The sequence below is a fragment of the Streptomyces sp. BV286 genome (assembly GCF_019090165.1).
GTDB lineage: Bacteria > Actinomycetota > Actinomycetes > Streptomycetales > Streptomycetaceae > Streptomyces.
On sequence record NZ_JAHRIB010000143.1, the window covers coordinates 56,995 to 114,665 of the forward strand.

The following is a 57,671-nucleotide window of genomic DNA, read 5'->3' on the forward strand; positions in this document are numbered from 1 at the left end:
CCGAGCAGTGCCGGCAGCAGACCGGCCAGCCCGTCGGTGCCGAGCCGGGTGGAGACGTAGGCGGCCGAGCCCTGTCCCACCGCGCGCCGGGTGACGGCGGGCCGGCCCGCGTACGTGCCGCTGCGGTAGTGGGCCAGCACGTCCACCGAGGGATCGGTGACGGTGATGCGGTCGGTCCACAGGGTGCCCGTACCGGCGCCGTCCAGTTCGACGGTGTCACCGTCGAGCAGCGGGCCGAACTCCTCGATACGGATACCGAGCAGCTCGCGCAGGGCGCCGGGGTGGCCGCCGAGCCAGATGTGGTCGTTCTCGTCGACGACTCCGGAGAAGTACGTGGTGACGAGGTGCCCGCCGGTCTCGACGTACCGCGTGAGCTCCTTGGCCAGCGGTGCGGGGATCACGTGCAGCACGGGTGTGATCAGGACGTCGTACCGGTCGAGGTCCGTCGTGGTGGTCACGACGTCGGCCCGGACACCCAGTGCGAGGAGCGCCGAATACCAGTCCAGGGCTTCCTGGCGGTAGTCGAGGAGGGCGGTGGGGTGCGAGTCCTGCTCGCTCGCCCACCACGACTCCCAGTCGTAGACGATGCCCACCCGCGCCGGTTCGCGCTCGGAGCCCGCGAGCGGTGCCAGTGTCTTGAGGGTCTGCCCCAGGGCGGCGACCGCGCGGAAGACCTCGCTGTCGGCGCCGGCGTGCGGCACCATCGCCGAGTGGTACTTCTCGGCGCCGGCGGCCGACTGACGCCACTGGAAGAAGCACACGGCGTCGGCGCCGTGCGCGACGTGCAGCAGCGAGTCGCGGGCCAGGTCGCCGGGCCGCTTGGCCACGTTGACGGGCTGCCAGTTGACCGCGCTGGTGGAGTGCTCCATCAGGAACCACGGGCGGCCGCCCGCGATACCGCTGGTGAGGTTCGCGGAGAACGACAGCTCGTCCCGGTCCTGCGGTCCGGGGTGGACGTAGTGGTCGTTGGAGACGAAGTCGATCTCGCCCGCCCAGTCGGGGTAGTTCATGCCCTTGGTGCCGCCCATCACCATGAAGTTGGTGGTGACCGGCACGCCCGGCGTGATCTCCCGCAGCACGTCCCGCTCCGCGCGCAGGTACTCCTTCAGCGCGTCGGAGGAGAAGCGCTTGAAGTCCAGCTGCTGCGTGGGGTTGGGGTGCGAACCGGTCAGTCGGGGCGGCAGGATCTGCTCCCAGGCGCTGTAGCGCTGCGACCAGAAGGCCGTGCCCCAGGCGTGGTTGAGGGCGTCGAGTGTGGTGTAGCGGGCGCGCAGCCAGTCGCGGAACGCAATGGCCGCGTCGTCCGAGAAGTCGTAGATGTTGTGGCAGCCCAGCTCGTTCGACACGTGCCAGGCCACCAGCGCGGGGTGGTCCGCGTACCGCTCGGCCATCTTCCGTACCAGGCGCAGCGCGTGGTCGCGGAAGACGGGCGAGGTGGGCCGCCAGTGCTGCCGCGCCCCCGGCCACACCGTCTCACCGGAGGCGGTCACCGGAAGGATCTCCGGGTGCGCCGTGGTGAGCCAGGGCGGCGGGGACGCGGTGGCGGTGGCCAGGTCGACCCCGATGCCGCCCGCGTGCAGCAGGTCCATGACCTCGTCGAGCCATCCGAAGTCCCACTCGTCCTGGGCCGGCTGGATGCGGGCCCAGGAGAAGATCCCCACGGACACCAGGTTGACGCCGGCCTCACGCATCAGCCGTACGTCCTCCTCCCACACCTCGCGAGGCCACTGCTCGGGGTTGTAGTCGGCGCCGTACGCGAGGCGAGGGGTGGAGTCACCGTCCGGCCCGTTCAGCTGGGACAGGAGGGTGGAGATCATCGTGGTCCTTCCGGAGTGGTGCGCGGGGGCGGCGGGGTAGGGCGTCGACTACTCGACGGTGAAGCCCTGCTCCTTGCCGTACTTGATGGACGCGTCCTGCCAGGACTTCAGGCCGGCCGAGAGCTTGGTGTTCGAGACGTAGGCCTTGCCGACGGTGTCGTTGAAGATCGAGTTGGCGTACTGCTGGAAGGGCAGGTACGACCAGTCGGAGGCGACGTTGGCCGCGGAGTCGGCGAAGATCTTGTTGGCCTGCTGCCCGCCGAAGTACTCGAACTTGGTGTTCTGGAACTCGGTGGACTCGAGCTCCGCCGTGGTCGCCGGGAAGGCGCCCTGCTTGACGCGGGTCTGCACGCCCTCACCGGAGTTCGCGTACTCGACGAAGGCGTAGGCGAGTTCCTTGTTCTTGCCGAGCGCGGGCAGGGTCAGCGAGCTGCCGCCGTTCTCCGCGGTCGCCTTGTCGCCCTTGGTCCAGGCGGGCATGGGCGCTGCGCGCCAGTCACCGGCGGCGTTCGGCACGCCGGTCACGAAGTTGGCAGGCATCCAGGCGCCGGTGGTCAGGGTGGCGATGGTGCCGTCGCCCAGGCCCTTGTACCAGTCGTCGGTCCAGCCGTTGATGGGCGAGACGAGCTTGTCGTCGATGAGCTTCTGCCAGGTGTCGGTGTACTTCTTGGCGCCCGCGTCATCGAAGTTGATCTTCACGTCGGTGCCGTCGACCTTGTAGGGGCGCGAACCGGCCTGCCACAGCATGCTGGTGGTGAAGCCCGCGTCGCCGGCGTCGTTGGCGATGTAGACCTTGGGGTCGGCCTTGTGCAGCTTGGCAGCGGCCTCGACGTACTCGTCCCAGGTGGTGGGGACGGCGACCTTGTGCTTGTCGAAGACCTTCTTGTTGTAGAACATCGCCATCGGGCCGGAGTCCATCGGCAGGCCGTAGACCGCCTTGCCCTCGCTCACCGCGTTCCACGGGCCGGGGGTGTACTTGGACTTGAGCTTGTCCGCGCCGAAGGGAGCCAGGTCGCTGAGGCCCTTGGTGAGGGCGTACTGGCTCAGCGCGAAGTACTCGACCTGCGCGACGTCCGGGACGCCCTTCTCGGCCGAGATGGCGTTCGACAGGGCGGTGTAGTGCTTGTCGCCCGACCGCTCGCCGACCAGGTTGATCTTGACCTTGGGGTACTTCTTCTGGAAGTCGGCGGCGACCGACTTCAGCGTGGGCTCCCAGGCCCAGACCGTGACCGAGCCGCCCTTCTTGAGGGCCGCCTGGATGCTGTCGGCGGAGACCGGCTTCTGGCCGGAGCTGTCGTCGTCGGAGCCGCCGCAGGCGGTGGCGCCGAGGGCGAGGACGGAGAGGACGGCGAGGCCGCGCATCAGGCGGTGTGACGTTCTGCGCATGGAGGTGCTTCCACTTCTGCGTGGGTGGGACCGGGTGAGGGTGGAGGAGATGGGCCGAAGAGGGGTGAGGGCCTGGGGGCGGGTCATTCCTTGACGCTTCCGGCCGCGAGTCCGGACTGCCAGAACCTCTGGAGGAGCAGGAACGCGGCGATGAGCGGCACGATGGTGAGCAGCGACCCGGTGATCACCAGGTTGAAGATCACGTCGCCGCCGATCGTCTGTGCCTGGTTGTTCCAGGCGTCCAGACCCAGGGTCAGGGGATACCAGTCCGGGTCCTTGAGCATGATCAGCGGCAGGAAGTAGTTGTTCCAGGTGGCGACCGTGGTGAACAGCAGCACGGTCACCGTGCCCGGGGCGAGGAGCGGCAGGGCCACCTGGAAGAAGGTGCGCACCTCGCCGGCCCCGTCGATGCGGGCGGCTTCCATCAGTTCGGTGGGGATCGCCTCGGTGGCGAAGACCCACATCAGGTACAGGCCGAAGGGCGAGACCAGCGAGGGGATGATCACCGCCCACGGAGTGTCGGTGAGTCCCATCTTGCTGAACATCAGGAAGGTGGGCACGGCCAGGGCGGTGCCCGGGACGGCGACGGCCCCGATGACCACGGCGAAGACGGCGCGCTTCCCGGGGAAGGTGAACTTCGCCAGCGCGTAGCCGCCGAGGATCGCCAGGAGGGTGGCGCCGCCGGCGCCGAGCACGACGTACAGCAGGGTGTTCAGCAGCCAGCGGACGAAGATCCCGTCGTTGTACGAGAACGTCTCGCTGATGTTGTCCCAGAGGGCGAAGTCGTTGCTGAACCACAGGCCCGACGAGTCGGCGAGCCCTTCCTGGGTCTTGGTGGCGCTGATGACCAGCCACAGCAGGGGCACCACGGTGTAGAGCAGGATCAGGCCGGTGAGCACGGTCAGCAGGACGCTGCGCTTGGGACGGCCGGGAGTGTGCTTGCGGCGGGTGCGCAGTCGAGGCGCGCTCTTGTTCACGTCGGCGGCCGGGGCGGATGCGCTCTGGGAGGGGGTGGTGATGGAACTGCTCATGAGGTCACGCTCCCTTGCGCATGCCGCGGAGCTGCACGACATAGGCGATGACCATGGTGATCAGCCCCATGATGATGGCGACCGCCGCGGAGTAGTTGTGCTGCTGGCCGTTGAAGGACAGCGAGTACGTGTAGAAGTTCGGGGTGAAGTCGGTCGTGATGGCGTTGCGCGCCAGGGGCCGCAGGATGGCCGGCTCGTTGAAGAGCTGGAAGCTGCCGATGATCGAGAAGATCGTCGCGATGACCAGGGCGCCACGGATCGCGGGGAGCTTGATGGAGGAGATGACGCGGAACTGCCCGGCGCCGTCGATCTCCGCGGCCTCGTAGAGGGAGAGCGGGATGACCCGTAGCGCGGAGTAGAAGATCAGCATGTTGTAGCCGATGAACTCCCAGGTGACGATGTTGCCGATCGACGCCAGGACCAGGTCGCTGGAGAGCGGGTCGGGCAGGGTGACGCCGAACGCGTCGTTGATGTCACCCACCAGCCCGTACTTGGTGCCGTACATGAAGCCCCACATCAGGGTGGCGACCACGGCGGGCACGGCGTAGGGCAGGAAGATCGCGATGCGGAAGAAGTCCTTGCCGAAGAGGCGTCCGCTGTCCAGCGCGAGGGCGATCAGCAGGGCGATGCCGAGCATGATCGGCACCTGGATCGCCAGGAAGAGCGAGACCCGTGCGAGCGAGTCCCAGAACCGTTCGTCCTTGAGTGCCTGGGTGTAGTTGTCCAGGCCGACGAAGGTGGTGCCGCCGATCAGCTGGTCCCGGAACAGGCTGAGGTAGATCGAATACACGATCGGTGCCAGGAAGACAAGGGCGAACACGGCCACGAAGGGACCGATGAACCCCCACCCCGTCCAGGAGCGGCGGTTCCCCTGCGCGGGAGGCCGGGCCGGGCGCCGCTTCGCGGCCGCCGGCGGTTGTAGCGTCGTCATGTCGTTCCTCGCTCGTCCCTCTCGCGAACCCGGCGTCGCACGCCGCTGATGTTTGCGTAAACATCCAGGTCCGGAAGACCCCGTGGCCTGTTATGTTTACGTAAACATCTGATGGCGGCATGTCTACACTGCCCCGTTGACGGTGGTCAAGGGTCATTTGAGGAAACTGTGGTTCGTTCAGCGAGGGAGACGGGTGGACACGACGGACAGCGCCTCGGCGAGCAGACCGCAGGCCGCGGCGCGTAACAGGAAGCGGGCCTCCCGCCGGACGCAGAGCGCGTCCATGGCGGACGTCGCCCGTCTGGCCGGCGTCTCCTCGCAGACCGTCTCGCGTGTCTCCAACGGTTACGCGGGTGTGAACGAGGAGACCCGGCAGCAGGTGCTGGAGGCCATGCGCGAGCTGGGCTACCGGCCCAACAGCGCCGCCCGGGCGCTCAAGCGCGGTGAGTTCCGCACCATAGGCGTCATCACCTTCGGGCTGTCGACCACCGGTAACGTCCGCACGCTGGAGGCGATCGCGACCTCCGCGGCGCACGAGGGCTATGCCGTGACCCTTCTGCCGGTCGCCGTCCCGACCCAGGACGAGGTGCGTGGGGCGTTCTCCCGGCTGGGGGAGCTGGCCGTCGACGCCGTCATCGTCATCCTGGAGGTCCACCTGCTCGACGCGGTGACCCTCTCGCTGCCGCCGCACATAAAGGTGGTCGTGGCCGACTCCGACGCGGGTGACCGCTACACGGTGGTCGACACCGACCAGGCGGGCGGCAGCCGCGACGCCGTGCGGTACCTGCTCGGCCTCGGCCACGACACGGTCTGGCACCTGGCGGGCCCCGAGGAGTCCTTCGCGGCGCAGCGCCGGGCCGATGCCTGGCGCGCCGAGCTCACCGAGGCGGGCCGCGCCACGCCCCCGGTGGTGCGCGGCGACTGGTCGGCCGAGTCCGGCTACCGGGCCGGCCTCGAACTGGCCGAACAGCGGGACTGCACGGCGGTGTTCGCGGCCAACGACCAGATGGCGCTCGGCCTGCTGCGTGCTCTGCACGAGCGGGGCCGGTACGTGCCCGACGACGTCAGTGTCATCGGCTTCGACGACATTCCCGAGGCCGGCTCGTTCCTGCCGCCCCTGACCACCGTCCACCAGGACTTCGCCGAGGTGGGCCGCCGTTGCGTCGAGGGTGTGCTGCGGCAGATGCACCAGGACGTGCCGGAGCACGGGACCACGCTCGTGCCCACGCGGTTGGTGGTGCGCGACAGTACGGCGGGCCCGCGAGAGCGGTAGGGCCGCCGCCCCATCGGTCCGCGGGTGTCCGGGCCTACCTCGTCGGCCCGGCCCCCCTTTCGCAGCGCACCCGGCTTTCCGGTGTGCCTGCCCGCGACGGGCCGGGGTTCCGTCGCGGGCCCGGTCTCCGGCCTGCGTCCGGTCTCCGGCGAGCCTGCCTTCCGGCAGTACGGAGTCCGTCGCTCATTCCATCGCCCGCCCGGCCTCGTCACGCATCGGGTCTTCGGGTGCCCGTTGCGCCGAGCCGGGATCGGCTTCCGGGGCAACCGCCGTCGGCCCCACCGGACGCCGCACACGCCCCCGTAGGGCCCGTCTGGAGGCCGGTCTCGTCTCCGCCTCAGCCGCCGGAGTGCTCCATGGCTTCCACGATTGCGTCCCAGAACCGGGACCTGGCCTCCAGGGCGAGGGCCGCGGTCTCCGCGGCCTCCTGCCAGCGGGTGTCGTCGTCGCCGCACAGGTCGGCCACCATGGCCATGGCCATGGGTGTGTGCTCCTCGCCGTCGACCTCGATGTGACGGGCCAGGTAGTCGCAGAAGACCGGGAACCGGTCGGCGCCCTCCTTCCTGATCACCTGGTCGAACATGTCCGGGATGAGGTCCTCCCGGGAGAAGGCGAAGGCCGCCGCCCGGGCGTGGAGCGGGCGGTCGTGGATGATCCCGAACGTCGTACGGACGAACTCGGCGGCGGGGCCGGGGACCTGGGCGACCCGCAGCGCGGCGGGCACGTCGTGCCCCTCCGCGAGCAGTGCGAGGAACGTGTCCAGGCGTGAGGTGTCCGCGCCCGCCTCGGTCATTCCGGCCCGGTACAGCTCGAAGTGGCTGGTGAAGCCGCCCTCGAGCTCGTCGCTCTCCTCCACCAGCACGATGTCGTTGATCAGCCGCCGGCTCACCTGTGAGCCGCGGGGCACCCAGGGGACGTCCACACACGTCAACTCCCGCTGGAGGGACTTCAGCAGGGACATGAAGTCCCACACCGCGTAGACGTGGTGCTGCATGAAGGTCGCCATCTGTTCCCGCGTGTTTATCCGCTGGTAGATCGGATGGGCGGTCACCTCTTTACGGGCCGGTTCGATCCCCGCGCGCACCCTGTCGATCCCTGCGTGGGTCATGCTCCAGTCATACCTGGACATGGATCTCCTCATTGCTCTTTACAGGTCCGGCTGATTCGGCTCTTCGCGTCGCCGGTGAACGGTGCCCCCGAGAGTGATGGTGCCGCTCTTTTCGAGAGTCCGGCAAGCGATTCCGGGAATCCCGAAGAGCAGCTCGGGAGAGTGTCCGGCAAAACATACCCAATCGGACACAAAGGTGACGAACGCGCGTGAGCCGGGCAGCGGCAAAAACTCCGTTGAGAGTTGAACAGCAAGCCTTCTCTTTCCGTATTCCAGGGCGTGACCAGGAATCCCGTGACCGTCACCGTCGCGTATCGAGTGGTGCCGGGCCGCGAGGCCGAGTTCCACTCCTGGGGGTGGGGTGTACTACGTGCCGGCGCGCAGCAACCGGGCTTTCTCGGTGGTGGCGTACTCGTCGACGGAGAGGCTGAGTGGCATGTTGTCTACCGCTTCACCAGCGAGGATTCCGTCCTGGCGTGGGACTCTTCGCCCGAGCGGGCGCAGTGGCAGGCGCGCGGCGAGACGCTTGGCCGGGAGACCGGGCGGCGGACCGTGCAAGGTTCCAGGGTCTGGTTCGATTCGCAGAACGAAACCGCTTCCGCGGCTGCGGCGGCCCCACGCCCGCCACCGAAGTGGAAGTTATGGTTCGTGAATATGAGCGCGGTCTTCCCTCCCGTTCTCCTGTTCAATTTGGCAATACTTCCTTATCTCGGCAGCCTCAACCCTCTCATCCGCACCTTGCTGCTGTGCCTGGCCGTCACGGCCATGGTCACGTGGATCCTCATGCCGCGACTCCAGCGTTTCTTCAAGAAATGGCTGTACCCGCCCCTGCAGGCGATCCGTGGACGGCACAAACGCCGCACCGCGCAAGGCTGAGAAAGACAAATAAAGGGGGGTGGGCAGGTTGAAGACCTTGCTCATCGACAATTACGACTCGTACACGTACAACTTGTTCCAGCTGATGGCCGAGGTCAACGGCGAAGAGCCGACGGTGGTCCTCAACGACGCCCCGGCCGACGCTCGCCCGGACCTCCGGGAGTTCGACAACGTGGTGGTGTCCCCGGGGCCCGGGCACCCCGGCCGGCCCCGTGACTTCGGGATCAGCGCCACCGTGCTCGCGGAGTCCACCATCCCCGTCCTGGGCGTCTGTCTGGGGCACCAGGGCATCGCGGCGGCCGAGAACGGCCGGGTGGCGGCCGCACCGCAACCACGGCACGGGCATCTCTCACGCATCCGGCACGACGGCGAGGACCTGTTCCGCGGACTGCCGCAGGACTTCACCGCGGTCCGCTACCACTCGCTGTCCGTGCGCGAACCACTGCCGGCGAGCCTCAAGGGCACCGCCTGGGCCGAGGACGGCGTACTCATGGGACTGCGGCACCGCAGCCGGCCGCTGTGGGGCGTGCAGTTCCACCCGGAGTCCGTCCTCACCGAGTTCGGCCACCGGCTGTTCCTGAACTTCCGGGGTCTCACGGCGGCCCGGCCCCGCCCGGTCCGGCCGGCGAAGTCCCGGGTGCCGAGGCCGCGTCCCGAGAACACCGAGGACACCGCGGGCACGGTCTTCGTGCCCCGGCCCCGGCGGCCCGCACCGGCCGGCTACCGGCTGCACACCCGCCGGATCGCGGCCGCCGTGGACGCCGAGACGGCCTTCACCCGGATGTGCGCGGACGCACCGAGAGCGTTCTGGCTGGACAGCGCACGGGTCGAGGAGGGGCAGTCGCGCTTCTCGTTCTTCGGCGACGGCACCGGCCCGCTGGCCGAGTTCGTGCGCTACGACGTCGACAGCGGCGTCTGCGAGATCGAGCGGGCGGGCCGGCCCGTACGGAAGGTCCGGGCCAGCGTCTTCGACTACCTGAAACGGCAGTTGGCGACCCGCCGGGTGGACGCCGGAGAGCTGCCCTTCGACTTCACCGGCGGCTATGTCGGCTACTTCGGCTACGAGTTGAAGGCCGACTGCGGTGCGTCGAACCGCCACCGGGCCGACACCCCGGACGCCTGCTGGCTCTTCGCCGACCGGCTCGTCGCCGTCGACCACCGGGACGGATTCACCTACGCCGTCTGCCTGGCCGAGAACACCCCGCAGGGCACGCGCGAGGCCACCGACTGGCTCGACGGCGCCGTGGCGCAGCTGAGCTTCGTGTCGTCGCCGGAACCCGCCCCGGCGCCGCCGTCCGCCGCCGAGCCCGACCTCCGTGCCGCCGAACCGTGGCTGGTCCGCGACCGGGCGACCTACCTCGCCGACATCGAGGCCTGCCGTCGTGAACTCGAAGCCGGCACCAGCTACGAGATCTGCCTGACCAACGCCGCCGAGTTACCCGCCCCGCCCGACCCGCTGGCCTACTACCGGGTGCTCCGGCGCATCAACCCCGCCCCGTACGCCGCGTATCTGAGGTTCGGGGACCTGGCCGTGGCGGGCGCGTCCCCCGAGCGGTTCCTGCGGATCACCCGGGACGGTGTCGCCGAGGCCAAGCCCATCAAGGGCACCGCCCCCCGCGACAGCCGCCCGGAGGAGGACGCCCGGCTCAGGGACTCGCTCGCCGCCGACCCCAAGACCCGCGCCGAGAACCTGATGATCGTCGACCTGCTCCGCAACGACCTCGGCCGCGTCTGCGAGACCGCGACGGTCAGCGTCCCCCGCCTGATGGCCACCGAGACGTACGCGACCGTGCACCAGCTCGTCTCCACCGTCGAGGGCCGGCTCCGGGAGGGCGTCGACGCGGTGGACTGCGTCCGCGCCTGCTTCCCCGGCGGCTCGATGACCGGAGCACCGAAACTGCGGACGATGGAGATCATCGACACGCTGGAGACCGAGCCCCGCGGCGTCTACTCCGGCGCCGTCGGCTACCTCGGCTGCAGCGGCGGAGCCGACCTCAACATCGTCATCCGCACCGCCGTCCTCACCGACGGCCGGATGCGTCTGGGCGCGGGCGGCGCCATCGTCCTCGGCTCGGACTCCGAGGCGGAGTACGACGAGATGCTGCTCAAGACCGCCGCTCAGCTACGGGCCCACCGCGAGGCCACCGCCACCGCGCCCCGCTCCCTGCCGGAGCAGGTCCGATGACGCCCCCCGCCTCCGCCCCGAGCCCCACCGACACGGCCCGCCCCGCAACCGCGGACACCGCCGAGGACACCGAGGGCGGCAACCTGGCCGTCGCGCTCGCCGCGCTGGCCGAGCGGAACGGCTGGACGGACCGGCCCGCCTTCCACCAGGGGCACCGGGCCTGGACCCACGGTGAGGTGCACGACCTCGCGTCCCGGGCCGCCGGGGTGCTGGCCGACCACGGAGTCCGCCCCGGCGACCGGGTGCTGCTCGCGCTGCCCGACTCCCTCGCCTGGGTGACGGCCTTCCTCGCCACCGCCCGGCTCGGCGCGGTCGCGGTCCTCGTCAACCCCGAACTGACCCCGGCCAACCACGAGTTCATGGCCGCCGACGCCGAAGCCGAGCTGTGCGTGACCGGACCGGGCCTGGAGGAGCGGTTCGCCGGACGGACGCGACTGGGCGCCGACCAGCTCGTCGCGCTCACCCGCGGTGCCCCGCCGACCACCGGGGCCCATCCGGCCGGCCCGCGCACCCCGCTCTACATCCAGTACACCTCCGGCACGACCGGCACCCCCAAAGGCGTCGTGCACTGCCACGGCGACCCCGGCAAGTACCACGACCTCATCGGCGACCGCCTCCTGCGGATCACCCCGGACGACGTGACCCTGTCGGTGTCCAAACTGTTCTTCGCCTACGGCTTCGGCAACGCCTTCGTCTTTCCGCTCTTCTCGGGGTCCTCGGCCGTACTGGTCGACCGGCGCCCCTCACCCGCGGCGGTGGACGAACTCGTCGCCCGGCACCGGGTGACCCTGCTCTACTCCGTCCCCTCGGCGTACGCGGCGCTGGTCGCCGACCGCGCCGACGACCACGCAGCCTGCTTCGCCTCCGTACGCGCCGCGGTGTCGGCCGGCGAAGGCATGCCCGCCGGACTCGGCGAACGCGTCACCGAACTGCTCGGCGCGCCCGTACTGGAACAGATCGGCTCCACCGAGGCCGGACACGCCTTCTGCGCCAACAGCCTCGACGCGAACACCCCGGGCACCGTCGGCCGGCCCGTGCCGGGCTTCGACCTGGAGCTCCGCGACCGTACGGGACACCCGGTGCCGGACGGCACGGAGGGCGAACTCTGGGTACGGGGGCCGACGTTGACCCCCGGATACCTGAACCTGCCCGAGGAGACTGAGCGCGCCCTGGCCGACGGATGGCTGGCCACCCGGGACCGCGCGCGGTGCGAGGCGGACGGCACGTACCGCATCCTCGGCAGGGCCGACGACATGGAGCTGGTCGGCGGGATCACCGTCTCCCTGCTGGAGGTGGAGGCCGTCCTGCGCAGGCACCCCGCGGTACGGGAGGTCGCCGTCGCGTCCGTCGCCGACGAACGCGGTGCGACCGCCCTGCGGGCCTACGTCGTCATCGGCGTGGCGGCCACGGCCGCCCCGACCTTCGCGGCCACCAAGTCCGACCTGCAGGCCGCCCTCCTCGCCCTTGCCCGCGAACACCTGGCCGCCTTCAAGGTGCCCAGGACCATCCACGTCGTGCCGTCACTGCCCCGCACCCCGACCGGCAAGCTCCGCCGTCACCTCGTACGCCGAGGGGCGTGGTGACCATGGCCGTGAACGCTCACACCGCAGAAAGGAAAGGGCCCATGCCACCCAAGCAACCCCTGCTGTCCGATCGTGGCTTCTACCTCGGCCCGCTGTTCCGGCAGGCCGCCGTCCGGCACGGAGCCGTCCCGGTCACCCTGGACCGGCCGCTGGACGTCCACCCGGGCCTCGGGCTCGACCTCACCTACCCGCTCCTGGCGTCTCTGGTCGACGACCTGGCGGGCCGGTTGTGGGAGGCCGGGGTCCGGCCCTCCGAGCACGTCGTCGTCCACAAGTCGGACAACCTCGACATCGTCCTGCTGGCCTGTGCCGTCTCCCACATCGGCGCCGTGCCCGTCCTGCTCTCGCCGGGTCTTCAGGGCCCCGTCGTCGGGCGGCTGCTGCAGCGGCTGAACGAGCCGTGGCTCATCACCGACCGGGCGAAGCTCACCGGCCCGCTCAAGGACATCGACGTCGCCGGGCTCGTCAGGCGGACGCTCAGCGTGGACGACGCGCCCGCAGCCGTTCCGCTGGACAAGTACGCGGGCGCCCCGCTCCACGCCCCCGTCCGGCTGCACCCCCGCGAACCCGCGCTCATCACCCACAGCTCGGGCACGACGGGCGACCCCAAGCTCGCCGTGCACTGCGCGAACACCATGTGGAACCGGCTCGTCCCGCAGAAGGCCATGGGCTGGCCCACCCGGGGCGAGACCGCGGCCCTGCACCTGTCGTTCGTGCACTCACGCTTCTACCATCTGCTCGGTGTGCTGCTGCACTTCGGCAGCCCGCTGCTGTTCATCACCGACCCTGAGCCCGCCGCCGCGGGCCCGCTGCTGGCCCGGCACCGTCCCGGCATCGTCGAGACCCACCCCAACACCTTCGTGCTGTGGGAGGAACTGGCCGACGCACCCGGCGCTCCGCTGGCCCGCGTGCGCTCGTACAGCAGCACCTTCGACGCCATCCACCCGCGCACCGTGCAGCGGCTGCTCGGTGCGTCGAACCGGCGCTCGCCGTGGCTGATGCAGCTGTACGGGCAGAGCGAGACGGGTCCGGTCGCGTTCCAGTGGTACACGCGGCGCAGTGCGGCCCGCGCCGACGGCCGCCGGGTCGGTATCGGCATTCCCGGCTTCACCGGCGTCCGGATCGCCGACAACGGGGGACGACGGGCCAGGCCCGGCACCGCCGGCCGCATCGAGGCGCGGACCAGGGGCCGGATCCTCACCTATCTCGGCGCCCAGAAGCAGTACGACCGTCAACTGGACGGCGACTGGTGGCAGATGGGTGACATGGGCTACCGGAACCGGTGGGGCGCGCTGTACCTGATCGACCGTGAGATCGACCAGATCGACGCCGTGCACAGCAACCTGGAGATCGAGGACATGCTGATGTCCCGCCTCGGCGAACTGCGCGAGGTCGTCATCGTGCCCGGCGCCGACCGTGAGCCCGTGCCGGTGGTGTGCCTGCGGCGCGAGGAGCCGCTCGACCTGCGGCGCTGGCGGGAGGCCACCGCGGACCTGCCCGCGATGGCCGACCCAAGGCAGTGGCGCTTCGAGGACCTGCCGATGACCTCCACCTGGAAGGTCAAGCGGGTGGAGATCACCCGCATGCTCACCGGGAGCGCCACGGTGACCGCCGACTCCGCCGGCGGCGCCTGACATGGCTCCTGTCATCGTGGTGGGTGCAGGCCCCGTGGGCATGTCGGCGGCCCTCGGCCTGCGCGCCCGTGGACTGCCGGTCACCGTCCTCGAAGCCGATCCGCAGGGGCGCCAACGGCCCGGCAGCCGCGCCCTGTTCGTGCACAAGGAGACACTGCGGCTGCTCGAGGAGATGCGCCCGGGGCTGGCCGCCCGCATCGCGGAGTTCGGCAGGACCTGGCACACGCGGCGCACCCTGTACCGGGGCCGTGAGGTGTACGCCCGCACGTTTCCACCTCCCTCGTTCCCGCCGCCCTTCACCAGCCTGCGCCAGGTGGACACCGAGCGGCTGCTGCTCGACGCCTGTGAGAGCGCGGGGGTGGAGTTCGTCTGGGACGCGCGGGTGGCGGCCGTCAAGGTCATGGACGACGAGGTCATGGTGAGCGCGGACGACGGGCGCGGCTGGACGGGCAGCCACGTCGTCGCCGCGGACGGAGCACGCTCGGCCGTCCGACGGGAGCTGGACATCCCCATGGAGGGCACCAGCTCGGCGGGCTTCCACGTCGTCGTGGACGTGGCCGACATCCCCGGGGCCGAACTCCCGCTGGAGCGGGTCTTCCACTACGAACACCCCGGAGCCGGCGGCCGGAGCGTCATGCGGGTGCCGTTCACCGGGGGATTCCAGGTCGACCTGCAGTGCCGGGACGACGACCCGCTGGAGTCCTACGGGACCGAGAACGCGGTACGGGAGTGGCTGCCCCGGGTCGTGGGAGAGGGGTACGGCGAGCGCATCCTGTGGGTGTCGACGTACCGGTTCCTGCGCAAGGTGGCGGCGGACTTCACCGACCCCGGGCGGCGGGTGCTGCTCGTCGGCGAGGCCGCCCATCTGTTCCCTCCGTTCGGCGCCCGCGGGATGAACAGCGGTATCGCGGACGCGGCGGCGGCAGCCGAAGCCGTGGCCGCCGGCACACCGGAGGCGGTCGCACGGTTCGCGACGGACCGGCGCACGGCGGCCCTGTTCAACAGCGAGGCGGCCGGCGCGGCCCTGGACCATCTGCGGCCGCGGCGGATCGTACGAGCCAAACAGCGGGCGGCCGCGGCCCTCGCGCCCGTACTGCCGTGGTGCGGGGCCTGGCTGGAGCACGCTCCCTACGGCCCCAGACACGGCTCACCGGCGAGTGCCGGCCGGAAGTACTGACCGCGGCACGCCACCAGAGGGTCCGGTGGATGAATCCGGACGCCCGGGTGGACGTACTGAGGGATGTACTGAGAGGAGAGAGATTTCTTTGATGACACAACCGGCAACCGCAGAGGGCCTGTTGGCGTGGATACCCGGCCGCGGACTGATCGCGGGCCTGGCGGCCGACACACAGCTGCTGGCCGCGGACTCCTGGCTGCTCCGGGACGGGCGGGTGCGCGGCCTGGGCCGGCACCGGGAGCGGTTCCTGCGGGCCTGTGGCGACTGCGGAGGGCCCTCCCTCGACCAACTCAACGAGTTCTGGCGGGACATGACGGCCGCGCTGCCCCGTACGGGGACCTGGTTCCCGCGCGTCGAGCTGGTGGCCGGCTCCCTCCAGCTGCGGCTGCTTCTGCGGTACGCCCCGCCGCTCGCCCCGGAGGTACGGGTGTGGGCCGCGGGCCAGCTCGATCCACGCACCGTGCCGCGCCGCAAGGGGCCGGACCTGGACGTCCTGGCCCGGGTCCGTCAGCGGGCGGCCGGTCAGGGCGCGGAGGAGGCGGTGCTGATCGCCCCGTCCGGCTTCGTACTGGAGGCGGCGACCTCCAGCGTGCTCTGGTGGGAGGACGACACCCTGTGCCTGCCTCCGCAGCAGCTGCCCATCCTCTCCGGCGTCACCTCGGGCCTCGTCCAGGAGCATGCTCTGCGCAGTGGGATCCGTCTGGCCCACCGTGAACGGACCCTGGCCCAGCTGGCCGGCCGGGAGGTGTGGCTGGTGAACGCTTTGCACGGGATCCGCCCGGTGGCGAGCTGGGAGGGGAGGCCGATGGACGTGGGTGCGGCCCCGCGCGCCAAGGAATGGCGGGAATGGCTGGACGGCCTCATGGAGCCCCTGCCAGCCGACTGAACCGAGAGCGCACAAAATGGCACGCGCCGGACCGAATACAATTCGGCCCGGCGCGTAAAGCCATATCCGGATCAGTAATTCCCCGAGGGTGCTCAGGCCTTTTTCGGGGCGGCCTGATAACCGCCCGGGACCATACGGGTGGCTATCGCGATGCGGTTGTACGCGTTGATGACCGTGGCCGCCCAGATCAGTGCCGCGATCTGCGCTTCGTCGAAGACCTCCGCGGCCTGCGCGTAGACCGCGTCCGAGACGTGCCCGTCGTGCACCAGCGTCACCGCCTCGGTCAACGCCAGTGCGGCACGCTCACGTTGGTTGAAGAACGGCATCTCCCGCCAGGCGTTCAGCGCGTACACGCGCTGCTCGCTCTCGCCCTGCGCGCGGGCGTCCTTCGTGTGCATGTCGATGCAGAACGCGCAGCCGTTGATCTGCGAGGCGCGAATCCGCACCAGTTCCAGCAGTTCCGGTTCGAGCTTGGCGTCCTGCGCCGCGGAAACGGCTGCGCCGTGCAGCGCGCCCATTGCTCCGGAGACGTCGGGGGTTATTTTCTTGAGGGCCACGCGAGGTGTGGATTCATTGTGGGGCATGGGAGTGACTCTATCTTCGCGATGAGCGCGGTGAAAAGGAAACAGTACGAATAGCGGTATTGATTCGCCAGGGGGGAGCGGCCGAAGGGGCGCAGGGCGGGGGCCGCCGGTGAAGGGCTCCGGGTGGCGCGGTGGGCGTGCCTTCCGCAGGACGACGTGATCAGGGCGTCGTTTAATGAACAAGTCCGGGCAAACACCCCCACAGGAGTGCCTATGTCGCCGACAGGGTCCAGTCCAGCAGGCGGACCGGGCGCAGCCGGGAAACTGCGCAGGCTGGGGGAGTGGTGTGCCCGGCACTTCGTGATCGTCATCGTGGGCTGGCTCGTCGTCCTCGCGGCTCTGCAGGTCCTGAACCGCTCGTTCGGCGGGGAGTACTCGGACGACTTCTCGCTCTCCGGCGTCCAGTCGCAGCAGGGGCAGGAGGTCCTGAAGCAGCACGACCCGACAGCGGGCGGCTACAGCAGCCAGATCGTGCTGCGCGACGACAAGCAGTCGCTGAGCTCCGTGAGTTCGCAGATGAGTCAGACGGTCACCGACCTGCAGAAGCTGCCCCACGTGCTCGCGGTGCAGAACCCGCTGACGGCACAGAGCTCGCAGCAGTCCTCGGGCCAGTCCCAGCAGCAGAACGTGGGCCCTCTCTCCGGTGACGGGAAGACCGGCTACATCACCGTGCGCTTCGACGTGCAGCCGTCCACGCTGGGCGACTCGTACCTCGACGGGGTGGACGACTCCGTCAAGCCCCTGAGAGGGGCGGGCGTCGAGGTCGAGTACGGCGGACCGCTCGGCGAACTCGCGAGGCCCGCCCCCGACGACCGCGTCAGCGAGCTGATCGGGTTCGGCGTGGCGATCGTCGTCCTCCTCGTCGGCTTCGGCAGTGTCCTCGCGGCGGGCCTCCCCCTGCTGACCGCCCTGATCAGCGCGGTGGGAGGGCTCGCCTGTCTGGGGCTGCTCGCCGCGGCCTTCACCTTCGCCACCGTGTCGCCGACGCTGGCCACCATGATCGGGCTCGGCGTGGGCATCGACTACGCGCTCTTCCTTGTCACCCGCCACCGGCAGAACCTCATGGACGGCGCCGATCCGGTCACGGCGGCGGGGCGGGCCACCGCCACCAGCGGCCGGGCCGTACTCGTCTCCGGCTGCACGGTCATCATCGCCCTGGCCGGACTGTCGGTCTCCGGGGTGGGCTTCATCGCGAAACTCGGTGTCGCGGCGGCCGTCACGGTCGTCTCCGCCGTCATCGGCGCACTGACACTGGTCCCGGCCCTCCTGGGGCTCATCGGTCATCGCATCGACCGCTACCGGGTGCGCCGCCCCGTCGCGGAGACGGACGCGGCTCCGGGCGCCCCCGCCCACGGCACCTGGCACCGCTACGCGCAGCGGGTGCAGCGGCGGCCCTGGTGGTTCCTGGCCGGTGGCACCGTCACCGTCCTCGTCCTGGCGATTCCGCTGCTCTCGATCCAGCTGGGCCACATCGGCGACGGCGCGGACCCGAAGTCGTTCACGGACCGGCGGGCCTACGACATCATGGCGGACGCCTTCGGCCCCGGCTCCAACGGCCCGTTGACCGTCGTCGTCGACCAGACGAACGTGCCGTCCGACCAGCGTTCGTCGCTCCAGTCACAGGTGCAGAAGTCCCTCACCGACGTGCCGGGCGCCGCCACGACCACACCGCTGTCGACCACCCAGGACGGAGACGTGCTGGTCGCCACGGTCTACTCCAAGCAGGCCCCGCAGAGCGCGGACACCACCGACCTCACGAACCGCCTCGTCGACCAGACCCTGCCCCAGGCCGTCTCCGGCACCGACGCCAAGGGGTACGTCACGGGGACCACGGCCGCCCAGGTCGACTTCCGTGACATCGTCGCGGAACGCCTCCCCCTGATCATCGCGGTGGTCGTCGCCCTGGCCTTCCTCATCATCCTGATGGTCTTCCGCGGGCTGCTGGTCGCACTCAAGGCGGCGGTCCTCAACGTCCTGTCGATCGCCGCCTCGTACGGCGTGGTCGTCGCCGTCTTCCAGTGGGGCTGGGGCGGCCCCGCGCTGGGCGTGGAGGGGAAGGTGCCCATCGAGAGCTACGTGCCGATGATGATGTTCGCCATCATCTTCGGCCTCAGCATGGACTACGAGATCTTCCTGCTGTCGAGGGTGCACGAGGCCTGGCTGCACACCGGCGACGCCAAGGCGAGCGTCGCCCACGCCCTGGAGATCACCGCCCGTGTCATCACCTGCGCCGCCCTGATCATGGTGAGTGTCTTCGCCGCGTTCATCGTCAGCGACAACATCGTCGTCAAGATGCTCGGCCTCGGGCTGGCGGTCAGTGTGCTGATCGACGCGACGGTGGTACGCCTGCTGCTCGTTCCCGCGGTCATGACACTGCTCGGCCGACACGCCTGGTGGACCCCGCGCAGACTCGACCGGATCATGCCGCACCTGGATCCGGAAGGGGACCGCGGCTGAACCGCCGCGGCAGAGCGTTGTCGTCGCCGGCGCGGACCAGTTCGCCGTGTTTTTCGGCCGAATGGTGTGGAACCCCACGACTTCACTCAACTCGCCACGTGGGGAACTCGTGAAGGATTGACGGGAGTTGTGAAAGGCGACAAGAATGCGGATCACTTCGCTCCGCTGCGTCTGAAGCGAACGAAGTGACGCGAGTGACCCGGTCGCGCACGCCTTCGTTGCGTCCGCCCGCGTCGGTCACCCGCGCTCAGCCACCTCCCACACCTTTCGATCCCGCAGAGGCTCACTTTGTCGCGTTCGCAACACTCCAGAACTCCGGCTGCCCTCGCCGCCACCGCATTCCTCGCCGTCGCCGCCGCACCCGTGTGGGGAGCCGGTGTCGCGAGCGCCACGCCCGGCGGGGCGTGCCAGTCCGCCACGGTCCAGTACCGCATCGTCGGCGCCGACGGAGGTGTCGTGGGCGCGGACTGGACCTCGCAGGGCGGATTCCGTGCCTGGGACACCGTCCCCGGCACCGTCCAGGTCCGGCTGGCTCCCGGCCAGAAGGTCGGGGACGGCTGCAAGTACCCCGTCTCCCTTGCCGAGTACACCACCGAGGGTCCGAACTGGGCCACGTCCGGTCGTCAGGTCATGGTGGACAAGGCCACCGTCTACCTCACCGCCGCGGACGTGGCCGGCGACGACGCGAAGCAGACCTGGCAGAAGCTGACCGTGAAGTCCCCCGACTGCTACGGCCAGATCGACCTGTACGGCGACGACATCGCCTACGACGGCAAGACGGGTGAGGGTCACGGACCCGCTCCCTACCAGCCGGGCGGCGTCGTCACGCCCTACCACCTCATAGCCGCGTGGAACGGAGGCGAGAAGCCGTGCGCCCCCGGCCCGTCGGAGCCGTCCACCCCGACGCCCACCCCGTCGGAGCCGACGCCGACCGGCCCCGCGGGCAGCACGCCGCCCGCCGAGGAGTCGACTCCACCCGCCACACCCACCACGCCCAAGCCGTCCACGACGCCTCCCACGACACCGGACGTGCCGCCGCTGTCGTCGAAGCCGCCCACCACGCCCGAGCCGTCGCCCAGTGACAGCACGCCGCCGCTGGCGGAGACGGGTTCCAGCGCGCCGGTCGGCCTGATCGCCGGCGGGGCAGCCCTGGTGGTCGCCCTCGGTGCCGGGGCCGTGTACGCGGCGAACCGCTCGCGTCGCACGTGACACCTGTGACGGACCTGCGGGGCGGCACCTCCGTGCTGTAGGCCCGCACCCGCGACTCCGCCTCCCGGTGGCACGATCCACGCCACCGGGAGGCGGAGCCGTCACCGGAGAACGGCGGCACTCAGGGAGCGATGCCCACACCGTCGATGCGGCTCCAGGACCGCTCCTGGGACGCGGTCATGGCCGGCCAACGCAGCCCACCGGGGCGGGCGTTGACCCGGGACGCGTACGAACCGGGACGGAACTCCGGGGCGTAGAAACAGCCCGTGCCGTACTCGGAGTCGAAGGCGGCGCAGGAGGCCGCGGTCGACGCCGGAGTCGGCTTCCTGCCGGTGCGCACCCAAGTGGCCAGCGTGGCGATCGAGTTGGCGTACTCGGCGGTGCTCAGCCCGCTGTGTTCGCGCTCCCGGGTGAAGGTCTGCACGAGGTTCCTCTCCCGGTGCGCGCCCCGGAGACTGTCCCGATAGGCCGCCTCGTGCTCGACGAACGCCGTGGGGTCGTCGACGGCGTGGAGCGTGAGCACGGGAATCGCGACCCGGCCCGTGATGTCACTGTCGTAGGAGAGGTCGCGTACGGCCGTGGCGTCGGCGGCGAACCGCTCCACGCCCGCGTTGAGCGCCTTGTCGTCGTGGGATCCGGAGTACCGCACACCCTCGTTGCTGAACGGATTGCGCCCGCCGAGCCGGTTGTGCACGATGTCGCGGAAGGTGAACGTCGCGAACCGCAGGTGCGACTCCAGGGTGCGCTCGGGCAGGTTCGTGACGGCCAGGATGTCGTCCAGATTCCGCTGCTGCACGGCTGTCCGCTCCAGCGCCGGGGACTCGAAGCCCGTGCACTCCTGCAGACGGGCGCGCAGCCCGGCGGACGTCATGGTCGACCCCGCCCGCAGTCCCTCCCACAGCGGGTATTGGGGCTCGGTGGGGCGCGGGTGGTTCCCGCAGTAGTACTGGTAGACCACGCGCAGGTCCACGCGGTAGTCGTATCCGCGCGAACCACCTCCGAGGACACCGTTGGTGAGCAGGGCTCCGTCGTACGGACCGTGCCGGCGGGCGCCGTACGTCTCCACGACCTTCGCCGCGACGTTGCCGCCCCAGGACTGGCCGTGCACGTACGTGCGCTTCGGCGTTCCGAACTCCTCGACGAACAGACGGCGCAGGTTCTCCGTGTCGGCCGCGGCCATCCGCGTCCCGTAACCGCCGCGACGGTACGACGAGCCGGCCCAGGCGTAGCCCTCGTCCACCATCACCGCCCAGCGCTCCAGGTCACCGGTACTGCGGTCCGGGTCGGACTCCGCGCCGAGGTCGGGGCCTCCGTGCGCGTGCACCACGAGTGATCTGTTCCAGTCCTTCGGTACGGCGATCGCGTAGTGGGCGCCGTTGGAGTCCTGTCCGGTGTAGCAAGTGGCCTTGCCCGTCAGGTTCGTCGGGCACTCGGCGGGTGTCGGATCTCCTGTGGCCGGGGAGGCGGACACAGGTCCGGCGAGCGTGCCGGCCAGGACTGCCGCGATGCTCGCGGCCACTGCCGCGCGGCGGCGCCCGAGTGACCGGAGGGCACGGGTTCCTTCGCGGATGCCCCTGGTGCTCGGCCTCGTCCAGTCCATGGGTGTCTCCCTGTCCTCGTCGGCGCACCGTTGCGCGGCGGGCCGATGTTAAGGACGCCCGGGACGAATTCCCACGGCTTGATCATTTGCGTTCATTGTGTTCGCGCGGGCGAAGGCGGGCCGGGAGATCTCAGTGGGGGCATCGGCCGGGCCGTCGTGGATCGGTGCGGGGCTCAGCGCAGATGCTTCTCGAAGAAGGCCGTCGTCCTGTCCATCGAGGCCGGCCACCGCGGGCCGAACGTGTGCCCCTCGCCGCTCCACTTCACCAGCTCGACGTCCTTGCCGGCCGCCTCGAACGCGGCCGCGGTCCGCTCCGACCAGGCCAGGGGGCAGGTCTCGTCGGCGGTGCCGTGGTGGATCAGCAGCGGCTCGCTCGCGCGGTCCACGTAGGTGACGGCGGCGGCTTCCCGCCAGAACTTCGGGTTCTCTTCGGGGGAGCCGTGCGTGGCGTCGATCCTCGAGGCGATCGGGTCGCCCTCACCGCGCTGGAAGTGGTCGATGTTCTCGTCCGGCCGTGAGCTCACCGGAGCGAAGACCACCGCGGCGTCGACCAGGCCGGGTGCCACGACCAGGGTGTTGTACACGACGCTGCCGCCCATCGACCGACCCAGCAGGCCGATCCGGTCACCGTCGATCTCAGGGCGCCCCGACCCGCGCAGTGCGAGGACGGCGCCGATGGTGTCCTCGGTGTAGCCGAGGCGAAGGTTCACGTCGTTGTCGGGATCCTTGTCGGAGCCCGCGTGGTTGCGGTAGTCGGTGTGCAGGACCACATAACCGTCGCGGGCCAGCAGATCCTGTTCGCGTGCCAGCCCACGGCCCGTGGTGTAGACGGCCGGATCGATGTAGCCGTGCGCCAGCACCAGGGCGGGGAAAGGGCCCTTGCCCTCGGGAACGTTCATGATCCCCGAGATGGTGAGCCCGTTGGCCTCGTACGTCACGGCGTACCGGGTGTACGCGTTCGTTCGGGCGAGCACGTCACCGAGCTTGAGGTCCGAGCCGCGATGGTCGCGCTCGATGAGGCCCGGGATCGACACCGGGTTCGCCGGCGCCGGCGCGGAGGTGGAAGGCGGAGGGGTGCTGGGCGTACCGCTCGCGCTGCGGGACGGGGCGGTCGGATCCGCGCGCTCGGCGTCACCGCCCCCGGTGCAGCCGATCGCGGCCACCAGCACCAGTCCGGCGGCGGCACAGGCCGTGCTCCGCAACCGCATGGGTCCAGTATCCCCCGGTTCGGCGGCCCTGGCGGGAGTCCGGAACGAACGGAATGGGCCGGACCCGAAGCGGACAGGCGGTGGCCGTCGCGCTTTCCTTACCTGTCGGGCATTTCGCTCAGGTGAGGCGTTTACCGAATGTGGCAGGCATTTCTCTGCTTTCGCTCCGGTATGTGGATTCCGGTGTGCCGCAGGAACCATGTCTGTTCCCGCACCGTCTTTCGGCCTGAACCGAAACGCCGAGGTGCGAGGGCGGCGGTGCCGTCGGGGTCTCCGGTTCACGGCGCGATCGTGCGATCCTGTGCGAAGGGCCATATGACTCGGGGGGCTTGTCTGTGCTCTACATTCATTTCTCTGCGGCGGATCTGAGCCGTGTTCGCATTGCCACGGAGCCGGATCCGGCGTGGGAAATCCTTTTGAGCCTGCACGCACTCGGGGGCTCGGCGGATCACGTGGTCTTCGGCCCGTGGAGGTCCGAGGCACTGACCGGCCTTGATGCCTCGACGCGCATGCTGCTCGAACTGGCGCCACCGCGGGGGTATTCGCCCGACTTCCTCACTCCGGCCGGTGTCACCGGCGTGGACTCCATCGTCGACGCCGTGCTGAGCACGGGCCGTGGGCGACTGCGCGCCGACCTCGCGCAGCTCGCCGCCCGGCACCGGACGCCTTCCTGGACGCGCCTGATGGCGGAGGGTGACCTGGAGACGATGCGGCGGCTCGGCGTCGCGCTGAACCGCTACCACGCGCGCGTGCTCGCCCGCCGGTGGGACCGCATCCGCGCGATCACCGAGGCCGAACGCACCCTGCGGGTCCGCGACTTCCTGCACGGCGGCGTCGAGCGGTTGCTCGGCAGCGTCCACCCGCTGGTCCGCTGGGAGCCTCCGGTGCTGGAGGTGGACTATCCGATTCACCAGGAGCTCCATCTCAGGGGCAGGGGGCTGCTGTTGATCCCCTCGTACTTCTGTTGGCGTCGGCCGATCACGTTGCTCGACGACGAGTTGACGCCGGTCCTGGTGTATCCGGCCAATCGCGGCCTGCACCTGCTCACCCGGCCCGCACGGCCGGGGCGGTCGGCGATGGCCCGGCTGCTGGGGCGCACGCGTGCCGCCGTCCTGGAGGAGATCGCCCTGACCGGGGGCACGACAGGGGGAGGCATCGCGCGAAGACTCGGCATGTCGGCGGCTTCGGCGAGCGAGCACGCGACCGTTCTGCGGACCACCGGCCTGATAGACACGCACCGCGTCGCCAACACCGTGCGGCACACCCTGACCCCCCTCGGCCGGGCGCTGCTGGAGGGACACCAGACGACCGAAGATCTGCCCTCCCCGGTGGAGCCGCACTACCCGGCCGCGTCGGGCGAGGGGGGCGGCCCCGGCAGCCTGAGCACGGAGGACGGAAGCGTCATGGAACCGGTGCACTGAGCGCCGGGAACCGCCCGCGCCGTGCCTGGATCTCGCCGTTGTCCCGACGGGTGTTGCCTGTCGCGGCACTAGGTTGTGTGCCACGGCCAACGACGGTTCCCCTCAAGGAGGTTGCCGGTGACGCAGGACTCGTCCGCCCCCAGCAAGGCGGCGTTCGCGAAGATCGACTCGACGGTGCCGCATTCGGCCCGGATCTGGAACTACTGGCTCGGCGGCAAGGACAACTACCCCGTCGACCACGAGGCGGGCGACGCGTTCCGCGAGGTCTTCTCAGGCATCACCGATCTCGCCCGTGACTCGCGGGCCTTCCTCGGGCGCGCCGTACGCCACCTGGCCGGCGAGGCCGGGATCCGGCAGTTCCTCGACATCGGCACCGGCCTGCCGACGGTCGACAACACGCATGAGATCGCCCAGGGGGTGGCACCCGAGGCGCGCATCGTCTACGTGGACAACGACCCCCTGGTGCTGGCCCATGCCCGGGTGCTGCTGACCAGCACCCCCGAGGGGGCGACGGCCTACGTCGACGCGGATCTGCACGATCCCGGCACCGTGCTGCGCGAGGCGTCGCGGACGCTGGACCTCACGCGGCCGGTCGCACTCACCCTGATGCAGGTCAGCGGACACATAGCCGACTACGACGAAGCGCGACGCATCGTGGACGCGCTGATGGCGGCATTCCCTTCCGGCAGCTACCTGGCGTTCAACGACAGCGTGGACACCAACAAGGCCAACGTCGAGGCGACCCGTCTCTACAACGAGAGCGGCGCGGCGCCGTACCACCTGCGGAGCCCGCAGCAACTGGCCGGGTTCTTCGACGGTCTGGAGCTGCTGGATCCGGGTGTCGTCCCCCTCACCGACTGGCGGCCCGACCCCGCCACCGCCGGTGCCGTCGGCGAAGTGATCGCCCTCGGCGGTGTCGCGCGCAAACCGTGAACGGGCGGCGACCGTGACCTGGTGAACCAGTGCAGGGCCGCACGGCGCTCAGCTGCCACGCACCGGGTGGGACACCGGGCAGGGCGGGGTCGCGGACGACGGACGCGCGCCCCGGCTCCGTCGATTTCGCACTCACGCCCGCGTATCGACAGGATGGGGTCATGACCGACATCCGTACCCCCCGCCTGCTGCTGCGTCGCTGGCACGACGACGACCTCCTTCCCCTCTCCGAGATCCAGTCCGATCCGGTGGTGATGCAGTGGATCGGTGACGGCCGCCCGCGTTCCCTGGACGAGACCGCGCAGGACATCGAGGAGTGGGAGGAGGAGTGGGACGAGGAGGGTTTCGGGCTCTTCGCCGTCGAGCTCCTGGGTTCCGGAGAGCTGGCCGGAGCGGTCGGTCTGTACGTCGCGGACTCTCCCGCCGAGATCGTGGACCGGATCGCGATCAGCTGGCGGCTCGCTCGGGTCCTGTGGGGGCAGGGGTACGCGTCGGAGGCCGCTCACGCCGCGCTCGAATTCGCTCTCCAGGACCGGGGTATCGACCGGGTCGTCGCCGCGTCCAGGCCGGGTGACAGCGCCTCCGCCAACGTGCTGGACAAGCTCGGCATGCAGGCGGAGGGCACGGTGCAGGACCCGGTGCACGGGCACGACCTGAGGCTGTACGCCATCGACCTGACGGAGTTCCAGGGCTGACGCCCGCACCGGCGGCCGCGTGGAGACGGGCGAGTGGAACCCCTGCCGGGGGAGCGCCCGGGACGCCGGGCCCAGGTCGACACGCGCGTTGAGCTGGGCCGACAGGCCGGGGTGCGGGTGGCGCGGCGAAGGGTGCCGGGGCGTGGGCCGGAAGTGGCCGACGGAATGGCTGGAGTTCGACCTGGCCGGTCCCGTTCAGGCTACGTACGATGCGATCGCTCCCGGCCTTCACAGCTCCTTCACAGGGCCGGGTCGTCGTGCGCAAATAGTTGACATGTGCATGACTTTCGTTCGCTGTCTGATCCAACGCACCTGGTCCGCGACGGCCCTTCGTGTACGCGAAGAGCCGCACCCCCCTCTCCACGGCGGGTCACGTCCCCGCCCGGAACACCGACGCAACGGATTGGAACACCCATGGCTGGTGGGCTGCTTCTGAGTGGCGCGATCGCCGCTCTGTTCGCCACGGCACTCCCCGCGCACGACCCGTCGACCGGGATCGTCGACCCGCCCCCGGACAAGATCGTCATCAAGGTCGCCACGGTGAACGGCTCCGGCTGCCCCCAGGGCACCGCCGCCGTCGCCGTGTCCCCGGACAACACGGCCTTCACGGTGACCTACAGCGACTACCTCGCCCAGGTCGGAGGCAACTCGGATCCCACCGCGTTCCGCAAGAACTGCCAGCTCAACCTGATCGTCGCCGTGCCGGGGGGCTTCACGTACGCCATCGCCCGCGCGGACTACCGGGGCTTCGCCTCGCTCCAGCGGGGTGCGACCGCCACGGAGAAGGCCTCGTACTACTTCCAGGGATCGTCGAACACGGCCTCCATCACGCACCCCTTCAGGGGCCCCTACGACGACAACTGGCAGGCCACGGACACGACGGAGTGGGCCCAACTGGTCTGGGCACCCTGTGGTGTCCAGCGGAACTTCAACATCAACACCGAACTGCGCGTCAACGCGGGCACGTCGACTCCCGGCAGCACCAGCTTCATGACCATGGACTCGACCGACGGTGACATCAGCACGATCTACCATCTGGCCTGGAAGGAGTGCCCCGCTTCCTGACCCGTGTCCGGTCCGTCCCCCTGGCCGGCTCCTCCGCACCGGGAGCCGGCCAGGGGAGGCGCCCGCGACGGCGGTCCCGCCGTGTTCCGGCGGCGGGACACATCGTTTCGTCCGATGAGCACACGGCCCCGAACGAGGGGCGTGTGCTCGCTCGTTCCGGTGCCCTGTCGGACGAGGGCGTACCACCGGCGCACGAGCCCCGTTGCACGGACATGGACAGCACATTCGCCACAACGGGACCCTTCCTGGGTCGCGCGGGCCGCTCTCAGCCGTCCGTGGAACTCGCAGGCACCTCATGGACGGATCCACCGATCTATGCCGCGCTGGTCGCCGACTGGCGCGCGCGTGGACGCGTGGTGCCCGGGCGGCCGGAGGTGCAGTGGCCGGCGCGCTCCGCCCTGCGCCCGGCGCAGCAGGGAAGGCGACGAAGGAGCGGGCCGGTGCCGGGTGGATCCCAGGGATCGTGACCGGTCGGTGACGGGATGTCAGCCGGGGTGTCCGGGGCGCGAGCCGGAGCGCGTCGCACGGCCGCCGGAACGCGCGGGCTCGCCGTTCACCAGGTCGGCGAGCATTCCGACGGCCTGGTGGAGCGCCACTTCGAGGGCCGTCGGCAGATGCAGGGTGCCGTGGCCGTCCGGCGGGATCAGCCAGCGCAGGGTTCCACTCGTCCGGCGGGGCGAGGGCGCGGCGATCCAGGCCCCCTTCCCCGAGTAGTGGATGTCCTGCCCCACCCAGTAGCTCTCCGGGTCCGGGGGAAGGAAGAAACCCACGCGGTGGGCGCCGAAGTCGGCGAGCGTGGGACCGGGCATCGGCAGCGGGAGGCGCAGAAGGGCGTCGAGGGCGAGAAGGCCGATCTCCTCCGGCACGCTCAGGACGTCCCAGAACCGCCCGGCCGGCAGCAGGACGGCGCCGCTCGGCCCGTGCTCCCACTCGCGCTTGCAGGCCCGGGGGTCCACCGCGGCGGCTGCGAGCCACTCCACGGCCTGGTGCTGGGAAGCGCTTCTCATGTCACTCCTCTTCGACCGGTGTCCGGTGCGAGCGGACAGTGCTTCCCCCCTGTGCGGGCGCGGCCCGGGCCTGAGCGAAGTTCCCGAGGCGATGCCCAGAGTCATATTCGTAGATATATCTATCCCATGGAAGGGGTGGCGCGCCGTGGCGTTTGTCCGTAGAACACCCGGACTTGGGACGGCTGTGCGATCCGTGCGCGGGGGAGGAGACATCGCCGCGAGCGCCGCGGTCGCGGCACGGGCCCTGCTCGTCCGTGTCTGCCGCCGCGCGACGCGTCGGCGCCCGCGACTCCTGTGCCGGGACCCGCTGGCGCCCCTGGTGAAGACCGCACGGAGCCTCAACTACGGCGGCGGCGAGTTCCCCGGCCCGGACGACCGCGACAGGTGAGGGGCCGTCATACGCGCACACCCGCACACCGTTGTGCACTCGCCCCGGAGCGGGCGCTCACCCCGAGGTGTCCACCGGGAGGCCGTGAGCGGACGCATGCCCGGTGCCCGAGAAGATCACCCCGGGATCGGAGGGGGCCTGGTTGAGGACCCACAGCCCGATCAGCGTGGCGAGGGTGAAGACGACCGCGACCAGGATCGCGAGGACGAGCCGTCGGCGGCGCTCTCGGCGCACCCAGTCGCCACGGGCGGTGCGGTAGGCGTCGGGGGCGGCACGCACCCCGCCGGCCAGCAGCTCCAGGGCCGCGCGCAACTCCTGTTCCGTCCGGTCCCGGTCCGCGCGCGGCTGTTGCCCGGCCTCGGTCTCCGCGGGCGTCCGGTCCGTCGCGTGCAGGCGCGACGGCTCCTCCTCCGTGGGCTGGTTCCCGGTCCGGTCCGGGGAGGTGTCGTTCATCGCCGGGCCTCCATCGCCTGGGTCAGGGCGGCGATGCCGCGCGCGGTGTGGGTCTTGACCGATCCGCCGGAGATTCCCATCGCGGCGGCTATCTCGCTCTCCTTCAGACCGAGCCAGTGGCGCAGGACGAGTGCTTCGCGCTGCCGTGCGGGCAGTTGCTGCAGCGCGTCGATCAGCACCCGCTGGTCGTCATGGAGCAGAGCGGTGCTCTCGGCGGAGGCCACGACGTCGGTCGGCGGCTTCTCGACATGCTTGCGGGCCACCTGGAGGTGACGTATCCGCATCCGGGTCAGATTGCACACCGTGGAGCGCAGGTACGCCTCCGCGGCCCCGGCGTCCCGCAGCCGGCGCCACTTCCGGTAGATCTGGTAGTACGCCTCCGCGACCACGTTCTCCGGGTCGTCCGCGCCGAGCAGCACGGCCAGCCGCAGCATCGAGGAGTAGTGCACCTCGAAGAGCTGCGCCAGGGCGGCCTCCCGTTCGGCGTCGACCGGATCACCGGCCGCAGGGGAGAGCGCCGCCCCCTCCGGCGCCCCGGTCCCGGTCTGTCCTTCGAGGGTGACGGGGTCCGCCACCGCCGGCCGGACCGTCCCCGGCCGCGGAACGCGCGCCTCGGGGACGGCGGGCGAGGCGGCCTGCGTCATCGTCGCGCGGCTGTGCTGTCTGCGTCTCACGGCTGGGTAGCTCCCGTCTCGGGCCGGCGTCTGACGGTCAGGCGTGGCGGCAGTCCGGTGGCGTCGGCCCCGCGCGGCACGCGGAGCCGCTCCAGGACCGGGGTGGCGACCAGCGCCACGGCGAGATTGAGCACCAGGGCGACGATGCCGGCGTAGATCTCCAGAGGCCGGCCGCCCGAACCCAGGTTCACGATGGACGAGAAGCCTCCGCGCACCACCAGGAACGTGCCGGCCGCCATCCCCACGGCCCAGCCGGCCAGCAGCGCCCGCGGATGCAGCCGGCTCGTGAACAGCCCCACGGCGACGGCGGGAAAGATCTGCAGGATCCACACCCCGCCGAGCAGCTGGAGGTTGATCGCGTCCTGGTCACGCAGCCCGAACACGAACGCGACGGCCCCCACCTTCGCGGTCAGCGACACCGCCTTGGCGATGCGCACCTGCCGCTTGGGCGTGGCGGTCGGCTGCACGTACTCCACGTACACGTTGCGTACGAAGCAGGTGGCGGCCGCGATCGACATGACGGCGGCCGGGACCAGCGCTCCGACCGTGATGGCCCCGAACACCAGCCCGGCCAGCGGTCCCGGCATCAACCGGTCCACCAGCATCGGTACGGCCGCCTCGGCGCCCCCGGCCGGGGCCCGCACCCCCGCGGCGAGGGCCGCGACACCGAGGAACCCGAACAGGGCGAGCAGGCCCGTCCAGGCGGGCAGCGCCACGGAGACCTTCCGCAGGGTGCGCGGGCCGTCGGCGGCGAACCCGGCCGTGAGCACGTGCGGGTACATGAGCAGGGCGAGCGCGGATCCCAGGGCGAGCGTGGCGTACGCGGGCTGCTGCTCGGGGGACAGGAGCAGCGCCGAGTCGGCGACCGAGGTCCCGCCGAGCCGGTGCGCCGAGCCGCGGAAGACCGCGCCCGGTCCGCCGAGCCGCGCGAGGACCAGCCAGCACACCGCGGTGAGCGAGACGAAGACGGCCACCGCCTTGAGCGCGGAGATGACCGTGGGCGCGCGCAGCCCGTGCCGGTACGTCGCCACCGCGAGACCCGCGAAGAGGGCCACCATGACCAGGTCGCCGCTCGCTCCCCGCGGGTAGACACCCCCGGCGGTGAGCACCGCGCGGATACCCAGCAGCTGAAGAGCCAGATACGGCATCGTCGCGAGGATCCCGGTGAGCGCGACGACCAGGGCGAGCGGCGGCGAACCGTAGCGTCCGCGGACGAAGTCGCCCGCGGTCACGTAGCCGTGCCGGCGAGCCACCGACCACAGCCGTGTCAGCAGGACGAAGGCGAGCGGGCACACGATCACCGTGTAGGGGACCGCGAAGAAGGCGGGCGCGCCGTTCCCGTAGGCCAGCCCGGGGACGGCCGTGAAGGTGTAGGCGGTGAAGATCGTGCCGCCCAGCAGCAGCCAGGTCCACACCGGGCCCAGGCTCCGGTCGGCCAGCGCCCAGCCCTCCAGGGACGGCAGCCGGTCGGTGGGGCGCAGACGGCGCGCGGTCACGGCGAGGAGCGACGCTCCGCCCGTCACGGCGAGAAACGTCGCCGTCATGGCGCCATCCGCCATGGCTCACCGCCCTTGGTGTTCCTGTGCCTTCCCCTGTTGGTTGCGCACGCGGCCGGATCGGAGGACGCACGACCGGCGGGAAATCTTCTGGAAATTCGCTGTCAACCACTTCCGGCGGGTGGGCAACTCTTGCACAGACCGACAGTGAACGGGAGAGGAGCGCAGGTCATGGCACCCATGGGTCATCACCGGCTACGGCGCGTCGCGATCGCCGTGCTGCTCCTCGCGCCCGCCGCGGGACTGCTGTGGGTCCCCTGGTACGCCGGTGAGAGCCCACAGCTTGCCGGGACCCCGTTCTTCTACTGGTACCAGCTCGCCTGGGTGCCCGGGTGCGGCCTGTGTCTGCTGGGCGCGTACGCCCTGACCAGGCGCGGCCGTCACGACCCCTGACCCGTGCACCTGCCGGGTCCCTGACCCGCACACCGTCCGTCCGTAGGCCCGAACCGGCCGTGTCGCGTCCCCGACGCCCACGGGTCCGCAGTCGCACCACCCCACGTCACCGTCGAGGTGAGGAGCCGTCATGCCCACGTCCGTCATGCCCGAATCCGGTTCTCCGGCGCCAGGAGGGCGCCAGGACCCGCCCGCCGCACGCTCCCGTACGACACCGAGGACGATGCTGCTGTGGACCGCGGTGGCCCTGGTCGGCGCGATCGGCTGGGGTGTCCTCGCGCTGGCCCGGGGCGAGGAGATCTCCGCGGTCTGGCTGGTGGTCGCCGCGCTCGGCTCGTACGCCATCGCCTACCGCTTCTACTCCCGCTTCGTCGTGCGGCGCGTCCTGAAGCCCGACGACCGGCGGGCCACCCCCGCCGAGCGCCTGGAGGACGGCGTCGACTTCCAGCCGACCGACCGCCGGGTACTGCTCGGCCACCACTTCGCGGCGATCGCCGGCGCCGGACCGCTGGTGGGGCCGGTGCTCGCCGCCCAGATGGGATATCTGCCGGGCACCCTGTGGATCGTCGCCGGAGTGATCTTCGCCGGGGCCGTGCAGGACATGATCGTGCTGTTCCTGTCCATGCGCCGGGACGGGAAGTCGCTCGGGCAGATGGCCCGTGAGGAGATCGGCAGGGCGGGCGGGGCCGCGGCCCTGATCGCCGTCTTCGCGATCATGATCATCCTGCTCGGGGTGCTGGCCCTGGTCGTGGTCAACGCGCTCGCCCACTCGCCGTGGGGCACCTTCTCCGTCGCCATGACGGTTCCGATCGCCCTGTTCATGGGGTTCTGGCTGCACCGCATCCGGCCGGGCCGGGTCGTCGAGACCAGCCTCATCGGTGTGGCCCTGCTGCTGCTCGCCATCGTCGGCGGCAGCTGGGTCCAGGAGTCCTCGCTGGCCGACACCTTCACGCTCAGCCCGACGACGCTCGTGTTCTGCCTGGTCGGATACGGCTTCGTCGCCTCGGTGCTGCCCGTGTGGATGCTGCTCGCGCCCCGCGACTACCTGTCCACCTTCATGAAGATCGGCACCATCGCACTGCTCGCGGTCGGTGTCGTGGTGGCCGCGCCCGTGCTGCGCGCCGACGCGGTCAGCGACTTCGCCTCCTCCGGCGCCGGCCCGGTCTTCGCCGGATCGCTGTTCCCGTTCCTGTTCATCACCATCGCCTGCGGGGCGCTCTCCGGATTCCACGCCCTGGTCGCCTCGGGCACCACCCCGAAGCTGATCGAGAAGGAGTCCCAGGTCCGCATGATCGGCTATGGCGCCATGCTCATGGAGTCGTTCGTCGCGATCATGGCGCTCATCGCCGCGGCCACCCTCGAACCCGGCCTGTACTACGCGATGAACGCGCCCGCCGGACTCCTCGGCACGACCGCCGAGTCCGCCTCGCAGGCGGTGGCGAGCCTCGGCTTCACCATCACCCCGGACCAGCTGACCCAGGCGGCCAAGGCGGTGGAGGAACAGACCCTGATCGCCCGCTCGGGCGGGGCACCGACCCTCGCCGTGGGCATGTCGGAGATCTTCTCCGGGGTCTTCGGCGGCACCGCCATGAAGGCCTTCTGGTACCACTTCGCGATCATGTTCGAAGCCCTGTTCATTCTGACCACGGTCGACGCGGGCACCCGCGTCGGACGGTTCATGCTCCAGGACATGCTCGGCAACGTCTGGAAGCCGATCGGCCGGGTCAACTGGAAGCCCGGTATCTGGCTGTGCAGTGCACTCGTCGTCGCGGCCTGGGGCTACTTCCTGCACAGCGGCGCCACCGACCCGCTCGGCGGGATCAACCAGCTGTTCCCCCTCTTCGGCATCGCCAACCAGCTGCTCGCCGCCATCGCCCTCACCGTCTGCACCACGGTCCTCGTCAAGTCGGGGCGGCTGCGCTGGGCGTGGGTCACCGGGGTCCCGCTGGCCTGGGTGGTCGCGATCACCTTCACGGCGGGCTGGCAGAAGATCTTCTCCGACGACCCCCGGGTCGGGTTCTTCGCCCAGCGCGCGCGGTACGCCGACGGCATCGACGCGGGTCAGGTCCTGCCGCCCGCCAAGACCCTCGACGACATGCACACCGTGGTCACCAACTCCACGGTCGACGGCGTCCTGATCGCCCTGTTCCTGCTCCTGGTCGCCGTGGTGATCGTCAACGCGGCCGTCGTGTGCCTGCGCGCGGTGCGGTCCCCGGTTCCGCTGCCGACCACCGAGGCGCCGTACGTGGAGTCCCGTATCGACGTGCCGGAGGAGTCGGCCGAGCCGATGGCGGGGGCCCGCACATGAGGCCGCGGCGGTGGGCGCGTGCCGTGCGCTGGTATCTGCGCGAGCTGACGGGAGAGGCGCAGTACGACCGCTACCGCGAGCGCCATCTGCACGACCATCCCCTGGCGCCGGTGCCGTCGCGACGCGCGTACGAGGCGCAGCGCACCCGGCACCGTGAGGAACATCCCCAGAGCCGCTGCTGCTGACGAGGACCGGGCCGTCCGCCGTCGCGGGCGGTCCCGGTCATCCGCCGGGGCTGTCGCAGATGTCCTCGGGCGGCCGGAACGAGCGGGAGTCGCCCGCCTTCTCGTCGGTCTGGGTCCGCACGATGTCCAACTGCTGGAGCAGCGAGGCGAGATGCGTCTTCGAGGGATCGCGGAAGAACTCGAGCACCGCCCGGTGGAAGGCGTCCCGAAGCTCGGGCGGCATCACGTCCGAGGCGTCGAAGCACAGGATGTGGGCACGTGTGTTGAGCAGGTGATCGATGTCCTGCTCGATGGGGTTCGCGGGCTCGGCAGGCGACAGCCCGGTCGTGTTCGGGAACAGCGGACGCACCGCCGGGTCCGCCTTGTCCCGCCAGAGCTCCCGTCCGGCCGTGCTCGACAGCCGCTCCACCAGCTCCTGGGCCGCCGGGTCGTCGCTGAAGACGGCGGCCATGTCACCGGAGACCTCGAACGCGTCGCGGTACTCGGCCCGCCCGCCCAGGAACCGGGCCGACGGCTCGACCCGGATGTCGTCGCCCGCGTACAGGTACCGGATGAAGGCGCTCTGGTGCTCGTGCGTGCACTCGAAGCCGGGGGAGTCCAGCAGGCCGCGGGACCCGGCCGGTCCGGACGTGCCCTCGTACGACGTGGTCAGGGACCGTTCGACCGAGTGCTCGGAGCGGTCGCCGAGCAGTTCGGCCCACGTCGTCCAGGCTCGTACGACGTCCGGGTCGAGCCAGCTGAGCTTGCTCGTGGCCCAGTCCGCGTAGCGGCCGGGACCCGCCTGGTGGAGGAGGATGTCCTCGATCCAGTCCGTGCCGGGCCAGCCCGAGGTGGCCTGCGAGGCGAGTCCCACGCACCACGTGGGATCGTCGCTCGGCGTGCCCTTCTTGCTCCACACCAGGCTCTTCAGGTCGACTTTCAGGGGCACCCAGTAGGTGCGGCGTTTGCCGTCCACCAGCATGCTCGGCGCCCATGGCTGATAGGCGCGTTCGCCGGTCACCTGGGCGAGCGGCCTCAGTTTGTCGCGGCGGGCGTACTCGGTGAGTTCGCCGATGCTGTTGAGGACCGCCACATCAGGTGGTGCGTCGGCCTCCAGCTGGGAGACGAGGGTCTCGCGCAGCGAGCGGGTGCCCTCGTAGGTGTACGTCCTGCCGGTCCCGTCGTCGAGCCGCTGGAGCGCGGCTTCGAAGGCCTCGCCCTCCTTGCCGGTCCAGGGGCCCAGGACGACGAGGGGGGCGGGGGTGTCCGACGTGCATCCGGGGGCCAGGACGAGCAGGCACGCGGCGAGCAGGACGCGCAGGAGACGGGTCGTACGGTGGGTCGAGCGGCGGGTCATGCGACGGCTCCCGGTCGGGCGACGACAAGGTACTCGCGGCGGTACGCGTGCAGGGCACCGCCGATGAGACCGGCGCCGGCCAGACCCGCGGGGGTGACGAGGGGGGCGGCCCCGTCCAGGAAGGCGAGCCGGCCGTCGGACAGAACCTCGTCGATCCGGGATTCGAGCACCTTGATGACCTCGGGGTCGGGGCTGTCGAAAGGGTGCTCCTCGGCGATCGTCTCGGTCTCCGGCGAGGTCCGTTCGGCGAGTGTTCCGGCCAGCGGGACGGACTCTGCCTGGGCGTGCTGCGCGAGCAGCGCGTCGACCGTCAGGAACGGCACGGCGAGCAGCGGCAGAGCGGCGGCGGCCAGCGGAATACTGAGCCGGATCCGGAAGCGGCGGCGCAGGAAGGACATCGTGCGCCACAGCCCCACGGCGAGCAGCACGAAGGCGATCCCGGCGACCGCCGCGGCGGCGAGCACGCCCCCGCCCCAGGCAGCCCGGTCCGTGAGCCGCTCGCGCAACTGCCGCTCCAGCGCCGCGACGCGGTCGACGATCGAGGTCGCGTCGGAACCGGTCGCCGGCGGACACGGCGGATAGCGGTCCTGCCGGTCCGTGGCGGCGACCGGTTCGGAACAGAGCATGCTGCGCGCGTAGGTGAGCTCGGCGTCCCGCAGCACGGCGTCGTTCGCGTGTCCCTGGGCCCGGCCGATCCACCCGGTGTAGTCCACGACCAGCGCGGACACCACGCGCAGTTCCTGTTCCTCGGCCACGGTCAGTGCTCCGCTGCGCGTGACCTGGTTCAGGCTCTGTGTCGCCCGTGCCACCCGTGTGCGGTACCGCTCGCTGAGCCCGCCGAGCTCGCTCGCCCCCGCCGTGTCGAGGTTCTTCTGGGCCTCTCCCTGCGCGATGAACAGCGATGCCTTGACGTGCGCGAGGCCGACCAGCGCGGGTGTCAGACGATCGCGCAGGTACGCCGAGTCGTCCCGCACGTCCGCGTACGCCCAGCCGAGCGAACCGAACGCCACCACGGCGAGCAGCGGCAGCGCGACGAGCCGGTCCCGCAGGTAGGCGCGGTTGCGACGGCCCGTCGTCGAAGGCCAGGCGTAGCGCCAGAGCCGGCGGGCGAGTTCGGCCACGACGATCACCGCGCCCCGCGCCACGCGGCGCGCACGTGCGAGCGTCGGGGCTTCGGCATCCGAGCCCCGGGCCGTGCGTCTGCGCCACGCGGCTCCGGTCACTCGCGGGCCGTCCCGGAGCCGTTCCCCTGCGCCGGAGTATGGGCGAGGGCCCGCAACCAGGTGGTGACTCTCTTTCCGAGCCACGGGCTGTCCCGGTGGTGGCGGAAGGACGGGGGGCGGACCTCGTAGGCCCTGTCGAGCAGGGTTTCGGCGACGGCTCCGTCCTTGGCGGTGGCGGAGCGGGCGGCCTGGTGCGCGAGGGTGAGGTAGAGGCGGGAGAGTTCTCTGCGCAGTCCCGGTTCGTCGGGCGGGAGGCCGAGACGGGCGTCGGCGGTCGCGGCGAGCGCCGCCAGGCCCGCGGCGCCCACGGCCTCCCGGGCGAGCGCGCCCCGCACCGCTTCCCACACCTCCGCGGTCATCCGGACCCGGGCCTGTTCGTCCGTCAGCCCGTGCGCGTGGAACAGCCGCGCCAGCCGCGCCAGCACCTCGCGGAGCCGCTCGGCCACCTCGTCCGGACGCTCCGCGGTACGCACGTGCTCGACGCCGACGCGTACGGCGGCCGTCCGCGCGGCGGTCCGGTGCCGTGAGTGCTGCGGTACCGCGTCCAGGGCTCGCACGGCGTCGTCCCACACCCGCTCCCCGCCGAGCGCGAGGCGCGCCCGTGCCGCGCCGAACGCCGCGCTGCCGAGGGACGGGTTGCGCAGCCGCACCGCCTCGTAGAACGTCAGCGCCTCCTGCCAGCGGCCCAGGCGCTCGGCGCAGTAGCCGAGCGCCAGCTTCGGGGCGTACTCGCCGGGGATCGCCGCGAACACCTGGTCGAAGTGCTGCCGTGCCGCGTCGGCCTGGTCCCGGCCGAGCGCGAGGAGCCCGCGGTGCCAGTCGAGCCGCCAGTCGTAGGGGGCGTGTTCGGCGCCGATCAGGGCCTCGGCGGAGCGCAGTTCACGCTCGGCGGCCTCGGCCCCGCCGCCTGCGCTGCGCAGCCGCAGCCGGCAGCGCAGCAGATGCACCTCCGGTGAGTCCCGCCAGTCCCCGGTGTGCTGCAGCAGCGCCTCGGGAGCGGCGTCGGCGAGCCTGCTCAGTTCGGCGTGATGGTGGTCGAACGGGTCGGGCCGCGGCACGGGCAGCCGTTGGGCGACCTCGGCGGGTGACGGGGGTGCGTACGGGGCCGGGGCGTCCGGGGCGGCCCACCGGGTGAGGGGCGGCGCGGAGCCGAGGGCCGCGTCGAGCGCGTACGGCGACTGGAAGAAGAGCGGCGACGGTTCGAAGGTCTCGACTCCGGTGCGCAGCGACCGTAACTCCCTGAAGACTCCGCGCAGTTGCTCCTCCATCTCCTGTGCGGTGGCGAACCGCTCGGCCCGTGCGCCCCGGGTGGCGCGGTGCAGTACCCGGGCGAGTGAGACCAGGCCGAGTCCATGGGGAGCGGGGGCCGTCATGGAATGGGGTCCCGGAGCTCCGAGTGTTCCGGTCACGGTGGGGGCGTCGGGCCGGCTGATCATGTCCAGGCGGCCCAGTTCCGCCAGATCGTCGGGCGAGTGTCCCAGTCCGCTCAGCCGCCGCAGTGTCTCGCCGAGGCTGAACAGGTCGTCCTGGCCGGTGGATTCGCCGTTCGGTCCGACGGTCGGGGCGCGGAACGCCTCCGTGGTGTGGCCGGGCAGGCCGGCGGAGCGGACACTCCCCACGTCGATGATCTTCGTGGTGGTGCCGTCGTGCATGACGTTGTCGGGTTTGAGGTCGCCGTAGACCTTGCGGGGACGGTCGGCGTGCAGATGCCCGAGCGCGGCGAGGATCCGCACCCCGTAGGCGAGGACGAACTCGTGGAAGCGGCCGCCGCCGAACTCGGCCGGGTTCACCTGGACCCGCGCCCGTACCTCTTCCAGGGTGAGGCCGTCCACGTACTGCAGGACGAGGAAGTCGCCGACGTCGGGATGGTGCCCGTAGTTGAAGACGCGGATGATGTCGTCGTGGCTGAGGTCGACCAGCGCGCGCCGCTCCTGGGCCAGCGCCCCGGCCGAGACCGCCGCCTGCTGGGGGTGGAGGATCTTGATCGCGACCTCACGGTCGTCGACCTTGGTGTCGAGTGCGAGGTAGACCTCGCCCATACCGCCGTAGCCCAGGGGCCGGATCAGCCGGTACTGGCCCGCGAGCAGTTGTCCTGAGGGCAGAGGCAGGCGGTCGGGGTCGCGGCCGCGGGACGCGGTCGGCTCCAGCAGGGTGATCGACGGCAGCAGCACCGGGTCGGGGCTCTCCTCGGGCAGCTCCACGTGTGCGGCCCGCAGGATCGGCGACGCGACGACGAGTGGACCGAACGACCCACTGGAATCCGGCAGTTCACCGGTCGACCCGCTGCCCGCTGCCCCCTCCATGCGACCCCAGAATAGACGCGGAGGCCGGGAATGACCCCGTGCCGAGGGGGAGATGCTGTGTCGGAGTTGCCCGCCGTGGCCGTGGACCGTGCCGGTTCGGGGTCCATGGTGTGTGGTGTGCGGTGAGCCACCGGCACCCCGGGCACGGGAGGCGCGGCGGCTCACCGCAGGTCGAAGGGCCGCAGTCGCTCCCTCGGGCCTGCGGCAGGCAGGCATAGCTCCCCTCGGGCCTGCGGCATGCCGGGATCCACGGGGTGGCCGATCAGGGGAGCCGCCCCGTGGGGTCTGCGCGGTGCCCGGCCGGAGTCAGTCCTTGGCCTTCGCGTAGTCCTGTGCCATGCCTCCGGCGAAGTCGTACACCATCGCGGGCTCGTCCCCCACGACCCAGGCGTCGTGGCCGGGCGGGCAGACGAAGACGTCGCCGGGCCCCACTTCGCTCTCGGCGCCGTCGTCCATCCGGATCCGCATGCGGCCCTGGACGACGTAACCGTTGTGATGGACCTGGCAGCTCTCGGTCCCCGCGATCGGAGCGACGGACTCGGACCAGCGCCAGCCCGGCTCGAACGTGGCCACGGCGAAGTCGAGCCCGGTGAGGTGCACGGCTTCGAGGTGCCCGCGGGGGAAGTCCCGCCGTTCGTCCGGCTTCTCGACCGCCTTGATCTCGATCATTGACGGTCCCTCCTATCTGGCCTTGTCCAGCAGCCTCGGGGCCCGGTCGTCGCTCGTGTGACATCCACGGCCGAGCAGAGCCGGAGCCCCCTCACCTCCATCGTCAGCCCGCAAGCCGAGCGCCGCCATTCGGGGGTTCGCCGCAGGCTCAGGTCAGGGGGATGGTGACCTCGTCCTCGACGGGCGGGTCGAGTTCCTGCGGGCGGTTCCCCGTCGCCGAGAAGCAGCGCAACCTGACGGTGTCCGGCGAGACGTCCAGGCGCAGGAAGCACTTGAAGAACGGCGGACTGTACGTCGCCGATCCCGGCGAGAAGAGCTGGGTGTAGACCTTGCGCACCGGAAGGCGCAGGCGTGACGTGCGGTCGGGGCGGCCTCCGGCACCCAGCAGACTCGCGACGACGCGGGTGCGCAGGGTGACGCGGGCGGGCCGCTCCTGGACGCGGGTCGCGGGGATGCCGAGACGCTTGGCGACGACGGCGGTCGCCTCGGCCTCGGTGAGGGTGAAGAAGCGCCGCATGCGCAGCCGGTTTCCGTAGAGCCTGCTGTAGAAGGCGAGCGAGTCGCCGCGCAGCGGATAGCAGCGGAAGTCGCCTTCGGAGACGCCGGCGACGGAGACCCGCGGCATGGTGTGGGTGGCGTGCATGAAGGCTCCGCCGCCGCCGGCGACCACGTACTGGATCGTGCGGCCGTCCACCTCCACCGGGTAGCGCTGGTAGTTGTGGATGTCGCCGCCTATCGCGGCCACGTAGTGATGGGCCGGATCGCGCACGATGTCGTCGACGGTTCCGCCGCCCTCGATGGGGCCCGGGTGGTGCTCGGCATCCACGTACAGGGGCGAGCCGGTGATCAGGATCTTGGGGATGTCCCCCTTGGACACCTCGCGCAGCCAGCGGCCCTGTTCGGCGTCCACGGTGCCCGTCAGGCCGGTGTCGATGCCCACGATCCGAACCGGTCCCGCGTCGATGGCCCAGTACGGGCCCGGCTGGACGCTCCGTTGAGCGGGAGCCGAGCGCAACTGCCGGGCCTCGGCCAGGCGTTGCTCGTCGTGCCCGCGCGGTTCGTGCCACAGCAGCGACCGCCACCAGGCCGGTGTCAGCCGCCGGGGCGCGGCCGGTTCCGCGAGGGGCGGGGCGTCGCAGAACACGCGCATGAAGCCGTCGAGGTCCTCGTACCAGTCGTGGTTGCCGGGGATCGCGTAGATCGGCGCCTGGTAGTCCTTGTACGGGCGGAAGAACTTCGTGCCGTAGTCGTCGGTGCTGCCGACCGGATAGACCACGTCACTGGCGAGCACGGCGAACTCCGTGTCCTTGCCGACCTTCAGGAAGCCCGGCACGACGGCGTACTGAGGGTCGTCGCCCTCGCCGGTGTCTCCGATGACCATGAAGGAGAAGTGGTCCGGAGCGCTGTGCCTGACCACCTTGTCGGCCGGTGCGCCGGCCGCGGTCCGCTGCTCCACCCACCGGCCCCGGGTGTGGCCCGTCGGGTCCCCGAACAGCGAGGCCAGCACGCCGTTCCGGGCCGGCCACAGCGTCCTGGGGTTGAGCCACGACAGCTTCTCGCCCCGGTTCGGCATCAGGCGTATGTAGTCGCCGCGTTCCGTGGAGCCCCATCCGGCGCCCGCGGCGGTGTCGCGTGAAGAGTCAGACATCGGTGAACGGTAACAACGATCTCCCGACGGGCGAGAGTTGAGGGGGGCCTGTGCTGATCGGGCGGCCGCGGATCCGGCCGCCGGCCGGACTTTTCAGCTCTGTGGCCGGACCAGTCGTTCCTCGGGGATCACGGCCACACCGAGGATCTCGATCATCGCCTCGGGCTGCCACAGAGCGGTACAGCCGATGCCCGCCATCGCCGGGTAGACGGGTCCGGCGAGCTCACGCCACACCGCGCCGATCTCCTTGCCGTGGGCCTGGTAGTCGGGGATGTCGGTGAGGTACAGCGTCACGCTGACCAGGTCTTCGGGTGCGCCGCCCACCTCGCGGAGTGTCGTCAGGACGTTGCCGAACGCCTGGCGGAACTGCTCGACGATGCCGCCCGGCACGATCTTCATGTCGGCGTCGAGCGCGGTCTGCCCGCCGAGGTGGAGCGTGTTTCCCGCGAGCGTTCCGTGCGAGTAGCCGCGGGGTGCCGGCAGCGTGCCCGGGTTCACTGCGATGGGCGTCACGTGGCCTCCAGTCGGGTGGTCGCGGCCCGGCCCGACGAGTCGTCCGGTCCGTTGTATTGACAATAAATGACGGTCGTGAAAAAAACGAGATACACGTCAACTCCACAGTCGCAGACCAGCTCTCCCGACCGTCACGCCGCCACCCGCCGGGAACCGGCCCCGGGGGAGCCTCCGGGGCGCAGTCCCGCCGTGACGGGGCCGTCCCGCCGCGCCGGGCGCGACGCCGTCGGCAGAGCAGCGATCACCGGACGGGGGCGCCCTGCCCGACCGGGTGCGACCCGTCTCCTCCTGAGCCGCCACGACCGGAACGGAGCCCGCCCCCATGGAGCCCGACCTCAGCAAGTACCGACTGGAGGGCGACGCCTCGATGTACCGGCTGCCCAGCGGGATCGTCGCTCCCGTGGTGACGCGCGCCGGATCGGAGAGCGCGAACACCGCCGACTCCGGCGGGGCCGTTCGCGTTGCGGGCGTCAGCATCCAGCACACGCCCGCCACGAAACTGTGGTTCGGCAAGGTGAGCAACGAACCCGGCTACCGCTCGGTCACCCACCACCACGGCGAGGCCGAGACCGGGGGCTACGTCCTGTCCGGGCGGGCACGCATCTACTTCGGCGAGAAGTTCGAGGACTACGTCGACATGTCGGAGGGCGACTGGGTCTTCGTCCCGCCCTTCATGCCGCACATCGAGTGCAACCTCTCCCGGACCGCACCGCTGACGTGGATGACCACCCGCACACCGGAGAACATCGTCGTCAACCTGGCCGACGTCAGCGACGCCGACCTGCGCGACTGGCTCGACCGGTGACGCATCAGCCCGGCCCGACGCCGACCGGAACGCCTGCGACCTCCGCGTTCTTCACCGACGCCGTCACGCTGGCCCCCGCCCCGCCGGAGCACTTCGACCTCGCCTTCACCGCCGTCACCCAGCCCTGCCCGTGGCCCAAGGCATACGGCGGCGACCTGGTCGCCCAGGCAGCCGCGGCGGCGATGCGATCGGTGACCGACGCCAAGACCCTGCACTCGATGCACAGTTACTTCCTGCGCCCCGCCGACATCGGCGCCCAGGTGCGCTACGAGGTGGAGGTGCTGCGCGACGGCCGCGGCTACAGCACCCGGCAGGTACGCGGCTACCAGAACGGCAAACCGCTCTACGTCTGTCTGGCCAACTTCGCCGCGGGGGAACCCGGCGGGTCCTTCCACGCAGAGTTCACCGACGTCGTACCCGACCCCGAGGAACTGCCCAGTTCCCGGGCGTATCTCGCGGAGCGCGCCGGCGGTTCGATGACCGAGGAGTCGAAGGCCTACTGGTCCGCCGGCCGCAGCTTCGACATGCGCCATGTGCCCGGCCCGGTCTACCTCACCGTCGAGGGCAAACAGCTCCCGCAGCAGGCGGTCTGGGTGAAGCCGTTCGACGCGCTCCGGCCCGTCGAAGGGCTCACCGACGCCCAGCGGGACCTGGCCGCGCTGGCGTACGTCTGTGACTACACGATCCTCGAACCCGTCCTGCGCGTACTCGACCTGGCCTGGGCCGATCCAGGACTCGTCACCGCCAGCCTCGACCACGCCATGTGGTTCCACCGCCCGGGACCGGTCGACGACTGGCTCCTCTACGTCCAGGAGGCGGTCGCCGCAGACGCGGGCCGCGGCCTGGGCACCGGCCGCTTCTTCACCCGCGACCACCGTCACCTGGCCACCGCCGTCCAGGAGGGAATGATCCGCCCCGCCTGACTCCGCCGCCCGACACCGGCGGGCTCCCGGAAGGACTCCTCCGTTGACTCTTCCGCCATCCCTCTCGCCCTCGGCGTACCTGGACACCTTCGCCCGCGACCACCTGCCTCCCGCGCACCTGTGGCCGACGATCGAGTTCACCACGCCCGACCTGCACCACCCGGAGCGGCTCAACGCCGCCACCGAACTCATCGACCGGCCCGCGTCGGCGTTCGGCGCCCACCGTCCGGCGCTGCGCACGCCGGCCGGGGAGACCTGGACCTACGGAGAGCTGAGGAAGCGGGCCAACCAGGTCGCCCAGGTACTGACCGAGGACCTCGGGCTGGTACCGGGACAGCGGGTCATGCTCCGCTCACCCAACAACCCCTGGACCGTGGCGAGCTGGCTCGGTGTGCTGAAGGCCGGGGGAGTGCTGGTCACCCTCATGGCCGCGCTCCGTGCCCGCGAGATCGCGCCGGTCGCCGAGCGGACCGGGCCCGCCCTCGCACTGGTCGACCACCGGTGCGCCGAGGACGTCCACGCCGTCCGTGACACCGTGCTGCCCTCCCTCAGAGTCGTCGAGTTCGGCGGCACCGGCCCGGACGACCTCGTGGCCCGCGCCACGGCCAAGTCGGGCGAGTTCACCGCCGTGGACACCTCGGCCGACGACGTGGCGCTCCTCGCGCCGACGTCCGGCAGCACCGGCGCACCCAAGATCACCATGCACTTCCACCGGGACATCCTGTCCATCGACGACACCTTCGGCCGTCACGTGCTGCGCCTGCTCCCGGACGACCTGGTCGCCTGCAGCGCCCCCTTCGCCTTCACCTTCGGCCTCGGCATGCTCGTCGTCTTCCCGCTGCGGGCCGGCGCCTGCGCACTGCTGACCGAGGCGGCGACCCCGCTCGGGATGGCGGAACTCGTCGAGCGGCAGGGTGTCACCGTGCTCGCGACGGCACCCACGGCCTACAAGGCGATCCTGCGGGAGGGACGCGAACAGCAACTCGCCGGACTGCGGGCCGGTGTCTCGGCCGGCGAACACATACCCGTCGGCACCTGGGAACAGCTGCGGGACAGGACGGGGCTGCGCGTCATCGACGGCATCGGCGCCACCGAACTGCTGCACATCTTCCTCTCCGCGGCCGGCGACGACATCCGCCCCGGCGCCACCGGCAGGCCCGTGCCGGGCTTCCGTGCCACGGTCCTCGGCCCCGACGGCACGGAACTGGGCCCCGGCGAGCCGGGCAGGCTGGGCGTCATCGGCCCCGTCGGGTGCCGCTACCTCGACGACGAACGCCAGAAGGACTACGTCGTGGACGGCTGGAACGTCACCGGCGACATCTTCCACCGCGACGAGGACGGCTACTTCCACTACCACGCCCGCGGCGACAACATGATCGTCTCGTCCGGGTACAACATCGGCGGACCCGAGGTCGAGGCGGCCATCGACACCCACCCCGACGTCCTGGAGTGCGCCGTCGTCGGACGGGCCGACTCCGAACGCGGCGAGGTCGTCTGCGCGTTCGTCGTCCTGCGGGACGGCGCGAGCGGCGACGCCGCCAAGGCCAAGGAGATCCAGGACCACGTCAAGCAGGTCATCGCGCCCTACAAGTACCCACGCGACGTGCGCTTTCGCGAGAGCCTGCCGCGCAACGCCAGCGGCAAACTGCAGCGTTTCGCACTCCGCGCCGCCGTCGAGGACGAGCAGGCCACCACGGCCGCCGTCGAGCACTGAGAGGAACCCCGTGTGAAGATCGCGATCGTTGGCGGTGGCCCCGGCGGCCTCTACTTCGCTGCTCTCATGAAACAGCTCGACCCGGCCCACGAGATCACCGTGTGGGAGCGCAACGCCCCCGACGACACCTTCGGCTTCGGCGTGGTCTTCTCCGACGAGACACTCGGCGGCATCGAGAACGCGGACCGCGACTTCGCCGACGCCATGGCACGCCGCTTCGCCCGCTGGACCGACATCGACATCCACTACCGCGGCCGCACCCACACCGTGGGCGGTCAGGGCTTCGCCGCGATGAGCCGCCGGGAACTGCTCCGGCTGCTGCAGCGCCGCTGCCGCGACCTCGGGGTGCTCGTCCACTTCTCCACGCCCGCCCCCGACACCGGGAACCTGCGCGCCGCGTACGACCTCGTGGTGGGGGCGGACGGAGTCAACTCGCAGGTGCGAGCCGCCCACGCGGACGTCTTCCGCCCCGTGCTGGACCAACGGCGCAACAAGTACATGTGGCTGGGCACCGACCGGGTCTTCGAGGCGTTCCAGTTCTTCGTGAAGCAGACGGAATGGGGGACCATGCAGGTGCATGGCTACCCCTACTCGGAGACGGGCTCCACCTTCATCGTCGAGATGCACGAGGACGTCTGGCACCGGGCGGGCTTCGACGCCACCGAGGGGACCGAATTCCCGCCGGGCGCCTCCGACGAGCAGGCCGTCGAGCGGGTCCGCGGGCTCTTCGCCGAGGAACTCGCGGGTCACCGGGTGTTCGCCAACAACTCCAAGTGGCTCGGCTTCACCACCGTACGCAACGAGCGGTGGCACCACGGCAACCTCGTCCTCGTCGGTGACGCCGCGCACACCGCGCACTTCTCGATCGGGTCGGGCACCAAACTGGCGATGGAGGACTCCCTCGCCCTCGCGGCCTGTCTGCACGAACACCCGGACACCCAGGCCGCGTTGAGTGCGTACGAGGCCGAGAGGCGCCCCGTCGTCGAGTCCACGCAGCGGGCCGCGCAGGCCTCGCTCGAATGGTTCGAGAACATCGGCATGTACGCCCACCAGGAGCCGACCCAGTTCTGCTTCAACCTGCTCACCCGGTCACGCCGCATCACGTACGACAACCTCCGCACCCGCGACCAGGAGTTCGCCGACCGGGTCGACGCGGCCTTCGCGGCCTCCCAGGGACTGCCCGGTGTCGCGCCGGCGATGTTCCAGCCCTTCCGGCTGGGGGAACTGCAGCTGAAGAACCGGGTGATCGTGTCCCCGATGGACATGTACTCCGCGGTCGACGGCGTACCCGGCGACTTCCACCTCGTCCACCTCGGCTCGAAGGCGATGGGCGGCGCCGGTCTCGTGATGACGGAAATGGTCTGCGTCTCGCCCGAGGGCCGCATCACGCCCGGCTGCACCGGTCTGTGGACCGACGAGCAGCGCGACTCCTGGGCCAGGATCGTGTCCTTCGTCCACGACCGCAGCACCGCCCGGATCGGACTCCAGCTCGGCCATTCGGGCCGCAAGGGATCCACGCGCCTCATGTGGGAGGGCATGGACGACCCGCTGCCGGACGGGAACTGGAACACGGTCGGCCCGTCACCACTGCCGTACGGTCCCGGATCGGCGGTCCCCCGCGAGATGGACCGCGCCGACCTGGACGCGGTCGTCGCCGACTTCGTCGCCGCCGCGCGCCGAGGCGCAGAGGCGGGCTTCGACCTGCTCGAACTGCACTGCGGACACGGCTACTTGCTGTCGTCGTTCCTCTCACCGGTGACGAACCTCCGCACGGACGAGTACGGCGGCACGCTGCGCGACCGGCTCCGGTTCCCCCTGGAGGTCTTCGACGCCGTGCGGGCCGCCTGGCCCGCCGGGCGGCCGATGATCGTGCGGGTCTCAGCGACCGACTGGGTCCCGGACGGCAACACCGAGCACGACGCCGTGGAGATCGCCCGCGCCTTCATCGCCCACGGGGCGGACGCGATCGACGTCTCCTCCGGACAGGTCACCAAGGACGAGCGCCCCGCGTTCGGCCGTTCGTACCAGACGCCCTTCGCGGACCGGATCCGCCACGAGGTCGCCGCGGCCACCGGCGCGGCGGTCATCGCGGTCGGTGCCATCGCGTCGTACGACGACGTGAACTCGATCCTGCTGGCGGGCCGGGCCGACCTGTGCGCCCTCGGCCGCACCCACCTCTACGACCCGCACTGGACCCTGCACGCGGCGGCCGAGCAGGAGTACCCCGACGCCGCCGCGCAGTGGCCGCTCCCGTACCGGGCCGGGGCCCGCAAGCCGCCGAGCGCACGCACCGACGCCGTCCGCCCCAGGCTCTCCCTGCTGCGGGCCGAGGAACCCGGCCAGGCCGTCCACCTGCGCTGGATCCCGCCCCGGGAACCGGTCACGGTTCCCTGAGCGAGCCCCGCCGGTGGCCGCCCGGCACCTCTGGCGCCGGAGTCCGGCCGGGCCCACGCGTCAGGGTTTGCGAGCCACCGCACCGAACTGCGGGACCGTGGAGGCAGAGCCGTCGGCGGGGTGCCACCGGGTGCAGGACACGAGCCCCGGATCGAGGAGGTCCAGCCCGTCGAAGAACACGGCGATCTCCTCGCGGGTGCGGGCGGTGATGGGCGGGGTGGCGTTCTCGTTCCAGAACTTCATGGCCTCGATGTTGCCCTCGCCGCCGAGGTCCGCATCCGTGGTGGGGTGGGTGAGGACCAGGTAGCTGCCGGAGGGGACCACTGCCAGGATCTCGCGCACGATGTCCTGCGCCTGGCGGGTGTCGAGAACGAAGTTGAGAATGCCCAGCATCATCACAGCGACCGGCCGGCCGAGGTCCAGGGTCGCCGAGGCGCGCTCGACGATGGTGGCGGGGCGGTGGACGTCGGCGTCTATGTAGTCGGTGGCCCCTTCGGGTGTGCTGGTCAGCAGCGTCCGGGCGTGGGCCAGCACGATCGGGTCGTTGTCGACGTACACGATGCGCGCGTCGGGTGCCGACCGCTGGGCGATCTCATGGGTGTTGTCCAGGGTCGGCAGGCCGGTGCCGATGTCGAGGAACTGCCGCACCCCGCGGTCCTCGACGAGGTACCGCACCGCACGGCCGAGGAAATCCCGGTCCGCGCGGGCCACATCGCGGATCACGGGGAACATCCCGGCGACCTGGTCGCCGACGGCCTGGTCGACCTCGTAGTTGTCCTTCCCGCCGATCCAGTAGTTCCAGACCCGGGCGTTGTGCGCCACCCCGGTGTTGAGCCTTGCTGAACCGCTGGACGGGGCCTGGCTCTCACTCATGTCTTCCCCTCCCGGACACGGTGTGCGCGTCCTGGGCGTCTGCCGCCGCCGGGGCGGCACCGAACCGTCGTCGCGGCCATTCTGCCGCCTGTTGATCACGACGTCCCGGGATCAGTCAGGCACGGTGCGCGCTCCGGGCCAGGGCCGGGAGCCGGCGGGAGTGCGCCGGTCCAGCAGAGTGGGGAACGCACCCGGCGGGGGAGAGGCCGGGTGCGTACGGGCGGAACGAGGTGGCGGGCGGGCAGCGCGCCGCGTCGAGAGGCGCGCTGCCCGGAGGAAGGATCAGCCCGCCGGGGCCGGGTAGGTCGGGTACTCGACGCCCGACACGTGCTGGACGACGCGGATGACCTGGCAGGAGTAGCCGAACTCGTTGTCGTACCACAGGTAGAGGATCGCGTTGTCGCCGTCGACCTTGGTGGCGCCGGCGTCGACGATCGAGGCGTGGCGTGAGCCCATGAAGTCGCTCGAGACCGCGTCCGGTGCGGTGGTGAAGTCGATCTGCCGCTTCAGCGGCGAGGTCAGCGACACGTTGCGCAGGTAGTCGAGGACCTCCTGGCGGGTCGTCTCACGCCCGAGCCGCAGGCTGAGGATCGCGATGGAGACGTCCGGGACGGGGACCCGGATCGAGCTGCCGGTGATCGGCGCCTTGAGGTCCGGCAGGGCCTTGGCGACAGCGGAGGCGGCGCCCGTCTCGGTGATGACCATGTTCAGTGGCGCCGAGCGGCCGCGCCGGTCGGCCTTGTGGTAGTTGTCCAGCAGGTTCTGGTCGTTGGTGAACGAGTGCACGGTCTCCACGTGGCCGCGCAGGACGCCGTACTCGTCGGCCATCGCCTTGAGCGGCGGGACGATGGCGTTCGTGGTGCAGGAGGCGCAGGACAGGATCTGCTCGTCCGGCTTGATCGTGTCGTGGTTGACGCCGTGCACGATGTTGGGGACGTCGCCCTTGCCCGGCGCGGTCAGGACAACCTTGTCGATACCGGGACGCAGGTGCCCGGACAGGCCCTCGCGGTCCCGCCACTTGCCCGTGTTGTCGATGAGGATGGCGTCCTTGATGCCGTGGGCCGTGTAGTCGACCTCCGACGGGTCGCCCGCGTAGATCACCTTGATCGCGTTGCCGTTGGCGATGATCGTGCTGTTCGCCTCGTCGACGGTGATCGTGCCCTGGAACTGGCCGTGGATGGAGTCGCGGCGCAGCAGCGAGGCGCGCTTGACGATGTCCTGCTCACCGCCCTGACGGACGACGATCGCGCGCAGGCGCAGGCCGTTCCCGGAGCCTGCCTTCTCGATGAGGAGGCGGGCGACCAGGCGGCCGATGCGGCCGAAGCCGTACAGGACGACGTCGCGCCCCTCGCGGCTCTCGATCTTGTTGGCACCCGTGGCGCCGGCGACGGCCTCGGCGGTGAAGTCCTGCACCGTGAGACCGCGGTCGTCGGTCCTGTGCGTGGCGGCGAGCATGCCGATGTCGATCTGGGAAGGGCCGAGATCGAGCGTGGTGAGAGCCTGCAGGTACGGCAGTGTCTCCGTGACGGAGAGTTCCTCACCGGCGATCTGCCGGGCGAACCGGTGGGTCTTGAGGATGCTGACCACCGACTTGTTCACCAAGGAGCGGCTGTGCAGCAGGACGGTCACGTCCTGCTCGCGGTGCAGCTTCCCGATGATCGGGATCATCGATTCCGCGATCTCCTCGCGGTGCTTCCAGTTGGTGAACGAGTCGTCATTGACAGTCACAGGTTTATCTTTCGAGCTAGGCGGTGCTCATATGGTAATCCTTCGTCGATCTCGTCCATCACGCGGCCCCGCCGGGGCGCGACCACGCACCCGGGCCGCCCGCTGCGCATACCTGTGGCCCGCCGGAAGGGCGGGCCACAGGGGATCTCTGACATCGGCCTGCGATCGAACGGTCACGCGGCCGACCGGTTGGACGGCCATCGGGTCCGGCGGGTGGTCAGGGGAAGCTGGTGATCTTCGAGGGGATGGTGTCCGACCCCGACGTCGGCGCCCCCGTGTTGTTGACGACGTGGGCGTACTGCCCCTTTCCGCCCAGCGACACGACCTGGATGCTGTGCAGTTTGATGCCAGTCCTGACCGGCACCTGGAAACCGTGGTGCTGGACGATCGTGGAGTCGGTCGTGAAGTTGCAGTAGCTGCCCAGGCCCCAGGCCTCGTGGACGGCCACGCTGTCGGCGACCTTGTAGGCGGCGTACCCGACGATGCCGTCGTGCGTGACGGCGGCGGCGTTCGGTACGTCGTAGGCCTTCTCGTTCTGGAAGAAGATCGTCCGGCCGCGTTCGCCGCTCCAGACCACGTCGTACTTGTTGAAGTGCTCGACGAACAGACCTGTGGCGAGGACGTCGTCGCCGTTGACCTCGAACCCGTAGTCGGCGCGGTTGGTCTCCCAGCCGACGCCCTCGCCGTGGTCGGCCCGCCAGATCCAGGTGTGGTCGACGATGACGTCGTCGCTGTTGACGACCATCGAGTGGGTGGCCAGGCCCGGTCCTGCCCCGCCGATTCGGATGAACACGTCCTGCACGGTGGTCGGATTGGCGGCGTGGTCGGCGGCGGCGCCCGGCGCTCCGACCTGGAGCAGCGTGTCGGACCTGGCGGCACCGGCGTCGATGAGGAAGCCCGCCAGCCTGACCCCGTCGACGTCGCCCACGTGCATGGCGTCGACGCCGTTGTCGGGGACGATCGTGGCCAGGCCCAGCCCGAGGACCACGGTGTTGGCGCGGTTCACGTCGATGGTCCGGTCGAGGTGGTAGACCCCGGGGGTGAACAGCAGGTTGAGGCCCTGGTCCAGCGCCGCGTTGATGGTCGAGGCGGTCGCGCCGGGCTTGACGACGTAGAACCGGCTGAGCGGGAGTGAGGTGCCGCCGGCGTTGGCGGGCCAGGACACACCACGGGCGTTGGTGCGCTTGCCGGGCACGAACACCTTGTAGTCGTCGCCGTCCAGGTAGAGGAACGGCTTCTCCCGGGAGATCGGGGTGGAGTCGAGCGTGGTGTACGGGCCGGTGTCGAAGTTCGTCGCCGGGGCGCCCTGCACACCGGAGAACGTCATGTTCCACACGCCGTTGGTCCAGCCGCCGACCGAGCTGTCGCGGGTGTACCACTGCTGCTGCGAGTACGGGCCGACCGTGCCGTCGATCTTCGAGTCGGCGATGTAGCCGCCGGAGGCCCAACCGTAGCCCGCCGGTGAGAGGTTGAGGCCGCCCTCCACATGGATCCGGCGGAACGGCGCGGCCTGGGCTACCGCCCAGCGGTCCGTGCCGTTGACGGGCTTGAGCGACAGGTTCTCCGCCGAGCGCCAGAAGTTCTGGGTGGCGTTGCCGTCGAACCAGCCCGCGTCCACGGTGATGTCACCGTTGATCCGCACGTCGTCGGGGTTGAGGCCCAGTCCGGAGATCGAGGTGTAGAAGCCCAGCTGCGCGTTGATGCCGTTGTACGTGCCCGGCTTCATCAGGAACTGGTAGCGGCCCGAGCCGAACTGCGCGGACTCCTGCTGGGCGAAGACCTGGTCGAACTTACCTTGCAGGTCCGGGGTGTTGGGATCCACCACGATGACGTTGGGGCCGAGGTCGCCGCCGCCCTCGATGGGCGGCGTGCTGGAGGTGCCGGTGTGGACCGCGACCTCCCACAGGGAGTAGCCGTAGGCGGTGGCACGGGCGGTCCCGTGGATCCGTACATAGCGGCCCGAGCCGCTGACGTCGTAGGAGGCTGTGCCGCCGGTGCCGTTCGTGACGGACTTCAGGGTCTTCCAGTCCTGGCCGTCGTCCGAGGCCTGGACGGTGAAGTCCTTGCCGTGGGCGGCCTCCCAGGTGAGGTCGACCTTGCAGATGTCCTGGACGGAACCGAGGTCCACGCGCACCCACTGAGGGTCGGACGCCTGACTGGACCAGCGGGTGCCGGTGTCGCCGTCGAAGGCGGACGCGGCGGGCGTGCCCGCGTTCTCCGTGGAGGAGGCGGTGGCCGGCCTGCCCCTGGCTGCGTTGGCGCTCGAACAGTCCCCGGCCGGGGGCGTGCCGGCATCGCCGAACACCTGGAACTCCCAGAGGGAGTAGCCGTATTCGGTGGCGCGGGTGACGCCCTGCATACGGACGTAGCGGCCCTGACCCGAGACGTCGAGCGTGTCGGTTCCGCCGTCCCCGCCGGTGACGGAGGTGAGGTCGGTCCAGGAGCTGCCGTTGTCGGAGGCCTGGATCTTGTACGACTTGCCGTACGCCGCCTCCCAGTTGAGGACGACCTGGGTGAGGGTGGCCGATGCTCCGAGGTCGACCTGGAGCCACTGGGCGTCGGTGCGGCCGGACGACCACCGGGTCCCGGTGTCGCCGTCGACGGCGTTGCCCGCGGGGGTCCCGGGGTTCTCGTCGGAGGAGGAGGTGGTGGCTCTGCCTTGGGAGAGCGGTACCTCGGCCGCGGTGGCCGGCAGTTGGAGGGGGAGGGACACGAGCGACGCCGCTGTGGCGAGCGCGATTCCCAGGGATCTGAGTCTCATACGTTCACTCCGTGCGGAAGTGGAGGGGCGGCTCTGGGGCTGCCGGGCGCGCGGTGCCGTGACCTCACGGAGAAGTCCGAGAGGTCCGCGGAAGTCCAAAGCCGTTGGGGGAGTGCTTAGTTCATGTGTTGATTTAAGTAATGAATCAACAGCCGGGCAACCCGTCGGACAAGACTTCTTCGTGGACTCGTTCGCCGCCCCCGGCCGGATCCGCGAGTCGACGCACGCGATACCTGCTCCGGCCCGCCTTCAGGGGTTGAAGCTTCGCGCGCCCGGCAAGCCGGGCGCGCGGACCCCTGTGAACCCCGCGGCCGTCGGGCCCTCAGCGCATGAGAGCGCCGCGCAGCGTCAGTCCGTAGGTGACGCGCAGGCGCCGCAGTTCCCAGAGAGCGACCGCGGTGACCGAGAGCGGGGCCCCGAGCATGACCACGATCCGCGTGGGGCCCGGCAGCGTGTCGTAGGCGCCGGTGAACAGGTCCACCAGCGTCATCTCCCACACGAGCGCCGTCGCCAGCACCGGAGGGACCGTCTCGTGGATGTCCGCGGTACGGAAGACGTGGACGAGGGACATTCCGATGCCGTAGATGACGAACGGCAGGACCCAAGCGATCGTGAGCAGCGTGACGACGACGGTGACCACTGTGGTCGGAGCGTTCGTGGCGAACTCGCCGTTGGCGAATCCGGTGAGCACCAGCACGGGGAACACGGCGACCCCGGCGATGATCGCCAGCACCGAACCCACCGGCTTGGCCGTGCGGCGCAACAACTCCTGGCGGGCCGGAGGGCGGGCCACGGCGATCAGCAGGCCGACGATCACCGGGAAAGTCACCGAGAGGACGAGGACGTTGATCCACGACTGGTTGAGGCGGTCGCTCGCGACGTCCCCGGCGGAATGGACCAGCTTGTAGGAGAACATCACCCACAGAACGGCGGCCAGACCCACGATGCTGCGGATCTTCTGGATCCGGGCGACCACCGCGTCGTCGACGCGCCCCGGCCGCGAGGGGGTGAAGACCTTGCGTCCGATCGCGATGGGCCCCACCGTGCGCCAGACCCGGCCGGCCCGGCCCACACGCGGAGCGGGAGGCGGCCCGGGATGCGGATAGCCGGGTTGCGGCGGGTAGGGGTGAGGGTAACCGCCTTGCGGCGGCGGGGTGTTCGGGTACGGACCCGGTGGTGGGGCAGGAGCGTTGGGACCGTAGGGGTCGTACGGCGGCTGGCCCTGCGGATTCCAGGCGTTCATTTCTGCGGTTCCCCCGACTTCGCGACTGAGGTGACGGACGCGTCGCGGCAGTGTATTGGTTGCACGTGGGAAGACATCCACCCCGGTCGGACGGTGCGAACGCCCACCGGTGGCGGGGGCGCCGCGGCACACGCCACCGCGGCGGCCGGTCGCGGCGGGCGGCGAGCAAAAGCAGGGTGCGGACCGGTCCCCCCAACCGGACCGGTCCCCCCAACCGGCCCGGCCGTCCTCCGGCCGGAGCGGGCGGCTCACTCCATGCGGCGCTGATCCTCTTCGCTCCACGCGCGGGTGTCCCGCGGCGGCACATACGGCTCCTCGCTGTCCGGCAGTCCGCCGGCGATGGCACGCTGGCGGGCCATCTCGGAGTCGAACTCCAAACCGAGCAGGATCGCGATGTTGCTGATCCACAGCCAGACCAGGAAGACGATGACACCGGCGAGCGTGCCGTAGGTCTTGTTGTACGAGCCGAAGTTCGCCACGTAGAACGCGAACCCGGCCGAAGCGACCATCCAGATCAGCAGGGCCAGCACGCTGCCGGGCGTGATCCACTTGAAGCCGCGGCCCTTCACGTTCGGTGTCGCCCAGTACAGGAGGGCGATCATCATGGTGACCAGGACGACCAGCACCGGCCACTTCGCGATCGCCCACACGGTCAGTGCCTCGTCCCCGATCCCCAGCGCACCACCGGCCTGGCTGGCCAGGCCTCCGGTGAACACCACGATCAGCGCGCTGAACACCGCCAGGATCAGCAGCACCACGGTGACGCCGACCCGGATGGGCAGCACCTTCCACACGGGGCGCCCCTCGGGCATGTCGTAGACGACGTTGGCGGTGCGAATGAAGGCCGCCACATAACCGGACGCCGACCATACGGCCAGGACGATGCCGACCACGGCCATGACCGAGCCGATGCCGCCGCGCCCCTGCAACTGCGTCACCGCGTCGCTGATGATGTCCCGCGCGGAACCGGGAGTCAGCTTTTTGACGTTGTCCAGTACCTCCTGCGTCGCCGACTTCCCCGCGATGCCCAGGAGCGAGACCAGGAGCAGCAGCGCCGGAAACAGCGAGAGGACCCCGTAGTACGTCAGTGCCGCTGCCCTGTCGGCGAGTTCGTCGTCCTGGAACTCCTTCACCGTGCCTTTCAGCACGGCCAGCCAGGACCGCTTGGGCAACTGGGTGGGCTCGTCCGGTGCCCGTTCTTCGATCTGCTCTCCCGGGCCCGGTGTCTGATCCTGCCCGGACCCCGACGCCGTACCGCCGTCGTGATCGGATTTCGATGTCCTTGCCATGGCGGCCGAGTATCCCGACCCGCTCCGCCCATGCGCCGGTGGGCGGTCCGGCGGAGCTGACCGGAAACGATGGTTCCGCCGGGTTGTAGGCAGGCGTTCATCGGGTACCCGCCGCGGCGAGACGAGATCCACGGGGCAGAACTCCTGCTCCGTGGCACTCAGTGGAAAGGAGTCACGCTGATGAGCACGGTCAAGGAATCGGTCGAGGTCGAGGTCCCGGTCAGCATCGCCTACAACCAGTGGACCCAGTTCGAGGAGTTCCCGAACTTCATGGAGGGGGTCGAGGAGATCAGGCAGCTCGACGACCGCCACAACCGCTGGACCACCAAGATCGGCGGCGTGAAGCGGGAGTTCGACACCGAGATCGTCGACCAGTTCCCTGATGAGCGGATCACCTGGCGCACCACCAGCGGTGACACGAAGCAGAAGGGCACGGTCAGCTTCCAGCGCCTGGACGAGACGCACACACGGGTCCAGCTCGTGATGGACGTCGAGCCGACGGGGATGGCGGAGAAGGCCGCCGACATGACGGGCACGATCGACCGTCGTGTCAAGGGTGACCTGCGACGCTTCAAGGAGTACATCGAGCAGCAGGGCGGCGCGTCCGGTTCGTGGCGCGGCCGCATCACGCCCGGCTGACCACACTTCCCTCCGCATCCGGCGCGCGGCAGGTCTTTCGCCCGGCGCGCCGGATCACCGAGGACCGGGCTCCCTCGCGGCGGCACCATGGTGCCGCCGCGAGGGAGCCTTTCGGCGTCCGTCCCTCAGGGCCGTACGCGACCGGTAGAGCGGGACGAGCCGAGAGGTTGCGATGTTCGAGGGTTTCGCATGCGAGCTGGTTCAGCTCGGGGAGTCGTCCGCCTTCGTCCGCCACGGCGGCGAGGGCCCGCCGGTCGTGCTGCTGCACGGCCATCCGAGAACGTCCGCCACCTGGCACCGGGTCGCTCCCCGGCTGGTCGAGCGGGGCTTCACCGTCGTCTGTCCCGACCTGCGCGGATACGGCAGGTCCCGTGGCCCGGCGCCCACCGACGATCACGTGGGTCATTCGAAGCGGGCGGTCGCGCGGGACGTGGTCGAGGTGATGCGCTTCCTCGGCCATGAAAGGTTTGCGGTCGCCGGGCACGACCGTGGGGGCGCGGTTGCGCTGCGGCTGGCTCTCGATCACCCCGAGGCGGTGTCGCGCGTGGCGCTCCTCGACTGCCTGCCCCTGAGCGAGCACCTGTCCCGCATCACCGCGAAGTTCGCCACCGAGTGGTGGCACTGGTTCTTCTTCGCCCAGCCGGACATCCCCGAGCGCGTCATCAACGCCGATCCGGACAGCTGGTACCAGGGAGACCCGCGGAGCATGGGCCAGGAGAACCACGACGAGTGGCGCAAGGCCACGAGAGACCCCGACGTGGTGCGGGCGATGCTGGAGGACTACCGGGCGGGGCTGACCGTCGACCGGCGTCACGAGGAGGCCGACCGGGCCGCCGGGGTACGGATCGCGTGCCCCACGCTCGTGTTGTGGTCGCTCCGGGACGATCTGGAGGACCTCTACGGCGACCCGTTGAAGATCTGGGCGGACTGGGCGCCCGACGTGCGGGGGCACGGAATCGATTCCGGGCACCACGTGGCCGAAGAGGCTCCCGACGCGCTCGCCACCGCCCTCGGGGACTTCTTCCTCACCTGACGATTTCGAGCCCCGTCGGGGGGCGCGGACGCGCGCCGTCGGCCGCGGACGGCACCGCGGCCTCGGCTGCGGACTTCCGGCGCGGCCGGCCGCTCAGCAGTCGATGTAGCAGCGGACGACGGTGCCGTCGGGGCCCGTGTGGACGCGTACGAGATCGGTCAGGTAGTTGACCAGCAGCAGGCCGCGACCGCCCCGCTGGGCGGGCGGCCTCGGCCGTCGTCCCGCGAGCGGATCCTTCAGGTGCCCCTGGTCGCGGACCTCGCACACCACCTGACCGTTCTCGGTCCACACGCGCACGGTGCCCGTGCCACCGCCGTGCACCACGCTGTTGGTGGTCAGCTCGGCCGCGACCAGCGCCAGGTCCTCCAGCCGCATGCCGGACAGCCCGAACCGCGCGGCCCGCTCGACCACGAAGTGACGGGCCCTCGGCAGGTCGTCCGCGCCGAAGTCACAGGACTCGGCGGCCTCCTCGAGCGCCAGGGGCTCGTTGTAGAGCGCGACCACCTGCTCGGGCGCGTAGGAGGGGCTGGTCCGCTCGCGGCCGCCGGAGATCA

General features: G+C 70.6%; 47 protein-coding genes (2 of these 47 only partly in view). 23 read left to right on the plus strand and 24 right to left on the minus strand.

All coding sequences use genetic code 11. From position 1 onward, the window contains the following. From KUF83_RS22710 to KUF83_RS22725, 4 genes are all read right to left on the minus strand, one after another. On the minus strand, positions 1-1,817 hold the 5' portion of the coding sequence (locus tag KUF83_RS22710) for a beta-galactosidase (RefSeq protein ID WP_217456622.1). Its footprint begins 226 nt before the window's first position; 1,817 of the gene's 2,043 nt are visible here — the first part of the coding sequence; it begins with the start codon at positions 1,815-1,817; the stop codon falls past the left edge of the window. A 48-nt stretch (positions 1,818-1,865) separates the two neighbouring features. Further along, positions 1,866-3,203, minus strand: coding sequence for an ABC transporter substrate-binding protein (locus KUF83_RS22715; RefSeq protein ID WP_217456623.1), 1,338 nt, complete (start codon positions 3,201-3,203; stop codon positions 1,866-1,868). Between the two features lie 83 nt (positions 3,204-3,286). Further along, positions 3,287-4,234: a carbohydrate ABC transporter permease gene (locus KUF83_RS22720; protein WP_217456624.1), complete on the minus strand. Its 948-nt coding sequence runs from the start codon at positions 4,232-4,234 to the stop codon at positions 3,287-3,289. A 4-nt stretch (positions 4,235-4,238) separates the two neighbouring features. Then, a complete protein-coding gene (locus KUF83_RS22725; RefSeq protein WP_217456625.1) occupies positions 4,239-5,165 on the minus strand; it encodes a carbohydrate ABC transporter permease in 927 nt (308 codons plus the stop codon). Between the two features lie 193 nt (positions 5,166-5,358). Between KUF83_RS22725 and KUF83_RS22730 the strand changes: the two genes are divergently transcribed. Continuing rightward, on the plus strand, positions 5,359-6,438 hold the full coding sequence (locus tag KUF83_RS22730; RefSeq protein ID WP_374106131.1) for a LacI family DNA-binding transcriptional regulator: 1,080 nt from the start codon (positions 5,359-5,361) through the stop codon (positions 6,436-6,438). A gap of 337 nt (positions 6,439-6,775) precedes the next feature. Here the strand turns inward: KUF83_RS22730 and KUF83_RS22735 are convergent, their stop codons facing one another. Continuing rightward, positions 6,776-7,546 carry a DUF3050 domain-containing protein gene (locus tag KUF83_RS22735; RefSeq protein ID WP_254644237.1) on the minus strand — a complete coding sequence of 257 codons (771 nt, stop codon included), beginning with the start codon at positions 7,544-7,546 and terminating at the stop codon, positions 6,776-6,778. 243 nt (positions 7,547-7,789) lie between these two features. Here KUF83_RS22735 and KUF83_RS22740 point away from each other — a divergent pair, with 243 nt between their 5' ends. The 6 genes from KUF83_RS22740 to KUF83_RS22765 all read left to right on the plus strand — a co-directional run bounded on the left by KUF83_RS22740 (position 7,790) and on the right by KUF83_RS22765 (position 15,887). Continuing rightward, entirely contained in the window at positions 7,790-8,422 is a 633-nt protein-coding gene (locus KUF83_RS22740) for an antibiotic biosynthesis monooxygenase (protein ID WP_254644238.1), read from the plus strand. Between the two features lie 28 nt (positions 8,423-8,450). Then, positions 8,451-10,607, plus strand: a complete 2,157-nt coding sequence (gene pabB, locus KUF83_RS22745) for an aminodeoxychorismate synthase component I (RefSeq protein ID WP_217456627.1) — start codon at positions 8,451-8,453, stop codon at positions 10,605-10,607. Continuing rightward, positions 10,604-12,190 (plus strand): AMP-binding protein, encoded by a 1,587-nt coding sequence (locus tag KUF83_RS22750; RefSeq protein ID WP_217456628.1) that lies wholly within the window; start codon positions 10,604-10,606, stop codon positions 12,188-12,190. Before pabB ends, KUF83_RS22750 begins: the two co-directional genes overlap by 4 nt. 41 nt (positions 12,191-12,231) lie before the next feature. Further along, on the plus strand, positions 12,232-13,824 hold the full coding sequence (locus KUF83_RS22755) for a class I adenylate-forming enzyme family protein (protein WP_308403099.1): 1,593 nt from the start codon (positions 12,232-12,234) through the stop codon (positions 13,822-13,824). Position 13,825: 1 nt separating this feature from the next. Then, entirely contained in the window at positions 13,826-15,001 is a 1,176-nt protein-coding gene (locus tag KUF83_RS22760) for an FAD-dependent oxidoreductase (protein WP_217456630.1), read from the plus strand. 91 nt (positions 15,002-15,092) lie between these two features. Beyond that, the gene (locus KUF83_RS22765; protein ID WP_217456631.1) at positions 15,093-15,887 is read left to right on the plus strand and encodes an aminotransferase class IV; all 795 of its coding nucleotides are present in this window, start codon (positions 15,093-15,095) and stop codon (positions 15,885-15,887) included. Positions 15,888-15,979: 92 nt separating this feature from the next. Here the strand turns inward: KUF83_RS22765 and KUF83_RS22770 are convergent, their stop codons facing one another. Beyond that, a complete protein-coding gene (locus KUF83_RS22770; RefSeq protein ID WP_217456632.1) occupies positions 15,980-16,471 on the minus strand; it encodes a carboxymuconolactone decarboxylase family protein in 492 nt (163 codons plus the stop codon). A 213-nt stretch (positions 16,472-16,684) separates the two neighbouring features. On the opposite strand from KUF83_RS22770, the gene KUF83_RS22775 reads away from it, so the two are divergent. Beyond that, a complete protein-coding gene (locus KUF83_RS22775; protein ID WP_217456633.1) occupies positions 16,685-18,928 on the plus strand; it encodes an MMPL family transporter in 2,244 nt (747 codons plus the stop codon). A 288-nt stretch (positions 18,929-19,216) separates the two neighbouring features. After that, complete coding sequence (locus KUF83_RS22780; protein ID WP_217456634.1) at positions 19,217-20,137, plus strand: hypothetical protein; 921 nt, start codon at positions 19,217-19,219, stop codon at positions 20,135-20,137. Between the two features lie 121 nt (positions 20,138-20,258). Here the strand turns inward: KUF83_RS22780 and KUF83_RS22785 are convergent, their stop codons facing one another. Next, positions 20,259-21,737, minus strand: a complete 1,479-nt coding sequence (locus tag KUF83_RS22785) for a hypothetical protein (RefSeq protein ID WP_217456635.1) — start codon at positions 21,735-21,737, stop codon at positions 20,259-20,261. 173 nt (positions 21,738-21,910) lie between these two features. Beyond that, entirely contained in the window at positions 21,911-22,945 is a 1,035-nt protein-coding gene (locus tag KUF83_RS22790) for a S9 family peptidase (protein ID WP_217456636.1), read from the minus strand. Positions 22,946-23,361: 416 nt separating this feature from the next. Here KUF83_RS22790 and KUF83_RS22795 point away from each other — a divergent pair, with 416 nt between their 5' ends. From KUF83_RS22795 to KUF83_RS22810, 4 genes are all read left to right on the plus strand, one after another. Beyond that, positions 23,362-24,366, plus strand: a complete 1,005-nt coding sequence (locus KUF83_RS22795; protein WP_217456637.1) for a winged helix-turn-helix domain-containing protein — start codon at positions 23,362-23,364, stop codon at positions 24,364-24,366. Between the two features lie 117 nt (positions 24,367-24,483). Continuing rightward, entirely contained in the window at positions 24,484-25,299 is an 816-nt protein-coding gene (locus KUF83_RS22800; RefSeq protein WP_217456638.1) for an SAM-dependent methyltransferase, read from the plus strand. Between the two features lie 161 nt (positions 25,300-25,460). Then, positions 25,461-25,994 carry a GNAT family N-acetyltransferase gene (locus tag KUF83_RS22805; RefSeq protein ID WP_217456639.1) on the plus strand — a complete coding sequence of 178 codons (534 nt, stop codon included), beginning with the start codon at positions 25,461-25,463 and terminating at the stop codon, positions 25,992-25,994. A gap of 414 nt (positions 25,995-26,408) precedes the next feature. After that, complete coding sequence (locus KUF83_RS22810; protein ID WP_217456640.1) at positions 26,409-27,059, plus strand: DUF4360 domain-containing protein; 651 nt, start codon at positions 26,409-26,411, stop codon at positions 27,057-27,059. 485 nt (positions 27,060-27,544) lie between these two features. Here the strand turns inward: KUF83_RS22810 and KUF83_RS22815 are convergent, their stop codons facing one another. After that, complete coding sequence (locus KUF83_RS22815; protein ID WP_217456641.1) at positions 27,545-28,066, minus strand: bifunctional DNA primase/polymerase; 522 nt, start codon at positions 28,064-28,066, stop codon at positions 27,545-27,547. A gap of 193 nt (positions 28,067-28,259) precedes the next feature. Here KUF83_RS22815 and KUF83_RS22820 point away from each other — a divergent pair, with 193 nt between their 5' ends. Continuing rightward, on the plus strand, positions 28,260-28,454 hold the full coding sequence (locus KUF83_RS22820) for a hypothetical protein (protein ID WP_217456642.1): 195 nt from the start codon (positions 28,260-28,262) through the stop codon (positions 28,452-28,454). A gap of 57 nt (positions 28,455-28,511) precedes the next feature. Here KUF83_RS22820 and KUF83_RS43020 read toward each other — a convergent pair whose 3' ends face one another. Genes KUF83_RS43020 through KUF83_RS22835 form a run of 3 tightly spaced genes read right to left on the minus strand, consistent with a single transcriptional unit; the run spans position 28,512 to position 31,140 of the window. Then, positions 28,512-28,907 carry a hypothetical protein gene (locus KUF83_RS43020; protein WP_374106133.1) on the minus strand — a complete coding sequence of 132 codons (396 nt, stop codon included), beginning with the start codon at positions 28,905-28,907 and terminating at the stop codon, positions 28,512-28,514. Then, positions 28,904-29,581: a sigma-70 family RNA polymerase sigma factor gene (locus KUF83_RS22830; RefSeq protein ID WP_217456643.1), complete on the minus strand. Its 678-nt coding sequence runs from the start codon at positions 29,579-29,581 to the stop codon at positions 28,904-28,906. Before KUF83_RS22830 ends, KUF83_RS43020 begins: the two co-directional genes overlap by 4 nt. Next, on the minus strand, positions 29,578-31,140 hold the full coding sequence (locus KUF83_RS22835; RefSeq protein WP_217456644.1) for a sodium:solute symporter: 1,563 nt from the start codon (positions 31,138-31,140) through the stop codon (positions 29,578-29,580). Before KUF83_RS22835 ends, KUF83_RS22830 begins: the two co-directional genes overlap by 4 nt. A 168-nt stretch (positions 31,141-31,308) precedes the next feature. On the opposite strand from KUF83_RS22835, the gene KUF83_RS22840 reads away from it, so the two are divergent. The 3 genes from KUF83_RS22840 (at position 31,309) to KUF83_RS22850 (ending at position 34,023) form a co-directional block, all read left to right on the plus strand. Next, on the plus strand, positions 31,309-31,530 hold the full coding sequence (locus tag KUF83_RS22840) for a DUF3311 domain-containing protein (protein ID WP_217456645.1): 222 nt from the start codon (positions 31,309-31,311) through the stop codon (positions 31,528-31,530). 130 nt (positions 31,531-31,660) lie between these two features. Continuing rightward, the gene (locus tag KUF83_RS22845) at positions 31,661-33,838 is read left to right on the plus strand and encodes a carbon starvation CstA family protein (protein ID WP_302828541.1); all 2,178 of its coding nucleotides are present in this window, start codon (positions 31,661-31,663) and stop codon (positions 33,836-33,838) included. Continuing rightward, complete coding sequence (locus KUF83_RS22850; protein ID WP_217456646.1) at positions 33,835-34,023, plus strand: YbdD/YjiX family protein; 189 nt, start codon at positions 33,835-33,837, stop codon at positions 34,021-34,023. Before KUF83_RS22845 ends, KUF83_RS22850 begins: the two co-directional genes overlap by 4 nt. Before the next feature lie 37 nt (positions 34,024-34,060). Here KUF83_RS22850 and KUF83_RS22855 read toward each other — a convergent pair whose 3' ends face one another. From KUF83_RS22855 to KUF83_RS22880, 6 genes are all read right to left on the minus strand, one after another. Further along, entirely contained in the window at positions 34,061-35,359 is a 1,299-nt protein-coding gene (locus KUF83_RS22855) for an alpha-glucoside ABC transporter substrate-binding protein (RefSeq protein WP_217456647.1), read from the minus strand. Continuing rightward, positions 35,356-36,582: a hypothetical protein gene (locus KUF83_RS22860; protein ID WP_254644239.1), complete on the minus strand. Its 1,227-nt coding sequence runs from the start codon at positions 36,580-36,582 to the stop codon at positions 35,356-35,358. Before KUF83_RS22860 ends, KUF83_RS22855 begins: the two co-directional genes overlap by 4 nt. Beyond that, positions 36,579-38,885, minus strand: a complete 2,307-nt coding sequence (locus tag KUF83_RS22865; RefSeq protein WP_217456648.1) for a tetratricopeptide repeat protein — start codon at positions 38,883-38,885, stop codon at positions 36,579-36,581. The genes KUF83_RS22860 and KUF83_RS22865 overlap by 4 nt, the downstream gene beginning before the upstream one ends. A 306-nt stretch (positions 38,886-39,191) precedes the next feature. Next, entirely contained in the window at positions 39,192-39,554 is a 363-nt protein-coding gene (locus KUF83_RS22870) for a cupin domain-containing protein (RefSeq protein ID WP_217456649.1), read from the minus strand. Positions 39,555-39,702: 148 nt separating this feature from the next. Beyond that, positions 39,703-41,202 (minus strand): metallophosphoesterase, encoded by a 1,500-nt coding sequence (locus tag KUF83_RS22875; protein ID WP_217456650.1) that lies wholly within the window; start codon positions 41,200-41,202, stop codon positions 39,703-39,705. Positions 41,203-41,295: 93 nt separating this feature from the next. After that, positions 41,296-41,715 (minus strand): RidA family protein, encoded by a 420-nt coding sequence (locus tag KUF83_RS22880; protein ID WP_217456651.1) that lies wholly within the window; start codon positions 41,713-41,715, stop codon positions 41,296-41,298. Between the two features lie 322 nt (positions 41,716-42,037). Between KUF83_RS22880 and KUF83_RS22885 the strand changes: the two genes are divergently transcribed. The 4 genes from KUF83_RS22885 to KUF83_RS22900 are packed head-to-tail and all read left to right on the plus strand — an operon-like array spanning position 42,038 to position 47,551. Next, positions 42,038-42,520, plus strand: a complete 483-nt coding sequence (locus tag KUF83_RS22885; protein WP_217456652.1) for a cupin domain-containing protein — start codon at positions 42,038-42,040, stop codon at positions 42,518-42,520. Further along, a complete protein-coding gene (locus KUF83_RS22890; protein WP_217456653.1) occupies positions 42,517-43,443 on the plus strand; it encodes an acyl-CoA thioesterase domain-containing protein in 927 nt (308 codons plus the stop codon). Before KUF83_RS22885 ends, KUF83_RS22890 begins: the two co-directional genes overlap by 4 nt. 43 nt (positions 43,444-43,486) lie before the next feature. Further along, a complete protein-coding gene (locus tag KUF83_RS22895; RefSeq protein WP_217456654.1) occupies positions 43,487-45,157 on the plus strand; it encodes an AMP-binding protein in 1,671 nt (556 codons plus the stop codon). Positions 45,158-45,169: 12 nt separating this feature from the next. Then, positions 45,170-47,551, plus strand: a complete 2,382-nt coding sequence (locus KUF83_RS22900) for a bifunctional salicylyl-CoA 5-hydroxylase/oxidoreductase (RefSeq protein ID WP_217456655.1) — start codon at positions 45,170-45,172, stop codon at positions 47,549-47,551. Positions 47,552-47,611: 60 nt separating this feature from the next. Here the strand turns inward: KUF83_RS22900 and KUF83_RS22905 are convergent, their stop codons facing one another. The 5 genes from KUF83_RS22905 to KUF83_RS22925 all read right to left on the minus strand — a co-directional run bounded on the left by KUF83_RS22905 (position 47,612) and on the right by KUF83_RS22925 (position 55,445). Beyond that, positions 47,612-48,424, minus strand: a complete 813-nt coding sequence (locus tag KUF83_RS22905; RefSeq protein WP_217456656.1) for an SAM-dependent methyltransferase — start codon at positions 48,422-48,424, stop codon at positions 47,612-47,614. Between the two features lie 282 nt (positions 48,425-48,706). Next, on the minus strand, positions 48,707-50,152 hold the full coding sequence (locus KUF83_RS22910) for a glyceraldehyde-3-phosphate dehydrogenase (protein ID WP_217456657.1): 1,446 nt from the start codon (positions 50,150-50,152) through the stop codon (positions 48,707-48,709). A 217-nt stretch (positions 50,153-50,369) separates the two neighbouring features. Beyond that, a complete protein-coding gene (locus KUF83_RS22915; protein ID WP_217456658.1) occupies positions 50,370-52,913 on the minus strand; it encodes a discoidin domain-containing protein in 2,544 nt (847 codons plus the stop codon). A gap of 322 nt (positions 52,914-53,235) precedes the next feature. Continuing rightward, a complete protein-coding gene (locus KUF83_RS22920; protein ID WP_217456659.1) occupies positions 53,236-53,985 on the minus strand; it encodes a hypothetical protein in 750 nt (249 codons plus the stop codon). Positions 53,986-54,404: 419 nt separating this feature from the next. Next, positions 54,405-55,445: a YihY/virulence factor BrkB family protein gene (locus KUF83_RS22925; protein ID WP_217456660.1), complete on the minus strand. Its 1,041-nt coding sequence runs from the start codon at positions 55,443-55,445 to the stop codon at positions 54,405-54,407. A gap of 180 nt (positions 55,446-55,625) precedes the next feature. Here KUF83_RS22925 and KUF83_RS22930 point away from each other — a divergent pair, with 180 nt between their 5' ends. Continuing rightward, positions 55,626-56,084, plus strand: coding sequence for an SRPBCC family protein (locus tag KUF83_RS22930; RefSeq protein WP_217456661.1), 459 nt, complete (start codon positions 55,626-55,628; stop codon positions 56,082-56,084). A 172-nt stretch (positions 56,085-56,256) separates the two neighbouring features. Next, positions 56,257-57,117, plus strand: coding sequence for an alpha/beta fold hydrolase (locus KUF83_RS22935; protein WP_217456662.1), 861 nt, complete (start codon positions 56,257-56,259; stop codon positions 57,115-57,117). A 93-nt stretch (positions 57,118-57,210) separates the two neighbouring features. Here KUF83_RS22935 and KUF83_RS22940 read toward each other — a convergent pair whose 3' ends face one another. Beyond that, on the minus strand, positions 57,211-57,671 hold the final stretch of the coding sequence (locus KUF83_RS22940) for a sensor histidine kinase (protein WP_217456663.1). The gene runs 466 nt beyond the window's last position; only the last 461 of its 927 coding nucleotides appear in the window; the start codon falls outside the window, past its right edge; it ends in the stop codon at positions 57,211-57,213.

Coding starts and splice junctions, on each gene's coding strand:
- KUF83_RS22715 (WP_217456623.1), bottom strand. CDS start 3,203: ATGCGCAGAACGTCACACCGCCTGATGCGCGGCCTCGCCGTCCTCTCC.
- KUF83_RS22720 (WP_217456624.1), bottom strand. CDS start 4,234: ATGAGCAGTTCCATCACCACCCCCTCCCAGAGCGCATCCGCCCCGGCC.
- KUF83_RS22725 (WP_217456625.1), bottom strand. CDS start 5,165: ATGACGACGCTACAACCGCCGGCGGCCGCGAAGCGGCGCCCGGCCCGG.
- KUF83_RS22735 (WP_254644237.1), bottom strand. CDS start 7,546: ATGACCCACGCAGGGATCGACAGGGTGCGCGCGGGGATCGAACCGGCC.
- KUF83_RS22750 (WP_217456628.1), top strand. CDS start 10,604: ATGACGCCCCCCGCCTCCGCCCCGAGCCCCACCGACACGGCCCGCCCC.
- KUF83_RS22755 (WP_308403099.1), top strand. CDS start 12,232: ATGCCACCCAAGCAACCCCTGCTGTCCGATCGTGGCTTCTACCTCGGC.
- KUF83_RS22760 (WP_217456630.1), top strand. CDS start 13,826: ATGGCTCCTGTCATCGTGGTGGGTGCAGGCCCCGTGGGCATGTCGGCG.
- KUF83_RS22765 (WP_217456631.1), top strand. CDS start 15,093: ATGACACAACCGGCAACCGCAGAGGGCCTGTTGGCGTGGATACCCGGC.
- KUF83_RS22770 (WP_217456632.1), bottom strand. CDS start 16,471: ATGCCCCACAATGAATCCACACCTCGCGTGGCCCTCAAGAAAATAACC.
- KUF83_RS22775 (WP_217456633.1), top strand. CDS start 16,685: ATGTCGCCGACAGGGTCCAGTCCAGCAGGCGGACCGGGCGCAGCCGGG.
- KUF83_RS22785 (WP_217456635.1), bottom strand. CDS start 21,737: ATGGACTGGACGAGGCCGAGCACCAGGGGCATCCGCGAAGGAACCCGT.
- KUF83_RS22790 (WP_217456636.1), bottom strand. CDS start 22,945: ATGCGGTTGCGGAGCACGGCCTGTGCCGCCGCCGGACTGGTGCTGGTG.
- KUF83_RS22805 (WP_217456639.1), top strand. CDS start 25,461: ATGACCGACATCCGTACCCCCCGCCTGCTGCTGCGTCGCTGGCACGAC.
- KUF83_RS22810 (WP_217456640.1), top strand. CDS start 26,409: ATGGCTGGTGGGCTGCTTCTGAGTGGCGCGATCGCCGCTCTGTTCGCC.
- KUF83_RS22815 (WP_217456641.1), bottom strand. CDS start 28,066: ATGAGAAGCGCTTCCCAGCACCAGGCCGTGGAGTGGCTCGCAGCCGCC.
- KUF83_RS43020 (WP_374106133.1), bottom strand. CDS start 28,907: ATGAACGACACCTCCCCGGACCGGACCGGGAACCAGCCCACGGAGGAG.
- KUF83_RS22835 (WP_217456644.1), bottom strand. CDS start 31,140: ATGGCGGATGGCGCCATGACGGCGACGTTTCTCGCCGTGACGGGCGGA.
- KUF83_RS22840 (WP_217456645.1), top strand. CDS start 31,309: ATGGCACCCATGGGTCATCACCGGCTACGGCGCGTCGCGATCGCCGTG.
- KUF83_RS22845 (WP_302828541.1), top strand. CDS start 31,661: ATGCCCACGTCCGTCATGCCCGAATCCGGTTCTCCGGCGCCAGGAGGG.
- KUF83_RS22850 (WP_217456646.1), top strand. CDS start 33,835: ATGAGGCCGCGGCGGTGGGCGCGTGCCGTGCGCTGGTATCTGCGCGAG.
- KUF83_RS22855 (WP_217456647.1), bottom strand. CDS start 35,359: ATGACCCGCCGCTCGACCCACCGTACGACCCGTCTCCTGCGCGTCCTG.
- KUF83_RS22865 (WP_217456648.1), bottom strand. CDS start 38,885: ATGGAGGGGGCAGCGGGCAGCGGGTCGACCGGTGAACTGCCGGATTCC.
- KUF83_RS22870 (WP_217456649.1), bottom strand. CDS start 39,554: ATGATCGAGATCAAGGCGGTCGAGAAGCCGGACGAACGGCGGGACTTC.
- KUF83_RS22875 (WP_217456650.1), bottom strand. CDS start 41,202: ATGTCTGACTCTTCACGCGACACCGCCGCGGGCGCCGGATGGGGCTCC.
- KUF83_RS22885 (WP_217456652.1), top strand. CDS start 42,038: ATGGAGCCCGACCTCAGCAAGTACCGACTGGAGGGCGACGCCTCGATG.
- KUF83_RS22905 (WP_217456656.1), bottom strand. CDS start 48,424: ATGAGTGAGAGCCAGGCCCCGTCCAGCGGTTCAGCAAGGCTCAACACC.
- KUF83_RS22915 (WP_217456658.1), bottom strand. CDS start 52,913: ATGAGACTCAGATCCCTGGGAATCGCGCTCGCCACAGCGGCGTCGCTC.
- KUF83_RS22925 (WP_217456660.1), bottom strand. CDS start 55,445: ATGGCAAGGACATCGAAATCCGATCACGACGGCGGTACGGCGTCGGGG.
- KUF83_RS22930 (WP_217456661.1), top strand. CDS start 55,626: ATGAGCACGGTCAAGGAATCGGTCGAGGTCGAGGTCCCGGTCAGCATC.
- KUF83_RS22935 (WP_217456662.1), top strand. CDS start 56,257: ATGTTCGAGGGTTTCGCATGCGAGCTGGTTCAGCTCGGGGAGTCGTCC.